We start from the raw sequence: 57,671 nt of genomic DNA on the forward strand, positions 1-57,671 counted from the left end.
GGTGTGCGTCCGGGCCAGAACGAGCTCGTCGACGGTGCCCGTGAACACCACCTCGCCGCCGTCGTGACCCCCGTCGGGACCGAGGTCCACGACCCAGTCGGCGGCCGCGACGACGTCCATGTTGTGCTCGATCACGATGACCGACCGACCCTCGTCGACCATGCCGGACAGCAGTCCGACCAGGTTGTCCACGTCGGACGAGTGCAGTCCGGTGGTGGGCTCGTCGAGCACCAGGACCGGGGAGTTGCCTACGAGTTCCGTCGCGAGCTTGAGGCGCTGACGCTCGCCGCCGGACAGGGACGTCAGGTTCTGGCCCAGGGACAGATAACCGAGACCGACATCACTGCACCGCCGGAGTACGTCGCGCACCTTCTTCACGGTGAAGAACTCGCGGGCCTCGTCGACGGACATGTCGAAGACGTCGGCGATCGAGACGCCGTCGACGGTGTGCTTGATCGCGCCGGAGCGGAAGCGTCGACCCTGGCAGGTCTCGCACGTACTCGACACCGGGTCGGTGAAGCCGAGGTCGGTGAAGATCATGCCGGTGCCCTGACAGTCGGGGCAGGCCCCGTCCGAGTTCGGCGAGAACAGCGCTGCGGGATGTCCCGTTCGCTTGGCGAAGTGTGCACGGATCGGATCGAGCAGTCCGGTGTAGGTGGCGGGTGAGGAGCGGCGCGAACCGCGGATGGGTGCCTGGTCGATGACCACCGCGTCGGGCCGGACGTCGCGGAGGTGGCCGTGGATCAGACTCGACTTGCCCGAGCCCGCGACACCGGTGACCGCCACGAGAACGCCGAGCGGGATGTCCACCGACACGTTCTTCAGATTGTGGCTGTCGGCGTTCTCGATGCGCATCCACCCGTTCGGAGTGCGCGGGGTGCGCCGCGATCGACCGTCTCGACGCAGCGCCGTCCCGGTACGCGTCTCGGACTGCCGCAGTTCGGGCCAGGTGCCCTCGAAGACCACCGTGCCGCCGTGCTTTCCGGCGCCTGGGCCGATCTCGACGATGCGGTCGGCGATGGCCATCACCTCCGCGTCGTGTTCGACGACGAGCACGGTGTTCCCCTTGTCGCGCAACGCGATCAGCATGTCGTTCAGCCGGTGCACGTCGCGCGGGTGCAGCCCGGTGGTGGGCTCGTCGAAGACGTACAGCATGTCGTTGAGCGTGGCGCCGAGGTGGCGCACCATCTTGATGCGCTGGGACTCGCCGCCCGACAGCGAGGACGTCGCACGATCGAGGCTCAGGTACCCGAGTCCGAGATCGACCAGTCGACGTAGCTGTGTCACCACCTCGCGGCGTGGGCCGTCCAGGTCGCCGAGCGCCCACGTGTCCATGACGTCGGCGAGGTCGGAGACCTGCATCGCGAACGCGTCGGGGATCGAGAGTCCCTCGAGCGTCGCGGCGTGCACCGTCTCGTTGAGTCGAGTTCCCCTGCAGGACGGGCACACTCCCCGCGTGACGATACGGTCGTACGCCTCCTTCGACTTGCCCTTCAACGCGTCGGCATCCTTGGAGAGATAGCTTCGACGGAACCGGGAGAGCAGCCCCTCGTACGTCTTGAACACGGCGTCCGGGTTGACCATCTCGACCTCGCCGGGCGACGCGTCGAAGAACAGGTGCCGCTCGCGCGGGGAGTACTGCTCGAGGGGAACGTCGAGATCGAACAGTCCCGAATCCGCGTACAGCCGGTAGGGCCACTTGCCGGGCAGGAAGTCCGGGTGCTTGACGGGGCCCTCACGCAACGACTTCGACTGATCCACCAACTCGTCGATGTCGATGACCTTCGCCTCGCCCAACCCCTCACACTCGGGACACATGCCGGCGGGATCGTTGAACGAGAACGCGTTGGCATAGCCGATGGACGGGGTGACTCCGCGCGACCACAGCATGCGGAGCCAGTCGCCGATGTCGGTGATGGTGCCGACGGTGGAGCGAGGGCTGCCGAAGAGGCGCTTCTGGTCGACGATGACGACGGCCGACAGGTTGGCGATGAGATCGGCGTCCGGCCGACCGTAGGACGGCAGGAAGGTCTGGGCGAACGCGCTGAACGTGGAGTTGATCTGCCGCTGCGCCTCCGCGGCGATCGTGTCGAACACCAGCGAGCTCTTGCCGGACCCCGAGACCCCGGCGAACACGATCAGCGACCGTTTGAGGAGATCGATGTCGATGTCACGCAGATTGTTCTCCCGCGCGCCGCGCACGGTGATGGTGGACAGAGCGTCGTTCGGTGGCGTCGTCACGCCGTAGGGATACCAGACCGAGCGGACACCCGTCAGCCGGACTGGCCCTGCAACTTGCTCAGTCGGTAGCGCAGCTTGCCCGGACGGTCACGCTCGGTGGTGAGCGAGGAGGTGCGCGCGATGTGGGCCTCGCCGAAGCGGTCCAGCAGGAGGTCGTCCACCATCCGCACTTGACCGGGGCGGTACTGGTAGTCCATGGCCGCCGTCACGTACTCGACTCGTGCGGGGTCGAGGGCCTCCTCGAGTTCCGCGCCCGTCGTGATCCCGTTCGCGTTGACGAGAGTCAGCAGCCACTCGTAGTGACCACTCCGACTGGGGGTGTAGTCGGGAAGGAGGTCGGTGACGATGGTGCGCAGCTGATCGGCGGTGAGCTGGAGATCCATCCCGCGTGCGGCATCTGCCGCGCGCAGTTCCGTGATCTTCTCCTTGTGGTGCCGATCGGCGAGTTCGAACTGGGCGTCCGCGAGTTCGATCAGCCCCGCCGCGAGCGTGAACGCCCGGTCGATGGTGGGCGAACCCTGCGTGCGGGAATTCTTGAACCGGATGTCGTGCTCGATCTCCGCCCAGGCGTGCTGCAGCACGGTGCGGATCTGCACCTCGAAGCCGAGGCCGGTGAACTGCTCGCATCCCGCCGGGACGCGGTCGCCGTCCGCACTGAGGATGAGGTGCCGTCCGGCATAGCCGAACACGCCGGACTCCTGGGCGAGGGACGACTTGTCGATGGTCTTGAGCAGCACGAAGTGCTTCGAGATGGCGTCCGCGACGCGGTCGATGTCCGACGTCAGATACGTGATGACACGGATCCCGACGAGATCGGTGACCTCGGCGAGCGGATCGGTGAACTCGAGCGACCCGTCCTCGCGGAGGCGGGCGAACTTGCCGGCAGCGGACTCCACGGACTTGGTACGTGCCTCGACGGCGTCGATGTCGATGTCCGCCTCGGAGACGAACGTCTCGACGGCGGCCGACAGCGCTGCCGTGGCCGCTGCGAAGTGATCCCACCGCGCGCGGTACTCCTCGACGGAGCTGTGCAGCCCTGACGGTGAGGGTGGGGACGACGTGGGGCGCATGGTGGAGATTCTGCCCCACCATGGTCCAATGCTCGCGTGACGCTCCGTAGCGGCCCGACCCGACCGGCCTCCGGCCTTCCCGCACGCGTGGTCGAGTGGGACGCGACGCTCCTGATCCTGGCGTCCGCACTGATCCTGCTGGCCGCGTTGATCCTCGGCGTCTGGAAGTTTCGCCAGATGGCGACGTCCGAGAACGGGCAGGCGCATCCGTACGTGGACATCGCTCACCGGGCGGCGCTGATGTACTCGTTCGCGACTCTGGTCCTGGTGCCGCTGGTGCACTTCGGTGCCTGGCCGACGTGGGTGAATCTGGTCGCGTCGGGGGCTGTCGTCTTCTTCTTCGTCGCTGCGATCGTCAGCTACGTGGTGCACGGATTCCTGCGCGACACCGACAACCAGTTCGTCCGCCCGGTGCCGGGAACGCATGCGTTCATGTATGCGCTCGCGGCCACCGAGATCGGCGGACTACTGGTGTCGATCGTGGGTTTCGTGCGCGGGCCGCTGTTCGTGAGTTAGCGCGCGAGCTCCACGTCGTCGACGAACGGGTCGCCGTTGCGCGGGGCGTCGAACCGCTCCTGGTCCAGGATGCCTTCGCGCTTGGCGACGATGGCCGGGATCAGCGCCTGGCCGGTGACGTTGACGGCGGTGCGACCCATGTCGACGATCGGCTCGACGGCGAGCAGCAGGCCGACACCGGCGAGCGGCAGGCCGAGCGTGGACAGCGTCAGGGTCAGCATGACCGTGGCACCGGTGGTGCCCGCCGTCGCCGCGGAGCCGATCACGGAGACGACCACGATGAGCAGGTAGTCGGTGATCGTGAGGTCGACGCCGTAGAACTGGGCGACGAAGATCGCGGCGATGGCCGGGTAGATGGCCGCGCACCCGTCCATCTTGGTGGTGGCGCCGAGCGGAACCGCGAACGACGCGTACTCGCGGGGCACACCGAGATTGCGCTCGGTGACGCGCTGGGTCAGCGGCAGGGTGCCGATGGACGAGCGGGAGACGAAGCCGAGCTGCGTTGCGGGCCATACGCCGGAGTAGAAGTTGCGGATCGAGAGGCCGTGCGCCCGAACGATGATCGGGTAGACGACGAAGAACACGATGGCGAGTCCGACGTACACCGAGACCGTGAAGACACCCAGTGAGCCGATCGCGTCCCATCCGTACGTGGCGACGGCGTTGGCGATGAGCGCCGCCGTACCGATGGGGGCCAACCGGATGATCCACCACAGCACCTTCTGCACGATCGCGAGCAGAGAGGCGTTGAACGTCAGGAACGGCTCGGCCGCCTTGCCCACCTTCAGCGCGGCGATACCGATCGCCGCGGCGACGACGAGCAGCTGCAGGATGTTGAAGTTCAGTGTGGTGCTCAGTGCACCCTCGGTCTCGCTGGTGCGGGCGCCGAGCGCGAGGAAGTTGTTGGGAACCAGGCCGGTGAGGAAGGACCACCACGACCCTGTGCTCGACGGTTCCTTCCCGAGATCTGGGGAGACGCCGGTGCGCGAACCCGGTTGCGCGACAAGCCCGATGATGATGCCGACGATCACGGCGATGAATGCGGTGATGGCGAACCACAGCAGGGTCTGGCCTGCCAGGCGTGCCGCGTTGGTGACGGCGCGCAGGTTGGCGATGGAACTGACGATGGCCGTGAACACGAGGGGCACCACGGCGACGGTGAGCAGTTTGACGTAGCTCGATCCGATGGTCGACACCGTCTCGACGAGCCAGTTGGGGTTGCCGTCGGCGGCGTCGGGCATGGATCGGGCGATCAGTCCGACGATGACGCCGAGGATCAACCCGGCGACGATCTGGGGCCCGAACGACGTGAGCCAGTGCGGCAGTCGACGGGTGGGGGCAGCGCTGGGCGCGGACATGGTGGTGCCTTCCGAGAATGCTGGGGCGGCCGAGAACAACGGCCGAGAAAAAGGGTGCGCGGTGGACGAGTGGACCGGGGAGTAACACGGTCTATCGACAGATGGCGCTGGCCTGCAGGCGAAGGTCGACGTAGCGACGCGAGGTCAGGAGCAAGGGCACTCGGACGATGCTACGCCCGTGCCCGGGTCAGCTGACGCCGAGCCAGCGCAGGCCCGCGGTGACTGCCGCTGCGGCGACGACCACGAGCACGAAAGGCGCTCTGCGCCAGGCGAGAACAGCGGTGACGAGGACCCCGGCGGGGAGTGCGAGGCCCGCGTCACGGGGAAACGTCGAGGTCGCGACGAGGGCGACGAACACGACGGCGACCGCCGTGGTCATCGACTTCTCGGCCGACACGGACAGTTCCCGGCGCCCGCGCAGCGCGATCCCGATCAGGCGGAACGCGAACGTGCCGACGGCGAGTGCGGCGACACCCGCGAGAATGGCCCCGGTGCTCACGAGGCGTCGTTCCTACGCCCGTGTCGGAGCACGAACGGCATGACGGCGATCAGGGCGAGCACCACGGAGACGCCGGCGGGCACCACGACCCCAGCGGCGACGGCGACCACGGCGCCGACACCCGCGGCGATGCGTGTCACGCGGTCGCGCAGGGAGGGCATCACGAGTGCGAGCAGGACGGCAGGAAAGGCGGCGTCGAGTCCGAGCGACTCCGCGCTCTCCACGCCGGCGCCGAGGCCCACACCTGCCAGCACGCCCAGATTCCACGCGAGGAAGAGGAACGCGCCGCAGAACCAGAACGAGAGGGTCCTGCCCCGCCTGGTGGTCGAGGCCATCGAGAAGGCGACCGACTCGTCGGTGACCAGATGGGCCCCGAGCAGTCGTGCGGCGGGTCGCTCCCCGAGCAGCGGTGCCACCGAGAAGCTGAGCGGAAGCAGTCTGCCGTTGATGAGGAGCGCGCTGGAGACGGCCGCCAGAACGCTGCCGCCGCCGGTGAGCACTCCGACGAAGACGAACTGCGAGGCGCCCGCGAAGACCGCGATCGACAGGAGACAGGGGAGCCACCACGGCAGATCGGAGGCGACGGCGATCGCACCGAGCGAGGCACCGACCAGGGCATCGGCCAGGCACACCACGGCAATGTCCCGCACCGCCACGTCGGGGTCGTCCCGGAGCGTGAGCCACAGGGGTGTTCGCCATATCGAACGCATGGTGCTCATGGTGAACGGTCGCGGTGCCGTTCGTCAAGGCGAACAAGGGGAGTGTGAGACGAACACTGTGGCATCATGCAGTCATGTCCGACAGCGCACCCATCGCCGCGATCGCCGCGTCGCTCGTCCGGGAGCGTCGACGAACGGGACTGTCTCTCGCCGAGGTGGCCCGTCGCGCGGGTATCGCCAAATCGACCCTGTCCCAGCTCGAATCGGGAACGGGAAATCCCAGCGTCGAAACACTGTGGGCGCTGAGCGTGACCCTGAACGTGCCCTTCGCGCGCCTGGTGGAACCCCCGCGGCAGGAAGTCCGCCTGGTACGACGCGGTGAGGGTCCGTCGATCGCGGCGGAGTCGTCCGACTACACCGCGACACTGTTGTCGTCCTGCCCACCGACCGCACGCCGCGACCTGTACCTGCTCGCCGCCGAGGTGGGGACGCCCCGGCTGTCCGATCCGCACATGCACGGGGTGATCGAACACGTGGTGGTGTCGTCCGGCCGGGCGGTGTGCGGGCCGGTGGACGCGACCGAGGAGCTGGGGCCGGGGGACTACCTGTCGTACCCCGGCGACGTGCCCCACGTGTTCGAGGCACTCGAGAACGGGACGACTGCGGTGATGGTCACCGAGCAGTACTGATCGAGGCCAGATCCGCTGTGACCGGCAGGCGGTTGCTCAGCAACGCGCACAGCAGGATTCGCGCCTGGGCGGGACTGAGGTCGCCCGCGGACACCGCGCCGGCACGTACCAGGTCGGCGCCCCCTCCGCCGCCGCCGTAGGTGGTGACGACACCGCCGGACGGCACCCGCGTCGACAACATCACCGGGACACCGGCATCGGTACACCGGTGCACAGCGTCGACGACGGCGGCGTTCGCATTGCCCGCGCCCATCGCCTGCAGCACGATCCCGTCGGTGCGGGCGGACCGCAGGGCGTCGATGACGAGTCCGTCGACACCCGGGTAGAGCGCGACCACGTCGACCCGGATCCCGTCGATCGAACTGTCCGGCAGCGTCTCCCGCGGAACCGGGTCCACCGCCGGCGTTCCGGAGTAGGCATCGAGCGCGGTCGTGTGCGATTTCCGTACCCCGCGGGCCCGGAGAACGCGCGGGCCGAAGGCGACGAGTACACCGTGGCCCCGTCGCTCGGGATCGGCGGCCACGCGGAGCGCCGACTCGACGTTGTGCGGGCCGTCGCTCTCGACGTGGTCCGCGGTGCGTTGGGCGCCGGTGATCACGACGGGGCGAACGTCGGTGTGGGAGAGATCGATCAGCATCGCCGTCTCCTCGAGGGAGTCGGTGCCGTGCAGGACGACGACACCGCTCACCGCGTCGTCACGCAGCGCCGCGGTGACGGCGCCGCGGACGGTGTCCATGTCGAGGAGCGACATCGCGGCACTGTCGACGCACAGGACGTCGGTGACTCGGACCCGGACTCCCACGCGGAGTCCGGCATCCACCAGGACGTCGTGGGCGTGACGGCCCGTGGTGCTGACACCGTCGGGGCCGACGCGGCTGGCGATGGTTCCGCCGGTGGTCAGGACGACGACCGTCGGCAGTGCGGGTGAACTCATCGGGCGACCGTTCCCCCTCCCGCACGGGCGCGCTCGCGGGCGAGCCGCTCGATGCCCGGGCGCGCTGCGCGCCAGCCGATGACCAGCGCGGGAACGATGACCAGGAGGGAGGCGAGCGTCCAGGTGCCGATCGGGTAGTCGAAGCCCATCAGGACCAGGACGACCACCAGGAAGACGAGGGTGGCGATGCCGGTGTACGGGGCGCCGAACAACCGGAAGGACGGCCGCGTCACCACGCCCTCCTTCGACAGGTGCCAGAGCTTGAGCTGGCACAACACGATCATGGCCCAGGCGCTGACGATGCCGAGCGCGGCGAGATTGAGCACGATCTCGAACGCCTGCTCGGGCACCACCGCGTTCAGCACCACTCCGAGCAGGGTAACCGCTGCCGTGAGCAGGATCCCGCCGTAGGGCACGCCGGCCTTGCTCATCTTCATCGCGAAGCGCGGCGCGCTGCCCGCCGCGGCCATCGATCGGAGGATGCGACCGGTCGAGTAGAGCCCGGCATTGAGCGAGGACAGCGCCGCCGTCAGGACGATGAGGTTCATGGCGGTGTCCGCGCCCTCGACTCCGATCGAGCCGAAGAACGTGACGAACGGGCTCTCACCCGCGCGGTAGGCGGAGTAGGGCAGCAGGAGCGACAGCAGCAGCACGGACCCGACGTAGAAGACCGCGATGCGGATGATGACGGTGTTGATCGCCTTCGGAATGACCTTCTCGGGGTTCGGCGTCTCGCCCGCGGCGGTACCGACCAGCTCGATGGAGGCGTAGGCGAACACGACGCCCTGGATGATGACGACGGCGGGCAGCAGACCGTTGGGGATCAGCCCGCCGTTGTCGGCGATCATCGACAGGCCCTGCTCCTGGTTCGGTGTCCCCTTGACGAGGAGGTAGAGGCCGATGCACAGAAACGCCACCAGGGCGAGCACCTTGATCAGGGCGAACCAGAACTCCAGCTCGCCGAAGACTTTGACCGACACCAGGTTCAGGGACAGAACCAGCAGCAGTGCAGCGAGGGCGAAGACCCACTGCGGTACCGACGCGATCGGGTCCCAGTAGCGGCCGAAGAAGTTCATGTAGAGCGCCACGGCGGTCACGTCGACGACGGCGGTCATCGACCAGTTGAGCCAGTACAGCCACCCGGAGACGAAGGCGGCCTTCTCCCCGAAGAACTCGCGAGCGTAGGACACGAAGGACCCGGACGTGGGCCGGTGCAGCACCAGTTCGCCGAGCGCCCGAAGGATGAGGAAAGCGAAGAACCCGCATACCGCGTACGCGATGACGAGTGCCGGGCCGGCCTGCGCCAGACGTCCGCCTGCACCCATGAAGAGGCCGGTTCCGATGGCGCCGCCGATGGCGATCATCTGGACCTGCCGCGTTTTCAGGCCTTTGTGATAGCCGTCGTTCTCGGCGGCGTGGAGGGCGTCGTCGGCGCCGTGCTGATCGGTGGTCGTGGTCATCGGGTCCTCAGTTCTGGAGGTTCGCGAGATGTTCGGGGCGGAGCAGTTCTTCGAGACGTGTCGCTGTCAGGAGGCCGCGTTCGAGCACCAGCTCCGCGACTCCACGTCCGCTCTCGAGTGCCTCCTTGGCGATCTCGGTGGCGGCCTGGTATCCGATGTGCGGGTTGAGTGCCGTGACCAGTCCGATGGAGTGTTCGACGCTGTCTCGCAGGTGGGCCTCGTGCGCGGTGATCCCCACGACGCACTTGTCCGCGAGCGTCCGGCAGGCCGCACCCAGGTGCGTCATGCCGGAGGTGAGCGACTCCATGATGATGGGCTCGAAGGCGTTGAGCTGCAGCTGACCTGCCTCGGCCGCCATCGTGATGGTGACGTCCTGGCCGATGACCTGGAAGGCCACCTGGTTGAGCACCTCGGGGATGACGGGGTTGACCTTGCCGGGCATGATCGACGAGCCCGCCTGTACTGCGGGCAGGTCGATCTCGCCGAACCCTGCACGCGGTCCCGAGGAGAGGAGGCGGAGGTCGTTGCACACCTTCGACAGCTTCACGGCGCACCGCTTGAGTACTCCCGAGAGATGCACGAACTGACCGACGTCCTGCGTGGCCTCGACGAGATCCGTCGCGCTGACGAGGGGGAGTGCGGTGATCTCGCGGAGGTGCCGGACCGCTGCCTCGCGGTAGCCGGGGGCGGCGTTGAGTCCGGTACCGATCGCGGTGGCGCCGATGTTGATCTCGTGCACCAACAGTGACGCCTCCTCGAGGCGAGCGCGGTCCTCGTCGATCATGACGGCGAACGTGCCGAACTCCTGGCCCAGTGTCATCGGCACGGCGTCCTGCAACTGGGTCCTGCCCATCTTGACGATGGAGCGGAACTCCTCTGCCTTCGCGCGGAAGGCGTCCTGCAGGATGCGCATCGACTCGGACAGTTCGGCCACCGCGAGGATCGTCGCGATGTTGCAGGCGGTGGGGTAGACGTCGTTGGTCGACTGGCCGAGGTTGACGTGCTCGTTGGGGTGCAGGTGCGCGTACTCGCCGGGACGGTGGCCGAGCAGCACCAGCGCGCGGTTGGCGATGACCTCGTTGGCGTTCATGTTGGTCGACGTGCCGGCGCCGCCCTGGATCACGTCGACGACGAACTGGTCGTGCCACCGGCCGTCCAGGATCTCGCGGGCGGCCTGCAGGATCGCGTCGCCGCGCACCTCGTCGAGAAGACCCAGTTCGATGTTGGCCGCCGCGGCCGCGTACTTCACGGCGGCGAGCGCGCGGATCAGCTTGGTGTTCGACGAGATCGGTCGTCCGGTGATGGGGAAGTTCTCGGTGGCGCGCAGAGTGTGGATGCCCCACAGCACGTCGGCGGGCACCTCGCGCTCTCCCAGCAGGTCGTGCTCGGTACGGGTGGCGGCCACGGCGTTCTCCTTCGCTTGCTGTCAGGCTGTCTGACAGGTCGAGTGTGAACCACGGCACAGTGGATGTCAACGGTGATCTGTCGGAGCAGGGCGCTACGGTCGGGTCGACACCGGACCTCACGGTCGGTGGGACACCACGACGTTCCAGGAGGGCCACGTGCTCGAGCTCCACCGCGCCGAACGCGCGAGCACGTTGGCCACCGGTCTCGCGACGCTGCTCGCCGAGCCCCTCGCGGACGCCTTCGCCGCAGACGTCGTCGCGGTCCCGGCGAAGGGCGTGGAGCGGTGGCTCCGACAACGGCTCTCCCTCTCGTTGGGGGCGGCAGGAGTGTCGGACGGCATCGCGGCGAACATCGACTTCCCGTCGCCCGGCCGCCTGGTCGACGACGTCCTGGCCGTGGTGACGGGCGTGGACGCCGACTCGGATCCGTGGGCCGCGGGCCCGTTGCTGTGGACCGTCCTACGCGTGATCGACGAGTGTTCGACCGAACCCTGGTGCTCGGTTCTCTCCCGGAGCATCGGCGGTGCGGCGGCGGCGCCCGACGATCACCGCCGTGGTCGACGCTGGTCCACCGCGTCCCACGTGTCCGGGCTCTTCCGTTCGTATGCCGCACAACGGCCCTCGATGATCGTCGACTGGGCGGCCGGTGCCGACACGGACGGCGCGGGCGCCCCGCTCGCGCCGGATCTCCTGTGGCAGGCGGAGCTGTGGCGCCGGGTGCGGGAGCGCATCGGGGTGCCCGGCCCCGCGGAGAGACTGGACCCGGTCTGCGACGCCCTCGCCGAGGACGGGTCGATGCTCGATCTTCCGTCGCGCCTGTCCCTGTTCGGGGCGACCCGTCTCACCACCCTGCAGCGACGCGTGCTGCGGGCGGTGGCCGATCACCGCGACGTCCATCTGTGGCTGCCACACCCCAGCCCGCTCTCGTGGGCCGCGACGTCCCGGCGTGCGGGCGCCGGGTCGGTGCGGCGTGTCGACGCGCCGCCGGTGTCGACGGCGGGTCATCCCCTGCTGGTGAGCCTCGGACGCGACGTGCGCGAGTTGCAACCGCTTCTCGAACCGACGGCCGATGCGGACCGCCATCTCCCCGATCCGGAGCGGTCCGACGCGCGGCGTGTCGAGGCGTCGACGACCGTCCTGAGGCGGATGCAGAACGACATCGTGGCCGACCGCGCCCCGGCCGCGCCCGACGTCCCGGGGATGGACGACAGCGTGCAGATCCACGCCTGCCACGGCCCCGCCCGGCAGGTCGACGTGCTGCGCGACACCTTGCTGCACCTGTTCCAGGACGATCCGACGCTCGAACCGCGCGACGTCCTGATCATGTGCCCGGACGTGGACACCTTCGCTCCGCTCGTGCGAGCGGCCTTCGGGAACGAGGGCGCGGTGGGCGATCCCTCGGCGCACCCGGCGCACGGACTCCGCGTGCGGCTGGCGGATCGGGGGCTCCGGCGCACCAATCCCGTGCTCGACGTGATCGCGGCGATGATCGAGATGGCAGGGGACCGCGTCACCGCGTCGCAGATGCTCGATCTCGCTGCGTCCGAGGCTGTGCGGACCCGGTTCCGCTTCTCCGACGACGATCTCGAACGTCTCGCCGAGTGGACACGGGTGTCCGGTGCGCGCTGGGGCATCGATTCTGTGCAGCGAGAGTTGTTCGGTCTGGGCGACTTTCGTCAGAACACGTTCACCGCGGCCATGGACCGACTGCTGCTGGGCGCCGCTGCCGACGAGACCACGGGGGACTGGCTGGGCCTGGCCCTTCCCGTGGACGACGTCGACGGGAACGACATCGATCTCGCCGGTCGGTACGCAGAACTGGTCGACCGGGTCTCTGTCGTGTTGCGCGGTATGCGGGGCGAGCATCCGGTCCGGACGTGGCGCGCGAGCCTGATCCGAGCGATCGACCTGCTCACCGAGGTCGGGCCGGCCGACGTCCGACATCGGGTCGACGCGCTGCGGGAACTGTCCGCCGCGCTGGAACACGGTGACGACATCTCCCTGCAGCTCGCCGACATCCGGTCGATGTTGCGCGATCGCCTGGCCGGGCGCCCGACGCGATCGAACTTCCGCACCGGAGAACTGACGGTGTGCACCATGGTCCCGATGCGGTCGGTGCCGCACAGGGTGGTGGTGTTGCTCGGGCTCGACGACGACGTCTTCCCACGCGCCGGCCACCTCGACGGCGACGACGTCCTCGCACGCGGTGCGCTGATCGGCGAGCGTGACATCCGCAGCGAGGACCGTCAGCTGCTGCTCGACGCCCTCATGTCGGCCGGCGAGAAATTGGTTCTCTTCCACACCGGGGCGAATCCGGTGTCGGGTGCCCACGAACCTCCCGCCATCCCGTTGTCCGAGGTCATCGAGGTCGTGGCGGCTACGGCGGGGGTCGAGAACAACCGCGCGGTCACGCGGCACCCGCTGCAGCCGTTCGATCCGTCGATCTTCGACGGCAGCGCTCCCGTCGGGTTCGACAGTGCCGCGCTCGCGGGCGCGGTGGCGGCGAGCGCTCCCTTCGTTCCGCGGCAGCCGTTCCTCGATGGTCCGCTTCCAGCGCGAGACTCCGCGGACGTGGCGTTGGCGGAGCTGGTGGCGTTCGTGCAGAGCCCCGTCACCGCGTTCGTGCGGCAGCGACTGAAGGTGGGTCTGTCGGGGCGGGACGACGACGTCGTCGACGCCCTCGCCGTGGAGCTGGACGCGCTGTCGGCCTGGGACATCGGAGAGCGCATGCTGTCGGCGCTCCTGACCGGTGTGGAACTGGCCGACTTCCGGGCCGCGGAGTGGCGGCGCGGAACGCTGCCGCCCTTCGCGCAGGGTGCGCGCCTGCTCGAGCAGATCGAGAACGACGTGGTGCCCATCGCCGACGCGGCGGCCGAGATCCACGTCGGGCCGCCGGAGAGTGTGGACGTCGTCGTGGATCTGGACGGGGGACGGCGGCTCACGGGCACCGTTCCCGGGGTGCACGGCACCACCGTGGCGCGCACGTCCTATTCGAGGATGGCCCCGAAGCGGCGACTGGAGGCCTGGATCCACCTGCTGGCGGTCGCGGCGCAGAGCGGCTCGGACGGATGGACGGCGGTCACCACCGCGCGGGGTCGGTCCTCACGGCCCGTGTCGCGGTCGACCCTCACGACACCCGAGGACGCCCGCGCGGTTCTGGCAGAGCTGGCGGACCTGCGCGACCGCGGTCTGCGCGAGCCACTGCCCCTGGCGCTGAAGTCCGGGGAGGCATACGCCACCAGAGTCGTTCGGGGAAGCAGCGAGGAGATGGCCCTCGCGGCGGCAGCTCAGCAGTTCTCGGATCGGTTCGGCGACGTCACGGAGCCGGCGGTACTTCTGGTGCACGGAAGCGGAGTCGACTTCGGGCAGTGGACAGCGATTCCTCCGGCCGCCGACGAGGCGGCGTGGTCGGCCGACGGCACGCGCTTCGGTGTGCTCGCGCGACGAGTGTGGCAGCCGTTGCTCACCCACGAGAGCATGGAGCAGCGATGAGCGCTCCCGAAGGTATGGAGCAGCGATGAGCGCTCCCGAAGGTATGGAGCAGCGATGAGCGCTCTCGAGAGATCGGAGCAGCGATGAGCACGTTCGATCTGACAGGGCCGCTCCCGCTGGGCACCACCGTGCTCGAGGCGAGCGCCGGCACGGGCAAGACCTACGCCATCGTGGGCCTCGCCGCCCGCTACGTCGCCGAGGGCGTCACCGACATCGCGGGCGTACTGCTGGTGACGTTCAGCAAGGGCGCGACGCGCGAGCTACGCGAACGCACGCGCGCACGCTTCGCCGAGGTCGCGGCCGCCCTGGCGGATCCGTCGGCGGCCCGTACGGGCGGTGACGAGCTGATCGCATTGCTCGCCGACGTCGGCGACGACGAGGTGGCGCTGCGGCGCACTCGGCTGCTGACGGCGCTGTCGGAGTTCGACGCCGGGACGATCGCCACGACGCACAGCTTCTGCCAACGCATGCTCGACGGACTCGGGATCGCGGGTGAGCGGGAACCGGACGCGACCTTCGTCGAGTCCGTGGACGATCTCGTCGACGACGTGGTCGACGACCTGTATCTGCGTCGGTACAGCGCAGAGGTCGGTTCGCCGCCACTGACCGTCGCGCAGGCGCGCACGGTGGCCCGGGCCGCGGTCTCGGACCGGCGGGCCGTGCTCAGTCCCGACGCTCCCGGCGACACGGCGGCCGGTCAGCGGGTCGCGGTGGCCCGCGAGGCGCGGGAGGAGACCGAGCGCCGGAAGCGGCGGCTCGGGGTCCGTGACTTCGACGACCTCCTCGAACTCCTGCACGGCGTGCTGTCGGACGAGACGCACGGCCCGGCCGCGTGCGCGCGTGTCCGCGAGAAGTTCACGGTGGTGCTCGTTGACGAGTTCCAGGACACCGACCCGCTGCAGTGGTCCATCCTGCGGAGGGCGTTCCACGGGCACTGCACCCTGGTTCTCGTCGGTGATCCCAAGCAGGCCATCTATGCGTTCCGCGGCGCCGAGGTGCTCAGCTACCTCGACGCGGTCGCGGTGGCGGACCGGCATCTGGCACTCACCACCAACTGGCGGAGCGACGCGGCCGTGATCGGCTCGCTCGCGCACCTGTACGAGGGTGCCGCACTGGGACATCCCGACATCGTCGTCACTCCGGTGACGGCATCGCACCGGGAACCTCGGCTGCTGGCCGCCGCGACGCGGGACCCGCTGCCTCCAGTGCGCCTGCGCGTTTTCGGTCGAACGGGCTCCGGTCCGCTGAACAACAAGGGCCTCCCGGCCACCGAGAAGGTCCGACTGCGTATCGCCGACGACGTCGCGCAGGACATCGTCGCGCTCCTCGACGGCGACGCGATGCTGACGGTCGACGGCGCGTCGCCGCGGCCTGTCGCTCCCGGAGACATCGCCGTGCTCGTCCGGTCGGGCAGACAGGCCGAGCAGGTGCGGTCCGCTCTCGAGCGCGCCGGCGTGCCGTCCGTGCTGTACGGCGGCTCGTCGGTGTTCGCCACCGAGTCCGCGGCGCACTGGCTGCTGCTCCTGCAGGCACTGGAACAACCGCACCGTGCCGACGTCGTGCGGCGCGCCGCGCTCACACCGTTGCTCGGATGGTCGGCTCGCAGCCTCGACGAGGGTGGCGACGCCGCGACCTCCGCACTGAGTGCGCGCTGCCGCGAGTGGTCCGCGCTCGTCACAGGGGTGGGCTTCGCGGCGATGGTCGAGAATCTCACCGGATCCACCGAGCTCCAGAAACGTCTGTTGGCAACCGAATCCGGTGAACGCGATCTGACGGACCTGCGGCACGTCGCGCAACTCGTCCAGCGCGAGTCGCTCGAGGGCGGACACGGGGTGACCTCGTTGACCCGCTGGCTGGCCGACCGGATCCAGGACCCCTCGAGCGGCGCTGTGGCCGACCGCAGCCGACGGCTCGACAGCGATGCCGAGGCCGTGCAGGTGGCCACGGTGCACGCGATGAAGGGGTTGGAGTTCCCGATCGTGTACGTCCCGTTCGCGTGGGGTGCCGCCGGATCGTTCGATCCGGACACCCTGCTCTTCCACGATGACGAGGGTGCGCGTGTGCGCGACGTCGGTGGGTCCTCCACTCCGGGGTACCGCGAACGCAAGCAGCGCCACGACGAGGAGGCGGCGGGCGAGGAGATGCGCCTCCTCTACGTCGCTCTGACCCGCGCGCAGTGCCGTCTGGTGCTGTGGTGGGCACCGACGGCGATCACGGCGGCGTCCCCGTTGCATCGACTGCTCTTCGGCAGAGTGCCCGGCATCGCGGAACCGGAGTCGACGGTGCGCCTGCAGGACGATGCCTCCGCGACGACGACCCTGCAGTCGCGCTGCGGCAGCGCGATCGGCGTCGAGGCGGTGCAGGACGTGACGGTGGTGGCCCGGCCCGCGCGGACGTCCGAGAGAAGCGGTGGCGCACTGGCCGTCGCGCACTTCGACCGGAGGCTGGACACCGCGTGGCGGCGAACGTCCTACTCTGCGCTGACCGCGGGCGCGCACGATCAGCCGGTCGAGGTCGTCGAATCCGAGGACCCGATACTCGGCGACGAACCGGTGGAGGACCCGTTCGCGGCAGGTGTGGGCGCGGGGGCCCCCTCGCTCATGAACGGTCTGCCCGCGGGAGCCGCGTTCGGCACCCTGGTGCACGAGATTCTCGAGTACGTCGACACCTCCGTCGACGATCTGCCTGCAGAGGTGCAGCGCCGGTGTGTCGAGGCCGTCTCGGCACACGGTGCCGACATCGACGCGGATCATCTCTCTCGGGCGCTGACGGCCGTCCTGCGCACGCCCCTGGACTTCGGCGCGGCGGGCACCGGCACGCTCGCCGAGGTCCACCCGTCGAACAGGCTCGCCGAGATGGACTTCGAGATCCCGTTGTCGGGCGGTGACCACGCCGCGACGGCGCACGTGACCGTGCACGCCGTCGCCGATCTCGTGGCGCACCACCTCGCTTCGGACGACGTGCTCGCGGCCTATCCGCAGCGGATGCGCCGACTCGACGACCGGACGCTCCGGGGCTACCTCACCGGCAGTGTCGACACGGTCCTGCGTGTCGGGTCGTCCGACGATTCCCGCTACGTGGTGGTGGACTACAAGACCAATCGCATCAGAAGTGGCGACCTCACCGTCGACGACTTCACGGTCGAGGACATGGCCGGCGAGATGATGGAGTCGCACTATCCGCTGCAGGCACTGCTCTATTCCGTTGCGCTGCACCGCTATCTGCGGTGGCGTCGACCGGGATACGACCCCCGGGTACACCTCGGAGGAGTGCAGTACCATTTCGTCCGAGGCATGATCGGCCCGGACACTCCGCCCGGGCGCGGGGTCTTCTCCTGGGCGCCGTCCCCCGATCTCGTGACGGCGCTGTCCGATCTGCTCGCAGGAGTCCGGTCGTGACCGCGGTGTACCCGGGCGCTGTCGCGCAGCGCGGCAAGGGAGTGCTGCGCGCGTTCAACGACGTCGGCGTCCTCACCGCGGCCGACGTGCACGTCGCCCTCCGACTCGGCGCGCTCGGCGGGGAACGGGACGAACTGGCGCTGTTCGCCGTGGCACTCGCCGTGCGCGCGGTGCGCGTCGGCTCGGTGTGCCTGGACCTGACCCGCCTGCGCGACGTCACGGCCGACGACGGGGTCGACACGGACGCTCTGCCGTGGCCGGACGACGCGGCGGTCGTGGCCGCCCTCCGGGCGAGCCCACTCGTCCTGGGCGGGGAGAGCGGTCCGCTGCGACCGGTGCTCGTGGTGGACACCGCGGACGGCCCGTTGCTCTACCTGCAGCGGTACTACCTGCAGGAGAAAGTGATCCGGGACGTGCTGGCGGCGCGCGCACTCGACGCGCCGGCCGTCGACGTGGAGGCGGTGCGGCAGGGACTGGCCACCTACTTCCCGAGCACCGAGGTGCCCGACAGGCAGCGCATCGCGGCGGCACTCGCGGTGACCGGGTGGACCACCGTCATCGCGGGCGGCCCCGGAACGGGCAAGACGCACACGGTCGCGCGCATTCTCGCTCTGCTCACCGCAGTGCACGGCCCCGGTCTACGGATCGGGCTCGCCGCGCCGACCGGGAAAGCGGCTGCGCGACTGCAGGAGTCGGTGGCCGAGCAGGCACCGGAACTCGGACTGCGAGACGACATCCCGGCGATGACGGTGCATCGGCTGCTGGGCTGGCAGCCCGGCAGCCGCAGTCGGTTCCGCCACGACGCACACAACAGGCTCCCGTACGACGTGGTCGTCGTCGACGAGACGTCCATGGTGTCGTCCACGCTGATGAGCCGACTCATGGAGGCGGTCCGCGCCGACACCAGGCTCGTACTGGTCGGCGATCCCGACCAGCTGACCTCGGTGGACGCGGGCGCGGTGTTGGCCGACCTGGTCGCGCGGCCGGTGACGGCGGCGTTGCCGGAGGTGGTCACCGCCCTGGTGGGCGCCGACCTCGGGTCCGTCCCGGCGGCGGGGGACTCGTCGGAGAAGAGTCTCTCGACGGGCGAGGTGCGCCGACTCGCCGCGGGCACCGTGCGACTGAGCCGCGGGCGTCGGTTCGGCGGTGTCATCGCCGATCTCGCCGTCGCTGTGCGTGACGGCGACGAGGACGAGGTGGTGCGCCTGCTGAACTCGGGCGATCCCGCCCTCGAGTTCGGTCCGCGGTCCGACGTGTCGTCGCTCGAACGCGATGTGGTCTCGACCGCCCGGGCCGTGACCGCGGCCGCCGCGTCCGGTGATGCGGCCGCGGCCCTCGCTGCTCTCGAGCGGCACCGCCTGTTGTGCGCGCACCGTGAGGGCCCCTCCGGTGTGGATCACTGGGCACGGTGGGCGATGGACCGCGTGGGCGCCGACACCTCGACCTTCCTCGACGCCGCACAGTGGTATCTCGGGCAACCGCTCCTGGTGACGACGAACGACCACGACAACCGTATCTACAACGGCGACACCGGCGTGGTCGTCGACGACGGACACGGCGGCGTGGTCGCCGCGTTCGCGCGCGGGTCGACTCCGTTCCTCGTTCATCCCAGCAGGCTGTCGGCCGTACAGACGGTGTACGCCATGACGATTCACCGCAGTCAGGGAAGTCAGTACGACACCGTCTCGGTGGTCATCCCGGACGAGACGTCGTCGCTGTTGACGAGGGAACTGCTGTACACGGCCATCACGCGCGCCCGCCGCACCGTGCGCATCATCGGCAGCGAGGAGTCGGTGCGCGCCGGTGTCCGTCGCCGGGTGCTGCGGGCCAGCGGACTGCGTCGCGACTCGCCGGTGCCCTTCGGTCACTCCTGATCCACCGCGCGCGCGGCGTCTCGTGGCAGTCGGTTCTCCGAGTACTGCCCGCACGTCGTGCGTGTGCGCTATATTCTCCTCGACTGCGGTCGGGGGGACCGTTACAGGCGGTGAAAACAGGACGGGGGACAGGGTATGAGGAGTCGTCACCACCTGCCCGTCGTCCGGTCCACCTCGGCACCGAGCCACGACGAGCTCGCCTAGTGTCCACATTCCTCACCCCGGGCGTCGAACACGAACCGCGACCGCACCGCCGCGGGTTGTTCGGCTCGCACCCCGGGACCACCGAGAGCGAGGATCGGCGGGTTCTGTCCGGCGCTCTCCCCGTCCGACACCGCATCGTGATCGCCGACATCGGTCTCGGCGAGATCCTCGGCAGCGATGCGCTGGCCGGGATGTCCGCCGCGGTCGGCGAGCGTCGGCCGGGGGGCGTGATCGCCTGGGATCTGGCCGGTGAGGCCACCGGGCACGGTGCCGCCGCGCAGATCGCCGAGGACGTCGAGGCCCTGGTGGCGCCCGAGTGCGATCCGCGAGCACTGTCCCACTACGTCGACACCCGGCCCGAAGGGCACGATGCTCTCGGAGCGGATGCGTCGCTGCAGGACCCGCACGCCATCGAGGCCGTTCTGACCGTCCTGACGCACCACCGGCAGACCGTCGTCGTGCACGCCCGCAGCGACGAGCCGTACTTCGTCGCGATGATCGACGACGCGGACTCGATCGTCGTCCCGATTCCCCATTCCGAGGCCGCGGCACTGCGCGTCGTGGCACTGATGGACTCGCTCCGCGGCAGCGGCCGAGACTCCTGGTCGGATCGCATCGTCGTCGTCAAACACGATGCGGTACATGCCGGTTCGCGGTCCGGCTCCACGGATCTGCGACGCGTGCTCGGGGATGCGGGCGTCCGCACCGTGCTGGACGTGCCGTCCACGTCGGACTCCGATGCGGACGTTCGCCGCGCTTGGTCGCACGTCGCCGCCGTCGTGATGCGGACGCGCGGGCCGGTACGCCCGATCGTTCCCGACGCGCACCCGGGTCTGCACGCCGACGACCACACACCCTCCTTCGACAGCACGACGGCGACACTGCGCGCGCGCTCTGCCGACACCCGGCCGAGTCGTCGCAGCGGGCGACTTCCCGCCCTCGCCGCCCTCGGTGCCCTTCTCGTCGCGGGAGGACTCGGCACCGCCGTCATGATGCAGCGCGCCCCCGCGGATTCCGCACCGGTCCCGGTCGCCACCGCGGGTGTCGGTGCGGACGCGGCCGATCAGACCGCGTCGGCGGCGCCGCCGCCGATCGATGCTGCCCGCGCGAGTGGTCCCGCCGTGATCGTGCGCTACGACGATCTGTACTACCGAGATCGCGACGCCGCAGCGGCCGCAGCGCTCTGGGATCTGTCCGACACGGCCGGTGTGGACGCCACGGTGGCCGATCTGCAGCGATCCATCGACGCGGTGGACCCGGCGATACGGCACCGCATCGACGTGGCGCCCACCTCCGACCCGCTCGTCTTCGACGCCGTCCTGACACTCACGGTTCCGGACGGCCGGGAGTTCCGGTACGACCAGCAGTTCACAGTGCGGGAGGACGACGACGGCTTCGCCATCGTCCGCAAGATCGACTGCACCGGCGTCTGTCCCGCTCCGTGACCCGTCTTCCGGCCCTCCTCCCGCCACGACTCGAGAGAGACACACGATGACGCACCGCGCGCCCGTACGCCGCCGACGCACAGTGGGATCCGGTCTCGCCGCGAGTGCGATGGCCGTGGGTGCCTGGGGGCTGGTGACCTGCGCGTCCGTCCTCGTCGCTCCCGCGGCGTCCGCTGCTCCGACATCGGTGAACGACGAACCGAACACGGCGGCGGAGAAGGTCGCCGAGAGCAGGCGTCGCGACGAGTTGTCGCAGAAGGAGCGTGCCGCAGAGGACGCGGAACGCGAACGCCAGGAGAAGGAAGCGAAGCAGGCAGCCGACGATCTCGCGGCGCAGGAAGCCGACGAGCGGAGAGAGCGGCGAGAGGACCAGGCCGCAGCCGTGCAGAACGGCACCGCGCCGGCGCCGGCACCGTTCGTCTTCCAGCTTCCGCCGCTCCCGTTCGAGATCCCCGGCGTCACGCCGCCCGCCCCGGCGGTCACGGCACCCGAGCCGGTCGCGCCGCCGGTCGACACGGCACCGCCGCCCCCCGGGACGCCCCCGGCTCCGGTGGTGGACGACATCGCCGACGTCGTCGAGGTCGAGGAGGCTCCCGCGCCGACGCCGGCCGTCACGGCACCTGCCGCGCCGGCACCGGTTCCCGAGCCGGACCCCGCACCGTCGCGCCCCGACCCGACACCGGGTCCCGGCCCCGCGCCGCTCCCCGGCACTCCGCAGGTGCAGTCCGGTGGTCATGGGCCGCACACCGGCCCCGATCCGGATCGCGACCCGATCGATCCTCCGTCGCCGCCTCCCGGTGACGACGACGAGCCCCGTCAGCCGTCGCCGAGAGCTGCGACGATGAGCAACCCGGCTCCGCCGTCGGTGAGCAACCCGGCTCCGCCGTCGGCGAGCGACACCGCGCCGCAGTCGGTGCAGCCGTCCGGAGAAGGTCGGCATGCGGCACCCGACCCGGGCTGGACGAATCCCGTTCCCGGACGCTGACCCGTCACCGACGAAGTACGAGAATGCCGTTCACGTCGGAGACGACCGAGTAACCGTCCGCGAGAGCTGCACTGATCGCCGTGTTGTCGCCCGACTCGTCCTTGGGCCACCCGGCGGGCCGGCCGATGTTCACGACGATCCAGTCCGGTGTCGTGGAATCGGTCTCCCGCTGCGGGAACACCGAGACGGGGTGGTCGGACACGAACTGCGGGACCAGGTTGTTGGAGGCCGACACGCGGTCCCCTGGCGGTATGGATGCCGACACGGCTCTCGCGGTGGTCACCTGCGGGTCGACGCGCCACCCGTCGGCGTCGGCGAGCCGAGCCAGCGGCTGGAAGGGCAGCGCGACCAGAGCGACGGCGGCGACGGCGGCGAGCACCACTCTCTGGGCACGCGGTGACAGGTGCATGTCGCGCCGACCGCGAATGAGTGCATCGATCAACGCGGCGAACAGGATCGGCATCAGGATCGCGTTGTAATGGAAGATCGGCTTCCAGAAATTGGTGTTGTCGCTGAGGAACCGCCATGCGACGGTGGGTACTGCCACCAGCGTCAACGGTGACCGCAGTGCTGCGAAGCCGGTGACGGCCAACAGCAGTAGCACGGTCGCGGCACGCGAGTCCCCGCTGACGAGACCGTGTGTCGTGTCGGCGATGCCCTCACCGAGGGGCGGAAGTTTCGAACCCTGACCGTAGGCGTCGTCGGCGCTCAGCAGCGGTATGACCACCGTGATGGCCAGCACGATCCACGCCGCGCCCCACGCGGCCGTCGCCAGGCCCAGAATCCGTGTGCGACCCGTGGTCCACCAGGCGATCAGGGCGCCGATCACGATGACGGTCAGCCCCATGTCCTCCTTGACGAAGACGAGCGGGAGCGTCCACGCCACCGCGGCACGCCAGTGCCCCTGGCCGAGCGCTGCCATGGCGAAGGCCAGCATCGGGACGCCGAAGGCGATCTCGTGGAAGTCGAAGTTCAGTGCCGACTGCAGGCCCCACGACAGTCCGTAGCCGAGGGCCACCACGATGCCCGCGACGGTGCCGAGGCTGCGGCACGCCCACCGGGAGAGGGGCACGACACCCACGGCGAACAGGACGCCCTGGGCGATCAGCAGGGTCTCGGGGACAGGGGCGAGTCGGTAGAAGGGCGCGAGCAGTGCGGTGATCGGAGAGAAGTGATCACCGAGCGTGTTGTAGCCCGTGCCCAGCAGATCCGACGTCGGCGCGTCGAGGCGTGCGTACGAGGCGATCTGCTGCACGAAGATGCCGAGGTCGAAACCGGAGGTGCGCAGCTGGTGCTGACCGACGACGGACAGTGCGCTGTAGAGCGGGGCGAGCAGGAGGAAGGCGATCGCCGGGACCGCGATGTCCGCGCGGCGGGCGCGACGCAGCATCTCCTGCGGTCGGCGCGCCCCGCCGGACGGGGCGGCCGCTGCAGTCTCCGCAGAAGGTCTGGTTGCCGTCACAGGAGATAATTTCTACACGAACTTCGTGTGATCAGGCTGTGAACGCGAGGTGCGGCCGCCCCGGCTCAGCACGTCAGCGGCTCACCGCCTTGGTGTAGCGATGGATGGCGAACGGTACGAAGACGATCAGGATGAGGATCGACCATCCCACCGTCGCGAGCACCGGGTGTTGGAGTGGCCACGCGTCCGGAGGCGGCATCGTCGGGTTCGTGTTCCCGAACAGCACCCGGCTCGCCTGCGTGATGGCGGAGACAGGATTCCACTCGGCGATGGGTTGCAGGATCCCGGGCAGATCCTGACTCTGCACGAACGTGTTGGCGATGAACGTCAGCGGGAAGATGACGATGAAGCTGGCGTTGTTGAACACCTCGGGCGTCCGGATCCACAGCCCGATCACCGCCATCACCCAGGACAGTGCGTAGGCGAAGAGCAGCAGCAGACCGAATCCTGCCGCGGCCTCCCAGAACGACGACCGGATGCGCCAGCCGACCAGCAGACCGGTCAGGGACATCACGACCAGGCTGATGACGTTGATGACGATGTCGCTGCTGGTCCGTCCGACGAGCACCGCGGACGGAGCCATGGGCAGGGAGCGGAAGCGGTCGATGATGCCCTTCTGCATGTCCTCCGCGAGCCCGAGGCCGGTCCACGTGGACCCGAAGATGACGGTCTGCGCGAAGATGCCGGCGATGAGGAACTCGCGGTAGGACATGCCGGGGATCTCGATGGCCGACCCGAAGATGTACGCGAAGACCAGGACGAACATGATCGGCGACAGCAGCGTGAAGACGATGAGGTCGGGGACGCGCTTGATCTTGATGAGGTTGCGTCGGGCGATGGTCGCGCCGTCGCTCAGCGCCGTGGCGGGTGAGTTCATCGGGCCGTCTCCTGTCCGCTGGGCTGCTGGTCGGCCGCGTCGGGCCGGGTCGGCGTCTGGCCGGTGAGAGTGAGGAAGACGTCGTCGAGGCTGGGCTTGCCCAGCGAGGCGTCGGCAGGGGTGACGCCGTTCTCGCGGAGCAGGACCAGCGCGTCGACGAACGTGGTGGTCCCGTCGTCCGCGCCGACCGTGAGCCGCCGGGACGCGGCGTCGGAGGTGACCTGACCCGGTGCGAAACGCTCCATGACGCTCTGCGCCGTCGTCAGATCGCCGTCCGTGTCGAAGGCGAACTCCAGCCTGGCCCCGCCCACCCGCGACTTCAGTTCGTCGGCGGTGCCGCGCTCGATGACGCGACCACGATCGATCACCGCGATCTCGTCGGCCAGCTGGTCCGCTTCCTCGAGGTACTGGGTGGTGAGGAGCAGGGTCGTCCCGCCCTGCACCAGTTCCTCGATCACCGACCACAGCTCGAGGCGGGCGCGAGGATCGAGCCCGGTGGTGGGCTCGTCGAGGAAGAGGACCGGTGGATCGGCGACGAGGGCGCCCGCCAGGTCCAGGCGTCGGCGCATCCCACCCGAGTAGCCCTTGACCGGCCGGTCGGCCGCCTCGACGAGGTCGAATCGTTCGAGCAGTTCACGTGCCCGATCACGGCTGCGCTTCTTCCCGAGGTGGTACAGCCGACCGACCATGTCGAGGTTCTCGAAGCCCGTCAGGTACTCGTCCACCGCGGAGTACTGACCCGAGACGCCGATGCGCGAGCGGAGTTCCGCCGCGTCGGCGACGACGTCGAGGCCCGCCACCCGTGCGGTGCCGGCGTCGGCCCGCAGCAGTGTGGTGAGCACGCGGATGGTGGTGGTCTTCCCGGCTCCGTTGGGCCCGAGCAGTGCCATGACCGTGCCCTCGGGCACCTCGAGATCGAGACCGTCGAGTGCGTCGACGCCCCCGTACCGTTTGACGAGGCCGACCGCGCTGATGGCGGTGGCACCCGAACTGCGTGAGGCCATGAGACTTCCCTTCCGGACGTGACACGACGATGCGCCCGTCGGGTGTGACTCGGCCGAGCGTCGGAACTCATCACAGCACGCAGGTACGACACGGTCGGGTTTCCGCGGAGTCCGCATCGGCTACTCCCTGTGCAGGTGACGCGCGGCCCGACTCGGTCGGCGCGCACGGCTCATGAAGAGGGGTACAACGTGTCCGAGTACGACTACGTCATCGTCGGTGGAGGAATGGTGGCCGACAACGCCGCCAAGGGGATCCGCGAGCACGACGAGAACGGCACCATCCTCGTCGTCGGCTCCGACGTCGACGGTCCCTACACCCGCCCCGCGCTGAGCAAGAAGCTGTGGACCGACGCGGAGTTCACCACCGACGAGGTGCCGTTGGGCACCGAGGAGACGGGTGCGACGCTGGTGCTGTCGACGACGGTCACGTCGATCGATCGCGACGCCCGCACGGTGACCACCGACAAGGGGGACACCCACCACTACGGATCGCTGTTGCTGGCGACCGGGGCGACCCCGACGACGCTGGACCTGCGTCCGTCCGAGCGGGTCGTCTACTTCCGCACCTTCGCGGACTACCGGCGCCTGCGGGCGCTGGCGACGGAGGGCACCCACATCGTCGTGGTGGGCGGTGGTTACATCGGCACCGAGATCGCCGCGGCGCTCGCGCAGAACAAGGTCACCGTCACCCTGGTCAGCAGTGACGACGTGGTGGGCGGCCACATGTTCCCCGCGGACCTCGCGTCGGTGTTCCAGCAGGACTTCGAGGACCACGGCGTCACGGTCCGCACGGGTGTCAAGGTCGACTCCGGTGCGCAGCAGGGCAATGCGGTGTCGCTGACCCTCAGCGACGGCTCCACGATCGATGCCGACGCGGTGGTCTTCGGGCTCGGCGTGACGCCGAACACCGACCTCGCGGAGCAGTCGGGGCTCGACGTCGACAACGGCATCGTGGTCGACGAGTTCCTGCGCACGGCGGACGAGCACGTCTACGCCGCGGGCGACGTCGCCAACTACCCCGACGCGATCCTGGGCCGTCGTCGCATCGAGCACGTGGACAACGCCAACAGCATGGGAAAGACGGTCGGCAAGATCATGGCCGGCTCCACCGAGCCGTACACGTACACGCCGTACTTCTACTCCGACGTGTTCGACAACGGTTACCAGGCGGTGGGCACGATGAGCACCGACCTCAGGACGGTCGAGGACTGGAAGACGCCAGGCAAGGAGGGTGTCGTGTACTACCTCGACGACGACTCCGTGCTGCGCGGTGTGCTGATGTGGAACGTGTGGGAAGGACTCGACACCGCGCGCGAGATGCTGAAGAGCGGCGAGAAGCGCGACGACGAGTCCCTGCTCGGCGCGATCTGACGACCACCCCTCACCCCGCCGCGTCGGCGGGGTGAGGGCGTCTCAGTACTGCACCAACGGGTCCGCGCGCCGCAGGTCCTCCACCGAGACCGCGCGGCCCGCGGCGTCGGCGAGGGGAACGCGCCAGTTCCGATACTGGGTCTCGTCGGTTCCCGGCTGGTTCTGGATGCGGTGCTCGCCGACCATGTCCACCAGTGCCACTCCGATCAGCAGGGACGGGCTGCGCTGGATCAGCCGGTACAGCGCCGCGACCGTCTCCCCGGTGGACGCACCGTCCGCGAGCAGGCCACGCTCGCGCGCGAGGTCCAGCACGGACTCACGCTGTTTCTCGTCCTGCGCACGCTCCTCGTCGACGGCTCTCTCGAGGAGGCCGAGCCGCGATCGCAGATCGATGTGCTCACCCGCCAGGTACCCGGCGGTGGGCGGCAGGTCGTGGGTGGTCACCGAGGTCAGGCACAGCTCGCGGTACTTCTCCGGGGCGATGGGGCCGTCGTCGTCCCGCTCGAACCACAGGATGGACGTGCCCAGCACGCCCCGCTCGGCCAGGTAGTCCTGAACGACGGGTTCGAAGACGCCGAGGTCCTCACCGATGACCACGGCGCCGGCCAGTTCCGCCTCGAGCGCGAGGATGCCGATGAGCGCCTCGTGGTCGTACGTGACATAGGTGCCGCCCGCGGGAGTCTCGGCATCGGTGGGGATCCACCAGAGCCGGAACAGTCCGAGGATGTGGTCGACCCGCAGCCCGCCCGCGTGCTTGAGCACGGTGCGCAGCATGTCGCGATACGGTGCGTACCCGAGTTCGGCCAGCCGGTCGGGCCGCCAGGGTGGCTGGTTCCACTGCTGCCCTTGCTGATTGAAGTCGTCCGGGGGAGCGCCGACGGTCACGCCCTCGGCCAGTGCGGAACCCAGGGACCAGGCGTCGGCACCCGAGAGCTGCACTCCCACAGCCAGATCGTGCACGACACCGATGGCCATTCCGGCCCGGTGCGCGGTGGCCTGGGCCTCGGCCAGTTGCTCGTCGCAGATCCACTGGAGCCAGCTGTGGAACTCGATGCGATGCGCGAGTTTCGCCTGCTGCCGCTGGACCCACGGCGTGCCGGGGGCGGCGGCCTTCGTCTGCCATCGCGTGTCGTCCGGCGACAGCTTCTCCGTCAGTGCGCACCACGTGGCGAAGTTGTGCAGGCCCACGCCCTCCGCGGCGCGGAACTCGTCGAACGCGGCCTGGCGGGACGCGCTCCGCGGAACGAGGAAAATCGCTTCGAGCGCACGGAGTTTCGCGCGCAGAGACTTGTCCCTGTCCAGATCGTCCGTGCGACCGTCGGCGCGGTGCAGTCGGCGTGCGGTGTCGCGGATGCGGGCATACCTGTCGCGCGGCAGCATCGCTGTCTCACGGATGTTCTCGACGCGGATGTAGAGCGGATTGAAGAATCGACGGGTGGTCGGCAGATAGGGCGAGGCCTCGATCGGTGGCCGCGGCGCCGCGGCGTGCAACGGATTGACCAGGACGTAGTCCGCTCCGTGCTCGCCGCCCAGGATCGCCGCCATGTCGGCCAGATCGGCCAGATCGCCGATGCCCCACGACTGTGCGGACCGGATGGAGTAGAGCTGCGCCAGCACGCCCCATCGTTGACGATCGGACAGTGCCTCGGCGGTGGACAGACGGGCCGGCGTGACGACCAGCGTGCACGACGCCTCGAGACCGTCGTCCCCCTCCGCGCGCAGCGTGTGCCATCCGAGCGGGAGATCGACCGGGACGGCGAACGTGGCTCGGCCGACGAGGGCGCCGTCGATCTCGCGGGGGTCGACCCAGACGTCCTGCTGAGCCGCCTCGCGCGTGCCGCCGTCCTCGAGCTCGACGGTGACCGTCACGGACGTCCCGTGCGGCACGTGGACGGGAACGTGGTGGTCCTTGCCGGACGTGACCACGACGACCGCCGGCACGGTGCGCCGCCAGGGTGCCTCGTCGTGATCGACGATCGCGGTCTCGATGTCGTCGTCGCTGTCGACGGGCACGTCGAGCGCCGTCAGGACCGAGCGGAGGGTGGATTCACCGACGTCGCGGCGGGCCTTGTCCCACCCCTCGTACGACGTGGCGACGCCGTGGAGCCCGGCGAGGTGGCGTAGTCGTTCGATGTTCGTCACGCTTCGATGGTAGTGCCGCGCGGGGGTGGCCGCGGACGTGAGAACCGTGTCCCGACTCGATCTGGAACACTGGTGGCACCTGCAGAATCGGTGGGGGAGGTGGAGAACGGTGACGAGTGACCCCGCGGACATGCGTGCCCGTCGAGCGGACACCGTGCGGACCATCGCCGAGTCGACGCGCATCGAGTCGGACCGGTCCGGACGCGCTCACGAGCCGCTGTCCGACCGCGCCGCGCTGCTCGTCGCACTGGGTCGTCTCGACGAGGAGACGCGCGGCATCGCGCTCGCGCGCCTGCGCGCCGGCCGGAAGTTCCCCGCACTGGGCGGATTCGGCACCCTGCGGCTGATCACGGAGGAGCTGCACTGGATCGACGGTCGCACGGCCGTACTGCGCACCGGGCCCACGCGCCTGGCTCTGCTGCAACGGCACGTGCTGCTCGAACGTCGACTGGGGTCGTACCGCACGCGGTTCGTGATGAGTTCCGGTCACTACGCGTCGGGGGTCCGCGCGATCCGCCGGGAGCGGCGCGAGGGCATCCACCTCGACGTCGACCAGCGCACCGCCCTCTTCGAGGCGTTGCGGCACACGCCGACTCCGCTCGGTGTCGGACCCGGTCCACTCTCGCGAGCCCGAGGGATACTCGGCGGCGCCGCAGCGGAGCGCCTCGACACGCTGCACGCGCGGGGCGCCGACGTCGTCCGCACCCTCGCGGGCACGGACGCGGATCGGTTCGCCGATCGCTACGACATTCTGCTGTTCCTCGCCGGGATGTACCACGACCGGATCCTCTCCTCGCGGATCTGGCGCTCGGACCTGTTCGCGGTGGCCCGGGCGCAGCTCGACCCGGGAACCGAACTGGTGCAGATCGCGGTGGACGTGGTCGCACTCGCCCAGTTGGACGCGGAACTCACCGCGGCCTTCGAGGCGCAGGGGGACACGGTGGACGAGGAGGGTCGACGCGAGGTGCTCGTGCGCCGAGCCGATCTCATCCCGGTGTGGGATCAGGTGATCGACCGGGTCGCCGCGTTGTCACGCGTGGTCGACGAGATCGCGGTGGCGGAGATCGAGCACCGGAGCCTGGACGCCGTGCAGCGCACCGTGGGCCTCGACCAGCGCATCGACGATCTCATCTCCCGGTCCGGTACGCGGGAGATCTCGGCCGACAACACCCATTCGGTGTCCGATCAGATCTCGCGGGACACGCTCTGACGTGCGCCCGTGCCTTCGTCCTGTTTGGAACGAGTCGGATCGGTGAAAGCACGGTAGTACGCGGTCGACCTCTGAGCGCGTGACCCGCGCCGGAAGGACGACCTCCATGCCAGCAGTACTCGAACGCGCCCGTATCGTCGCGCCACCGGGATGGAGCCGCTGGCTCATTCCGCCGGCCGCCCTCGCGATTCATCTCGCGATCGGCCAGGCCTACGCGTGGAGCGTGTTCAAGGCCGCCATCTCCTCCGACACCGCCATGGGACTGAGCGGGACGATGACCGCGATCCCGTTCCAGCTGGCCATCGTCATGCTCGGCCTCTCCGCAGCCGTGCTCGGGACGAAGGTGGAGACGCACGGTCCGCGGTGGGCCATGACGATGTCGCTCCTCTTCTTCTGCTCCGGGCTGCTCATCTCCGCCCTCGGCATGAGCCTCGACCAGTTCTGGTTGGTGATCGTCGGATACGGACTCGTCGGCGGCATCGGCCTCGGCATCGGGTACATCTCCCCGGTCTCCACGCTGATCAAGTGGTTCCCCGATCGCCCGGGCATGGCGACGGGTATCGCGATCATGGGATTCGGCGGCGGCGCCCTGGTGGCCTCGCCCCTGACCACCAAACTCCTGTCCGCGTACGGCGGCAACACCGATGCCTCGATCGCCACGACGTTCCTCACGCTCGGCCTCGGCTACGCCGTCTTCATGGCGCTCGGCGTCGTGCTGATCCGGGTTCCCGCCGACGACTGGAAGCCGGCCGGGTGGACGCCACCGCAGACCCCGGCGGGTCAGCACACCGCACGCGTGTCCGCGGCGAACGCCGTCAAGACCCCGCAGTTCTGGTTGCTGTGGATCGTGTTGTGCTTCAACGTCACCGCCGGCATCGGTATCCTCGAGCGCGCCGCGGGCATCTACACCGACTTCTTTCCCGACCCCACCGCCCCGGAATCCGTGGTGGCAGCGGCCGCGGGCTTCGTCGCGTTCCTCTCGCTGACGAACATGCTCGGCCGGTTCGTGTGGTCGTCGGTGTCCGACCTGGTGGGTCGCAAGAACATCTATCGTCTCTACCTCGGTGTGGGCGCGCTTCTCTATCTGTACATCTCGCTCTTCACGAACACGAACAAGGTCCTGTTCCTCGTCAGCGCGATGGTCATCCTGTCGTTCTACGGTGCAGGCTTCGCCACGGCGCCCGCCTACCTGCGTGACCTGTTCGGCACCTATCAGGTCGGTGCCATCCACGGACGACTGTTGACGGCCTGGTCGGTCGCGGGCGTGCTCGGACCACTGATCGTCAACGCGATCGCCGACCTCGGCGAGGAGGGAACCACCGGACGGTACGTTCCCGCGTTCGTGACGATGATCGTCCTGCTGTCCATCGGCTTCGTCGCGAACGAACTGATCAAGCCCGTGGATCCGAAGTACTCGGAGCCGGACCCGGAGGCGACGACGCCGGGCACTGCGACCGACGAGGGTACGAACGACAAGAACGAGGCGACGGTATGAGCGAGACGAGGCAGGGCGCGCGTGTGCCCGTCGTGGTGGTGTCCTGGCTGTGGGTCGGGGTTCCCTTCGCCTGGGGTGTCTACGAGCTGATCCTCAAGGCCAAGAACCTCTTCGGTGCGTGACCGGAGCGTCGAACTCTGGCCTCGCCCGCCTGTTCTGCCGCGCCCCGTGATCATGGACCAGCGGTGGGAACGCCTCGTGTTCCTGCACTGGCGTGTCGCCCCGGACGTCGTCGCGCCGTTGCTGCCTCGCGGCATCGTCGCCGACACGATGGACGGGTACACCTATGTCGGACTGATCGGCTTCGAGATGGTGGGGGCCGGGTTGGGGTACGGCCGACCGGTACCGCGACTCGGAACCTTCGGCGAGATCAACGTGCGGCTCTACAGCCGCGACGGTGACGGTCGCCGAGGGGTCGTGTTCCGTTCTCTCGACGCCACCCGTGCCGCAGTGGTGCTGGCCACGAACGCGGCGGGGGTGCCGTATCGCTGGTCGCACATCGACATCGTCGACGACGGTGATCCTCGGAACCGGGTCGTCGGCTACCGCTCTCGGCGACTGGCACCGCCGCACCGTGGTGCGACGACCGACTTCACCGTGTCCCCCGGCGACACCGACATGTCCGACGATCCGCTGTCGGTGTTCCTCACCGCTCGGTGGGGGATGCACACGTCCGTCGCGGGCCGACCCGTCTTCGTCCCCAACACCCACCGCCGGTGGCCGCTGCGCGCGGCGACCCTGGTGCGCTGCGACGACCAGCTCATGGCCGCGGCGGGCGTGGGGGACCTGGCCTCCCGTCCGCCGGACTCCGTGCTGTACTCCGACGGAGTCCGGACGCAGTTCGGCCGTCCCTACGCCGCGACACCGGTGCGCGACTAGATGTAATGGCCAGGGACGTTGTGGACGGCGTGGCGACAACAGATAGGTGAGGACCTCCGGTATCGGTGTGGTTACCACAACTGCACCGACAACCGAGAGGTCCTCGTGTCCCACGCTAACGCCTCCCTCACCCCGAAGGGACGATTGAAGCTCGCGAGTTCGATCGTCGACGACCACTGGTCCATCCGGCGGGCCGCCGAACGCTTCCAGGTCTCACCGACCACCGCCAAGAAGTGGGCCGACCGGTACCGGGCCGGCGGGGCGCCGGCGATGATCGACCGGTCCAGCCGGCCCCGCCGCAGCCCCGCGCGCACACCGAGACGCACCGAACGACGAATCGTGGCGCTGCGCTTCACCAACCGGTGGGGACCGTACCGGATCGCCTACCACCTGCACCTGCCGCGCAGCACCGTCTCCGCGGTCCTGGCCCGCTACCGGATGCCGCTGCTGCGCCACCTCGACCAGAACACCGGCCTGGCGGTGCGCCGCCCCGCACCCCGCCGCTACGAACACCCCGCCCCCGGCGACCTGATCCACATCGACATCAAGAAACTCGGCCGGATCCCCGACGGCGGCGGGCACCGCACACTCGGCCGCACGATCGGCAACCGGCACAACAAGAAACAAGGCCGCGGCTACGCGTTCGTCCACCACGCCGTCGACGACCACTCCCGGCTCGCCTACTCCGAGATCCTCGGTGACGAACGCAAGGAGACCGCCGCCGGGTTCTACCGGCGCGCCGCCGCGTACTTCACCGACCACGGCATCACCATCGCCAGAGTGCTCACCGACAACGGATCCTGTTACCGGTCAACACTGTTCGCCGAAGCGCTCGGATCGGTGGTGCACAAGCGCACCCGCCCCTACCGACCGCAGACCAACGGCAAAGTCGAACGGTTCAACCGCACCCTGAACCAGGAATGGGCCTACGCCCACACCTACCTCTCCGACGAAGCCCGCGCAGCGACCTACCAGGACTGGGTCCATCACTACAATCACCACCGACCCCACACAGGCATCGACGGCAAGTCACCCATCGAGCGACTCACCGTCCACAACCTCCCCGCGAAGAACAACTAGATCAGTCCATGGCGCGGCGGGTGCGCCCCGGTCAGCGCGTACCGGCCGACGTGCTGAGTCTTCCATCGCACAGGGTCGTGGAGCGTGTGGGTCCTCGCGTCGCGCCACAGCCTGTCCAGCCGTAGAGAGGCTGCGGCACTGCGAGTTCCGCCCGCGTCGAACAGTGCCGTGGTGGCGTCGAGGGACGCACGCGCCGAGGCGACCTTGGCCGCTGCTGTCGCGATGGAGGCCGCCGCGGCGCTGTCCGGTGTGAGCTCGCGCTCGGCCACGTCGATCGCCTCGCCGGCCTCGCGCACGAGCGCCTCGGCCCCGCGCACCCCGATCTCCACCTCGCCGAACTGCTGCAGCAGCAACGGATCCCGGTCGGCCGTCGCCACGTCGGCGTCCACCGGAGGGCGAGCGACGACCACGACCTCGCGAGCGGTGTCGACGGCGGCGCGGGCGATGCCGGCGTCGATGGCGGCGTGCAGCAGCTGAGCGCGCGCCCCGTAGGTGGTCGCGTCGTCGAACAGGGCGGAGTACGGCACGAGGGAGTCGGCGGGCACCACGACGTCCGTCAGGGTCACGGTGCCGCTGGCCGTCGTGCGCTGCCCGAGCCCGTCCCAGTCGTCCTCGACGAGCACCCCGGGTGCGTCCGCCGGGATGTAGGCCAGCACCTTTCGGCTCTGATCACCCTGCTCGCCGGGGCTCGCCTGCACGCCGCGGACCACCAACCAGTGTGCGAAGAGCGCGCCCGTCGAGTAGTACTTGGTGCCGTTCAGCGACGAGGTGCCGTCCGGACGGGACGTCACCGTGGTCCGGTCGACCGCGATGGAGGGTGTGCCGCGCTCGCTCTGGGCGTTGGCGAAGCGGCGACCGGCGAGGGCCTCGGCGAAGAAGCGTCGCTGTTGCTCCGTCGATCCCTGTCGCCGCAGCGCGTCGAGAAAGGTCATGTGGCTCTGCGGTATCTGCGCGATGCTGGCGTCCCCGCGAGCGAGCGAGAGGAACACCGAGGCGAGGGTGCGCGCCGAGACCGGCCTGCCGCCGAACTCCGCGGGCACGGTGATGCCCAGCAGCCCCGACGCGGACAGCAGGTCCAGTTCCGGGCCGGGCAGCCGTCGATCGCGGTCACGTTCGATCGCGGACGGGGCGATCTTCGCCCCGAGCGCGGCGGCGACGGCCAGCGCAGCGTCGTCGTCGAGCACCGGCGGCAGGGTCTTCGGGCCGGGTTCGGTGGTCATCGGGCGGGGAGGAACGGGGTGTGGCCGGTGGCGCGTGCCGCGGCGCCGCCGGAGAACAGTCCGCGGCTGCGCAGCTGGGGAATGACACCCTCGCCGAACCAGTACAGCTCCTCGAGATGTGGATAACCGGAGAGAACGAACTCGTCGATGCCGACGGCCGCGTACTCCGCGATGCGATCGGCCACCTCGGTGTGGCTCCCGACGAGGGCCGTTCCGGCTCCGCCGCGCACCAGGCCGACACCAGCCCACAGGTTGGGGGAGATCTCGAGTGCGCGCGGGTCCTTCCAGGACCCGGTCCTGCGGCTCTCCTCGTGCAGGGCGAGCATCGCGCGCTGGCCCACCGACTCGCTCCGCGCCAGGTTGGACTGCGCCGTCGCGACGGCGTCCTCGCCGAGCGCCTCGACGAGCGCGCCAGCCTGCTTCCAGGCCTCCTCGGACGTGTCGCGGGTGATCACATGCAGGCGGATGCCGAAGCGCACGGTGCGTCCGCGCTCGGCCGCGAGTCCGCGGATCCACTCGATCTTCTTCGCGACGGCCGTGGTCGGCTCACCCCACGTGAGATAGACGTCGGAGTGGTCCGCCGCCACCGGGCCCGCAGCGGGAGAGGAGCCGCCGAAGTACAGCGGAGGCGTGGGGTCGGGGAGGAACGGCAGCGACGCGTCCTCGACCTGGATGTGCGTGCCCTGGTGCGTCACCGACTCGCCGCGCCAGAGGCCGCGGACGATGGTGAGGAACTCGTCCGTGCGGGCGTACCGCTCGTCCTTGGACAGGTGATCGCCGTACTGACGCTGCTCGTGAGCCTCGCCCCCGGTGACGACGTTGAGCAGGAGTCGGCCGGGCGCATGGTTGCTGAACGTCGCCGACATCTGCGCCGCGAGGGTCGGGCTGATCAGACCCGGTCGGAAGGCGATGAGGAATGCGAGCTTCTCGGTCTCGCGGGCGAGCATCGCCGTGGTGAGCCACGCGTCCTCGCACCACGCGCCGGCCGGGGTGAGTGCACCGGTGAAGCCGAACTCCTCGGCCGCGCGGCCGATGGACGACAGGTACCCGATGCTCGCGCGACGATCTCCGCCTGCGGCGCCGACTCGCGTGCCGTGTCCGCCGCCGACGATCGCCCTGCTGTCGCCGTAGGTGGGAAGGAACCAGTGCAGGGCGAGAGAAGAGTTGTCGAGGGTCACTCGTCCCACCGTAGGACCGTCGCGGCGCCCCGCGAAGCGTTGGAATCAGGGCGATTCTTGGCGTGTCAGCCCCGTGCCACGAGGAGAGGAACGGTCATCTCGACGTCGGTCAGGGAGCCGTGATGGCCGGGCAGCGCCGACTGGTTCGGTTCGGCCCCGCGGCGGATCAGGGCGCCGTCGCCGAGAGCCAGAGCCAGGACGTCACCGATGCACGCCGCGACGTCGGGGCGCACCGACGGCCCGAACCAGCCCCGGGAGACCGCATCGTCGCGGCCCACCACCAGGTGGTCCGGACCCAGGGTCTCCCGCCAGGCATCGAGCACCGTGGCAGCGGCGCCGGCGTCGGCGAAGACGTGGCGCGCGCGGGGTTCGCCGCAGATCATCCGGACGTCGGCGGTGAGCGCGGGCGTCGCGTCGATGTCCACGCGGGTGCCGATCTGCACCATCCCGTGATCGGCGGTGACGATCAGCGCTGCGTCGGAGGGCAACTCGCCGAGGATGCCGGCGACGATGGTGTCGACCTGAGTCAGCTCGTGGCGCCACGCGTCGGAGTCCGGCCCGCGCACGTGGCCGGTGAGGTCGAGTTCGGACCAGTACGAGTAGACGAGGGACCGCCGGCCGCGCCGCAGCGCGCGCGAGGTCTCGGCGACGAGGTCGCCCGCGGACACCGACGCGGAGAAGTCCCCGCCGCGCAGCACGGCGCGGGTGAGCCCGGACTCGCGCTGGTAGGACGGCGCGATGCGAGTGACGGACACCCCGTCCGCCGCGGCGCGCTCGAACACGGTGTCGCGAGGTTGGAACTGTTCAGGAACGAGCTCGGCGAGCAGATCGACGCGGGGTCCCTGACCGTGCAGACGCCAGTGCAGCGGATTCATCGGACGGTCGAAGCCGGGCACGGCGGTGAGGTAGCCGACGATGCCGTGCTCACCGGGCGTGCGTCCGGTGCCCAGTGACGCCAACGACGTCGCGGTGGTGGACGGGAACGTGGCGGTGACGACCCGCTCGGTGAGCGAGGAGAGTGTCGGCGCTGCCGAGGCGTGCGCCGCCAACTGTCGAGCTCCGAGGCCGTCGACCAGCAGTACGCAGACCCGCCGGACCCCGGACAACCCCAGCCCGACGGTGTCGGACTCACCGGGGACGCCGAGTGCGCCGAGCACCGACGGCAGAAGATCGGACAGGCTGTCGCCGCCGTAGCGCGGAGTGGTCACCACACATCGAAGGCTATCGGCAGCACCCTTCTCGTCAGTCGAAGAGGCTGTCACCGGTTCCGCCGGCGAGGTCGGTCCCGAACAGGTCGAGCTGGGAGCCGGACGACCGCGTCGGTCCGTCGACGCGGTCGGCGGCCAGACGCCGGTGCGCGGAGGTGAGGAGCGCGGAGGTGGTGCGCCAGACCCGCGCATCGAGACCGGCCGACGCGGCGACTCGCGGATCGGTGTCGTCGAGCGTGCGATCGAGGGCGGAGAGCTCGCACTCGCGCGCCACGTCCAGGAAGCGGACGACGCGCGTGCGATCGTGTCCGCACGCGTTCAGCACCTCCTCGACGTCGATGTCGGCGCCGCGCTCCCACACTGCCTCGGCGATCGCGCGCAGTGCCTCGGGAATCGCCGGACCGCCGTGCTCGTCCGTCCCGTCACCCGCGTCGTACTCGGGCGTCGGTTCACCGAACGCGTCGAGGTAGGGCCGCGCCCCGAGCCCGGCCCGGAGATGCTCGGCGGCCTCGCCGGCGAACTTCTCCATGACGGCCAGCATGTCGGCCACGTGCTGCGGGACGAACGGCACCACCGTGACGTCGATGGTGGCGACGATGCGATCCTCGTCCAGCAGCACTTTGACGTGCGGCCACCGGCGATTGACGTCGTTGACGACCGACAGTGCTCGCGCCTCGTCGGTGACGCCGGCCGCGAGCGGCGCGAGGATCTGTACGAACGGTGCCTCCGGGGTGGGGCACAGGTAGAGCCAGGCCGGCCCGAGACGGAACGGGTAGTCGCCGTCCTCGTCGGGGTGCGGCACGAACCCGAGGATGTGCAGGAGCGTCTGCTCGATGATCTCGAGACGGGCCTCGGGACCGGACGTGCGGACCGGCCGCAGCGGGTCGAACGGGACAGGGTCGGACGGCGGCGCGTCCTCGGGGTCCGTGGACGACGCGCCGAACCGGTCCTCGATCACGGGGCCGCACAGGTCACCGTCCAGCTCGAGGAACGACGGATGCGGGACACCCCACACCGAGTGCAGGACGCGGACAGCGGCGTCGGCGATTTGGTCGGCGTAGCGCCGCGGGCGATCGACGAACCAGTTCACCGGCTCGTCGTCGCGGCGAGCGGTGTGCGGGAGCGACGGCGGCGGCGCGAACCCGAACTGCTCCAGCAGTGCGCGCCCCTCGGACGTCCACCGGCGATGCTCGGCGAGGTACTCGTCCGCCAGCACCTCGCACCGGACCGTCTTGTCGTCCCATCCGTAGAACTGCAGGCACGGCGGAACCGGATCGGAGTCGGCGTGCGGGCACGCGAGCACCAGAGAGTGTCCCGCCGGCATCCCGTCGAGGTGATCGGCGAGCAGGGTGCGGAACCGGCTCCAGGCGGCCTCGGGCGAGAGGTCGACACTGTTCAGGTCGTTCATGGGGCGACCGTAACGCGGCCCACCGACACGGTGTCGCGAGTCCCGGCTCACACGGTCAGATCGGCGTACTCCTCGTGCGTCTCGACGAAGTGGTGCACGTAGGAGCACGACGGGACGATCTTCAGCCCCGCGGCGCGTGTGTCGTCGAGTGCGTGACGCACCAGGACGGCCGCGAGTCCGCGGCCGCGGAACTCGGGAAGCGTCACGGTGTGGTCGAAGTCCCGGACCGTCGGATCGGTCTGCCGATACTCGGCGTAGCCGGCGACCTCCTCACCGACGAGGATCTCGAAACGCTGACGATCGGGATGGTGCTCCACGCGGGTGTCGTCTGTGTCTGCCATGGACCGAACCTACTCGCCCGCGCCGGGACGAGGGCCCGTGCTTCCGAGGGCGTCCAGCAGTGCGCGTTCGTAGGTCGCGAACTCCCGCGTGGTGGCGGTCTCGGCGCGTCGCGGCCGCGGCAGATCGATGCTCACGTCGGCGACCACCCGCGCGGGCCGCGGCGACAGCACGACGACCCGGTCCGACACCTGCACCGCCTCCCGGATGTCGTGGGTGATCATCAGGACCGTCCAGCGGTACCGCTGCCACACCTCCTGCAACCAGTCCTGCATGGCCGTCCTGGTCAGCGAGTCGAGAGCGCCGAACGGCTCGTCCAGCAGCAGGACGTCGCGTCCCTGCACGACGGTCCGGAGCAGTGCGGCCCGCTGCCGCATCCCGCCGGACAGCGACGAGGGGCGTGCGTTCTCGAAGCCGTCGAGGCCGAAGACCGGGAACAGGTCGCGGGCCCGGCTCCGCGCCTGCGCCCTCGGAACCCCCTGCACCTCCAGCCCGAGTGCGGTGTTCGCGAGAACCGAACGCCACGGGAACAACAGATCCTTCTGCGGCATGTACGCGCAGCGCGGTGTCACCACGGTGCCGCTGTCCGCGTCGTCGAGACCGGCGAGGAGGGTGAACAGCGTGCTCTTGCCGCAGCCGCTCGGGCCGACGATCGACACGAACTGTCCTCCCTCGACGGCGAGGTCGATCCCGTCCAGTACCGGTGTCCCCGGGTAGGACTTGCGCACCGAGGTCAGCTCCAGAACAGGATCCGTCATCGCGTTTCCTCCTTCGCCGCGAGCGCCCACGGCGCGAGAAGCCGCTCGGCCACGAACGTGAGGAGGAAGAGTGCGATGCTGCACACCGCCGTGACCACGACCGCGGCCAGGACGAGATCGGTGCGGAACGCGTTCTTCTGCTGCGCCATGTAGATGCCCAGACCCGACGTGGCGCCGACGTACTCGGAGAAGACGGCACCGACCACTGCGTAGGTGATCCCGATGCGGAGCGCGGTGAAGAAGCGCGGCAGCGCGGACGGGAGCCGGACGTACCGGAACTGTTGTCGCCGTGACGCTCCCATGCTGCGCAGCAGTGCGTCGGACTCCTTGTCCGCGGAGGCGAATCCCTCGATCAGGCCGAGGGTCATCGGGAAGAACGTCACCAGCGCGATCACCAGGAGCTTGGGGAGGATGCCGAATCCGAACCAGATGATCATCAGGGGAGCGACGGCGATGACCGGCAGTGTCTGCGACACCACGAGCAGGGGAACGACGGCGCGGCGCAGCCACGGCGAGAAGTCCACGGCCGTGGCGATGATCCACGAGATCGTCAGGGAGACGGCGAAACCGAGCAGAGTGACCTGAACGGTGGTCGATGCGTGACCAGCGATGACGGCACGGTTCGTCCAGCCCTGATCGACGACGCGGGCGGGGGAGGGGAGTACACGCGGCGAGATGCCGCTGACGACCACGTACACCTGCCAGGCCGCCACGAGGCCCGCCGCGAGCAGCAGCGCCGGCGCGTACCGCCCCACCCGTCCGCCGCGCTCAGCCCTGATCGAGGTACTCATCGGTGAAGTAGGTCGACCAGTCGGGCTCGGTGGTCAGCGGTGCGCCGTCGGGCCCGGCCAGGACACCGGCGTCGAACAGGAACTTCGAGTACCCGGACCATCGCTCCAGGGTCTGCGTCCCGACGCGGCCGTTCTCGTCGAGCATGTAGTCCTTCGCCAGCATGCGCTGACTCTCGACGACCAGGTCCTCGTCGGGAAATGCTCCCGGGTTGGCGTCGATCAGATCGCGCGCGCCCGCGTCGGGATCGTCGGCGGCCTTCTGGTAACCCTTCTGCAAGGCCTGCACGAACTGTCGCGCCTGTTCGGGGTGCTCGGCCATCCACTCGTCACCGCCGTCGACGACGATCGCGTACGAGTCGGGGAAGCCGAAGTCGGTGTAGTCGAAGTACGTCATCGGGGTTCCGGCCCGCTCGGCCTCGAGACCCTCCCACGCGAAGTAGGAGACGGTGAAGTCCGCGGTACCGGAGTAGACCGCCTCGTACGCGGACGTCCCGAGCACCACGGTCTCGAAATCGCCGGTGCCACCGTCGTTCTCGATCACCTTGCGGAGGGTGGCCTCCTCGCCCGCATCGCCGAACCCGGCGTAGGTCCGCCCGTCCAGGTCTCGGGGGCGCCGGATGTCCTGCCGGTCGGCGCGGACGCCGATGCCGGTGGCCCAGTGCTGCAGCGGCGCCATCACCGAGGTCACCTTCGCACCGGCAGCGCGGGCGTAGGTGGCGGAGCTGTGGAAGCTGATCCCGAACTCGGCGTTGCCGGAGTCGATCAGCGTGTCGGGGGACGTCGAGTTGTACGGCAGGATCTCGACGTTCAGCCCGGCGTCCGCGAAGTAGCCCTCCTGCTGGGCGACGAACAGGCCCGTGTGGTTCGTGTTGGGTGTCCAGTCGAGCGCGAAGCGGATCGTGTTCGCGTCGGAGGCATCGGACGTGGCGCAGCCCGCGAGACCCGCGGCGGCGACGAGCGACACGGTGAGCAGAGCCGCGACGCGCCCGACCCTCGTGTGCCGCGCCCTCATGCGTCCGACCCCGAAGCAGGCCAGGGCACGGTGTTCAGGGCGGTGTCCCAGAACAGCAGTTCGTAGCGCATCGCCACGACGAACGCGTCACTCATCCGCTGTCGTTCGGCCGGGCCGGCCACCTCGGCAGCCGCGTCGACGAGCTCGCGGGCGCGCGCGGCGGAGGTCTGGAAGTCCTCGGCGTCGTACGTCGTCACCCACCGGGCGTACGGGTGGTGCGGATCAGCGTCGAGCACGGCGCGGGCCGAGGCCGCGAGTCCGCGGCCGACCTCGGCGTAGATCCAGAAACAGGGGAGCGCGGCCGCGGCGCCGACGGCGTAGGTGTCGGTCGCCGCCGTCGCCGTGAGGAACGAGACGTACCCGAGGCACGCCTGGCTGTGCTCGACCGGCTTCTCCGACGGACCGCCGAGTGCGACGTCGGCGAGAAGGCTGGTGTGCAACGACTTCTCGACCGTCGCGGCCGTCGCCGCCGACGTGGCCCAGAACGCTCCGGCCTCCGGATCGACTGCGCGCGAGGACAGGAGGGCCAAGGCCTTCGCGTATCCCTCGAGGTAGAGGCCGTCCTGCTCGATGTACGTCCGGAACGACGTGATCGGCAGGGTGCCGTCGCCGAGTCGGGTGAGGAACTCGAGATCGCCGATCCGGGCCCGCAGGCCTGCCGTGCGGTCCCAGAGGAGGTCGGTGAAGCGTGTGAGGTCGGCTGCATCCGTGGTGGAGGCAGCGTCGACCGCATTGTCGTACGGCGTCATGGCCGTGACATCCCTTCGTCAGAATTACCTGCATCAGGTTCTCGGGTGTGGTCTCAGCCTCGCGACGCGAAGCACCCCGTGTCAGAACTCGCCGACCATAGCACCGGCGGTCGTGCGGCTACTTCATGTCCTCCAGTTCCATGCCCTTCGTCTCGGGGATCTTGGACTTCACGAAGAAGAACGACAGGGCGGCGAAGAGTGCGAAGCCGCCGTAGACGATGGAGAGTCCGACCATCTCGGTGAGCGACGGGAACAGCAGCGAGATGACGAAGTTGGCCACCCAGTTCGCGGCCGTACCGATACCGAGAGCCATGGCGCGCATACGGTTCGGGAACATCTCGCCGAGCAGGACCCACATGATCGGTCCCCACGTCGACGCGAAGAAGATCACGAACAGGTTTGCGCCGATCAGCGCCACGACGCCCCAGGGATCGGGCAGGGAGACCTCGTCGCCGGTGCCGATCTGCTGGGAGAACGCGATCGCCGCCATGAGGAGACCGACGAACATACCGATGGAGCCGGCCATGAGCAGGTTGCGCCGACCCACCCGGTCGACGAAGAGAATGGCCACGAACGTCATGGCCACGTTGATCACGGAGGTGATGACCGACGTGGTGAAGGACTGACTCTCGGTGAAGCCCACCGACTTCCACAGTGTGGTGGAGTAGTAGAAGATCGCGTTGATACCGACGAACTGCTGCAGGACGGCCATGATGATGCCGACCCACACCAGCGGCTGCAGACCGAAGCGCGGACCGCGGATGTCGGCGAACGACGAGCGCTGCTCCTTGCGCAGAGTCAGGCGGATCTCGTGGATGCGCTCGTTGGGGTGCTTCTCGCCGGTGATGTTCGCGAGAATCTGCGCGGCCTCCTCGTCGAGGTGCTTGCCCACGAGGTAACGCGGCGACTCGGGGATGAGCAACGCGAGGACGCCGTAGACGACGGCCGGGATCACGCCGACGATGAACATCCACCGCCAGGCCTCGAGGCCGAGCCACAGGTCGTTGGACGCACCGTCCGCACGATCCGCCAGCACGGCGTCCGAGAGCAGTGCGGCGAAGATGCCGATGGTGATGGCCAGCTGCTGCAGCGACGCGAGGCTGCCGCGCATCCGGGCCGGCGAGATCTCCGCGATGTACGCGGGGGCGATCACCGACGCGATGCCGATGCCGAGACCGCCGAGCACACGCCACAGCATCAGGTCGGGAACGCTGAAGGCCAGACCCGAGCCGACCGACGAGATGATGAAGAGCGCGGACCCGAGCAGCATCACCTTCTTGCGTCCCCACCGGTCGGCCAGTCCGCCGGCGAACCAGGCGCCCGCCGCGCACCCGAGCAGGGCGATCGCGACGGTGAAGCCGGTGAGGAACTCGCCGAGGGCGAATCTGCCCTGGATGGAGTCGACGGCGCCGTTGATGACGGAACTGTCGAAACCGAAGAGGAAGCCGCCGACGGCGGCCGCAATGGTCACGCCGATGACTTTGGCCGTGTGATTGGCCGATGCCTGTGTGGTCATCCTTGTCCACCTACATGTCGGCCACCGGCCGCGCCGGTCGATGGCGGAGGAGTTTCGCTTGGTTCGGACCCTACGCCCGGCGCGACCGCTGTGGAGCGGCGACCTGACGGCAGTTTGAGCAGCGCCGGAACGGTGAATCCCGCCGGTCATGAAGAAGACTCTGCGACGCACCGGCGACGCCTCCGCCGACGTCGCGTGGGAGCGGTACATGGACCTGTCGCTCTGGTCGACGTGGGCACCGCAGATCATGGGGGTCGACGCGTCCACCGACCGTCTCGCCGCCGGCACGACCGGCACGGTGCGCGGACCCCTCGGCGTGCGGGTGTCCTTCGAGGTCCACTCCGTGGACGAGGCCGCACGGGTGTGGTCGTGGCGCGCGTGGATCGGCGCTCCGAGTGCCGGGCTCACCCTGGAACACGGTGTCGTCAGCGCGGGGTCGGGCTCGTCGACGTGGTTGGTCGTGGACGGTCTGGCACCGCTCGTCCTCGGCTACTCTCCAGCGGCCCTGTTCGCGCTCGGTCGACTGGTGACAGCGTGACGACCATCGGGGTCCGATCCCCGCACTCCCTGTAACGTCGGTCCTCGTGGGGGCAACCGAGAGCAGCCATGTCGTCTCGTCGCGCGACGGTGAGATCCGCGGCTACGGGCACGGCGACGTTGTCAGTTGGAAGGGCATCCCGTTCGCGGCGCCACCCGTGGCGGAGCACCGATTCCGCGCACCACGCCCACCGGAGCCGTGGGACGGGGTCCGCGACGGCAGGACCTTCGGAGCGATGGCACCGCAGGGCCGTGACGGCCCGATTCCCATGGACTCGTCCATCCCGATGGACGAGGACTGCCTGACTCTCAACGTCTGGGCCCCGACACCGGACGGCATCTCCCGTCCGGTGATGGTGTGGATCCACGGCGGTGCCTACGTCCTGGGATCATCTGCGCAACGGATCTACAACGGGCGCAACCTGTCCCGCCTCGGTGAGGTGGTGGTCGTGACCGTCAACTACCGGGTGGGCGCGCTGGGGTGGTTGGACCTGTCGTCGTTCGACACCGATGGCAGCGTCTTCGAGACCAATCTCGGGCTCCGCGACCAGATCGCGGCGCTCACGTGGGTGCGCGACTGCATCGCCGCGTTCGGCGGCGACCCGACCAACGTCACCGTCTTCGGTGAGTCGTCCGGTGGCGCGTCGGTGACCACTCTCATGACGTCACCGCACGCGGAAGGTCTGTTCCACAAGGCGATCGCCCAGAGTTCCCCGGCCACCTCGGTGTACGGCCCGGAACGAGCGCGCACCGTCGCGCAGCGATTCCTCGAACTCGTCGATCTGCCCGCGGAGCGTGCGGAGGAGCTGCGGACGATGCCGGTGGAGAGGTTGGTCGACGCAGCCGAGAAGCTGGTCTACGAGGTTCCCGAGAAGGTGCCCGGCACATTGGGATTCGCACCCGTCGTCGACGGTGACGTGGTGCCCCGGTATCCGGTGGCCGCGTTCCAGAAGGGCTTCTCGCACGACGTCCCGCTCATCATCGGGTCGAATCACGACGAGGCATCGGTGTTCCGCCTGATGAAGTCGCCGTTGATGCCCGTCACCTCGGACACGGTGAGCACGATGTTCGAGGCGATCGCCGTCGATCATCCCGATCTCTCACCGGCTCGTATCGCCGACATCCTCTCCGCGTACCCGGATCTGCCGAAGAGTGCGGGCGCGCTGGCCCTCTCGCGCGACGCAGGGTTCCGGATGCCGAGCCTGTGGATCGCGGAGGCCCATTGCCGACGAGCGCCGACGTTCGTCTACCGCTTCGATCACGCGACACCCGTGCTGCGCGCGGCGCGTATCGGCGCCGGTCACGCCACCGAGTTGCCGTACGTCTTCGGCAATTTCGGGACCTTCGACCGGGACCCGACCTTCTGGCTGGGTGGGCGCAAGGCAGCGCAGCAGGTCTCCCGGCGAATTCAGCGACGCTGGGTGGCGTTCGCGTGGCACGGGGTTCCTGCTGCGCTGGACGGGTCGAAGCACTGGGCGCCCTACGACGAGCGTCGTCGCACTCTCGTCATCGACGGGCGTGATGCTCTGGTCGAGGATCCGGACCGTGAGCTGCGCGAGATCTGGGGCGAGAAGGTGCTCGGCTTCAGCTGAGGTTCGTCAGGCCTTGCTGTAGGTGAGGCAGTTCGCGGTGTCCGACGACTCGCCGGCGCCGATGCGGACCGCTGCCGCGCTGCACTCGAGGTTGTCGTTGAACGAGCAGTCGACGCGCTGGCACGCACCGACCTGGGTGGAGACGGTGTCGAGACCGCCCTTGGTGCTCAAGGGAATGAACGTGCCGCAATCGGCCGTTCCGTTCGAGCCTCCGACATTGATGGCGAAGGCGTGGCATCCGTCGTGGTTGTACGAACAGGCGCTGACACTGCACTCACTGACGCGGGGCATTTCGAGGGAAGTCATGACGATGACGGTAATACGCGAAAAGCGTCTCCACCAGCAAGGTCAGGCTGACCTAGATATGGTCACCCTTTCTACAACAATGATGTTTCCTATTCTTTCGGGTCACGGATCGATGACGAATTCGTCGACGACGTAACGATCGGTCTGTTCGCTCGGATGGACCGATCATGAGACGAACACTTCTCGCGACCCTGGCCGTCACCGTGCTGTTCGCGAGCGGGTGCTCCGACTCCGGCCAGGGCTCCGCGGCGCCACCTCCTCCGACCACCACCACCACGACCTCGACAGCGGTGGGTCCGGCACCGGGTACGGAACCCGCGTCGTCGGCCGCGCCGGAACCGTCGACCGCGTGTGTGGAGGACTCCGTCGTGGCGGCGGGCATCGAATCGCTGCCACAGTTCTTCGGCAGTGGTTGGCGGCTCGTCCGCCAGGGCGATCCCTGCGCGACGCTGTCGTGGGCGCTCGCGGCGCTCGACGGGGGCACGGGGTCGAGTCCGTGGACCGTCTTGTTCTTCCACGACGACACCTATCTCGGTACCGCCACCGCGTTGCCATACTCGTTCACCGACGTCGCCTCGCAGACCGACGACACGGTCACGGTGTCGTACGGGTGGCTCCGGGAGGGTGAGTCCACCTCGCAGCAGTCCGGCGGACCCGGGTTAGTCCGCTACACCTGGAACGGATCGTCCGTGGTGATGCTGGACGACCTGCCGCAGGAGGTGGTGGACGGCAACAGGCAGACTCCTGCCGATCCGTGCCTGGACGACTCGGTGGTCGCCTCCGCGATCGACTCTCTGCCCACCTTCTCCGACAGCGACTGGAGCCTGTACAGCCAGGGCGATCCGTGCGCCACGCTGGCCTGGGCGATGGCCGTTCCCGACGGTGCCACCGGTTCGAGTCCCACGACGGTCCTGTTCTTCCATGACGGCGCATACCTCGGAACGGCGACCGCCCGTCCGTACGCGTTCACGGATCTCGACCCGTATGCGCAGACCGACGACACCGTGACGATCTCGTACCGGTGGCTCGTCGGCGACGAGGCCACCGCGGAAGCCTCCGGCGGTCCGGCACTCGTTCGCTACCGGTGGAACGGATCCTCGGTGGACATGCTCGATCCGCTGCCTCCCGAAGTGGCGAACGGCTGATTTCCACCGGTGGACGACCCGGCCGATCGGGTGCAGGATCACCGGTACGGGGCCGACGCGGAGGTGTCATGTCATGACTGTCGTTCGAGCAGCACTGGTTCAGACCACCTGGACCGGCGACAAGGAATCGATGATCCAGGCCCACGAGGAGTACGCCCGCCAGGCAGCCGAGCAGGGCGCGCAGGTGATCTGTTTTCAGGAACTGTTCTACGGCCCCTATTTCTGCCAGGTGCAGGACGCGTCCTTCTACGACTACGCCGAATCGGTTCCCGGACCCACCGTCGAGCGTTTCCAGTCTCTCGCGAAGGAACTCGGCATGGTGATGGTGCTGCCGGTCTACGAGAAGGAACAGCCAGGCATTCTGTACAACACCGCTGCCGTCGTGGACGCGGACGGCACGTACCTGGGCAAGTACCGCAAGCACCACATTCCGCACCTGAACGGCTTCTGGGAGAAGTTCTACTTCCGCCCCGGCAACCTGGGCTGGCCCGTGTTCGACACCGCCGTCGGCAAGGTGGGGGTCTACATCTGTTACGACCGCCATTTCCCGGAGGGCTGGCGCGCACTCGGACTGGCCGGTGCGGAGATCGTGTTCAATCCGTCCGCCACCTCGCGAGGCCTGTCGAACTACCTGTGGAAGCTCGAGCAACCGGCGTCGGCCGTGGCCAACGAGTACTACATCGGCGCGATCAACCGAGTGGGAGTCGAGGAATTGGGCGACAACGACTTCTACGGTACGAGCTACTTCGTCGATCCCGAGGGGAAGTTCGTCGGCGAGGTCGCCTCGGACAGCGCGGCCGAAGTGATCGTCCGCGATCTGGACCTGTCGCTCATCGCGACCGTCCGCGATCGGTGGGCTTTCTACCGCGATCGCAGACCCGACGCCTACGGTCCCCTGGTGACACCGTGACGACCACGTTCGTCCACGGGGGCATCGTCGTCTCGCCGACGGGGTCGCAGCCCCTGGACGTCCTGATCGACGGTGAGACGATCGTCGCAGTGCTGCAACCGGGTTCGACGCTGCTGGGCGCCGACCTCGCGTCGTCGAGCGACGTCGTCGTCGACGCGACCGGGAAGTACGTGATCCCCGGAGGGGTCGACGGCCACACCCACATGGAGATGCCGTTCGGCGGCACCTTCGCCTCCGACTCGTTCGAGACGGGGACGCGCGCTGCCGCGTGGGGCGGAACCACCACGATCGTCGACTTCGCCATCCAGAACCCCGGGATGCGCGTGCAGGACACCCTCGCCACGTGGCACGACAAGGCTGCCGGTTCGTGCGCCGTCGACTACGGCTTCCACCAGATCATCGGAGACGTCGACAGCGACTCGTTGAAGGCCATGAGCGAGTTGGTCTCCGAAGGTGTCACCAGCTTCAAGTTGTTCATGGCCTATCCCGGCGTCTTCTACTCGGACGACGGGAAGATCCTGCGGGCGATGCAGACTGCCGCCGAGACCGGCGCGCTGCTGATGATGCACGCGGAGAACGGCATCGCCATCGACGTCCTGGTCGAGCAGTCGATCGCACGCGGTGACACGGCGCCGTACTTCCACGGCACGTCCCGGCCGTGGCAGCTCGAGGAGGAAGCGACGCATCGCGCGATCATGCTGGCCGACGTGACGGGAGCGCCGCTGTACGTGGTCCACGTGTCGGCGAAACAGGCGCTCGAGCAGATCGCGACGGCACGAGGCACGGGGCAGAACGTCTTCGCCGAGACGTGTCCGCAGTATCTGTACCTCTCGCTCGAGGAGCAACTCGGTGCGCCGGGCTTCGAGGGTGCGAAGTGGGTGTGCTCGACCCCGCTCCGGTCCCGTGCAGAGGGGCACCAGGACGAGCTGTGGCGGTACCTCCGCACGGGCGACGTCTCGACGGTCGGCACCGATCACTGTCCCTTCTGCATGAAGGATCAGAAGGAGATGGGTATCGGCGACTTCTCCAAGATCCCCAACGGAATCGGGTCGGTCGAACATCGGATGGACCTGATGTACCAGGGTGTGGTGTCGGGGAAGATCACGCTCGAGAAGTGGGTCGAGGTGTGCTGCACGACGCCGGCACGCATGTTCGGGATGTACCCGCGCAAGGGCATCGTGTCGCCCGGTGCCGACGCGGATCTGGTGGTCTACGACCCGAACGGCCGCACCACCATCGGAGTCGAGACACACCACATGAGAATGGACTATTCCGCCTACGAGGGCATGACCGTGGACGGCCATGTCGACACGGTGATCTCCCGCGGGGCCGTCGTCGTCGACCGCGGCGAGTACCTGGGCCGCGCCGGGCACGGCCGTTTCGTGCGCCGCGACCTGTCCCAGAATCTGGTGTGAGGGATGGACTTCGGAGTGGTGCTGCAGTGCACCCCACCCAGTTCGCGGGTGGTCGAACTCGCTCGCATCGCCGAGACGCACGGCTTCTCCCATGTGTGGACCTTCGATTCACACCTGCTGTGGCAGGAGCCCTACGTCATCCACAGTCAGATCCTCGCGAGCACCCGCACGGTGGTCGTCGGACCGATGGTGACCAACCCGTCGACGCGGGACGTCACGGTGACGGCATCGACGTTCGCCACACTCAACGAGATGTACGGCAACCGCACCGTGTGCGGGATCGGCCGCGGCGACTCCGCGGTGCGCACTCTGGGTGGGAAGCCCACCACGATCGCGCGGCTCGCCGAGTCGGTGGAGATCATCCGCGAACTCGGCAACGGGCGGTCCGCCCGCATCGGCGAGACCACCGTGCGGCTGCCGTGGGCGTCGCGGTCCGAGCTCGAGGTGTGGATCGCCGGATACGGCCCGCGGGCACTGGAACTCACCGGGCAGGTCGCCGACGGGTTCATCCTGCAACTCGCTGATCCCGACATCGTCGAGTGGACCGTGGCCACCGTCCGCGACGCCGCCGAGAAGGCGGGGCGCGACCCCGATGCCGTGACCATCTGCGTCGCCGCCCCCGCCTATGTCACCGACGGTTCCGCGGCCGCCGCCGCGCATGCCCGTGATCAGTGCCGGTGGTTCGGCGGCATGGTGGGAAACCACGTGGCGGACATCGTGTCCCGCTACGGAGCGACCTCCGGTGTCCCGGCCGCTCTCACGGACTACATCGCCGGCCGCCAGGGGTACGACTACAACCAACACGGCAGAGCCGGCAACACGCACGCCGACTTCGTGCCCGACGAGATCGTCGACCGGTTCTGCATCCTGGGCTCGCCCGAGCAGCACGTGGAGCGACTCCGGCAGCTCGAGTCGCTCGGTGTGGACCAGTTCGCGGTCTACCTCCAACACGATGCGAAGACCGCGACGCTGGATGCCTACGGCGAGTCGGTTCTTCCTGCCATGATGACGTCAGAGGTGGCGACGGAATCCGGAATCGCCCGATAACGGAGGTGGTACATGACCGACCATGTCTTCTATTCCTGGTCCGCCCAGGCGGAGCTGAACCCGGTCACCATCACCGGGGCGTCCGGGTCCTACTTCTGGGACGACCAGGGCAGGAAGTACCTCGACTTCTCCTCGCAACTGGTCAACGTCAACATCGGGCACCAGCACCCCGACATCGTGGCGGCGATCGTCGAGCAGGCCGGTGTGCTCACCACCATCTCCCCGACGGTCGCGAACGACAAGCGCAGCGAACTCGCTCGACTGATCGCCGAGCGCGCTCCCGGTGACCTGAACCGGGTCTTCTTCACCACGGGCGGGGCCGAGGCCGTCGAGCACGCCGTGCGGTTCGCTCGCCAGCACACCGGGCGGACCAAGATGCTGGCCGCGTACCGGTCGTACCACGGCGGCACCGGTGTGGCCATCGGTCTGACGGGAGAGCCGCGCCGGTGGGGAACCGAGCCGACCAACGTCGACGTCGTCCGGTTCTTCGGGCCGTATCCCTATCGGTCACCGTGGAATTCGACCGGCCCCGAGGAGGAGACGGCCGCGGCGCTGGCCCACCTCGAGATGGTCATCACGCTGGAGGGACCGCAGAACATCGCGGGGCTCATTCTCGAGTCGGTGGTCGGCACCAACGGCGTGCTGGTCCCGCCGCCGGGGTATCTGGCCGGTGTCCGCGAACTCTGCACTCGCTACGGCATCGTGTACATCGCCGACGAGGTGATGGTGGGCTTCGGCCGGACCGGGCACTGGTTCGCGTGCCAGGCGTGGGGCGTCGAGCCCGATCTGATCACGTTCGCGAAGGGTGTGAACTCCGGCTACGTCCCGCTCGGCGGAGTGGTGATCTCCGAGGAGATCGCGCAGCGGTACGACCACACGCCGTATCCGGGAGGTCTGACCTACTCGGGACACGTGCTCGGCTGCGCCGCCGGTGTCGCGTCGATCCGGGTGTTCGAGCGCGACGACATCCTGGGCCACGTCCGCGCCGTGGGGGAGGACGTCCTCGGGCCGGGGCTCACCAAGCTGGGTGAGGCGCATCCGAGCGTGGGTGACGTGCGGGGCATGGGGTTCTTCTGGGCCGTCGAACTGGTGACGGACAAGGGCACCCGCGAGCCGCTGACACCGTTCAACGCCACCGGCGCCGCCGCAGCTCCCATGGCGGCCGTCACGAAGGCGGCCAAGGAGCGCGGGCTGTGGCCGTTCGTGGCGGGCAATCGGCTGCAGATCGCGCCGCCGCTCGTCACGACGGAGGAGGACATCCGTCGGGGACTCGAGATCCTCGACGAGGTGCTCGAGGTCGCCGACGGGTACACCCGGAACTAGAGCACGGCACCGGGATTCAGAATGCCCGCGGGATCGAGGGCGTGCTTGATGCGCCGGGTCAGCTCCATGACGTCCTCGCCCACCTGATCCGGCAACCACGCCTTCTTGAGCCGGCCGACACCGTGTTCCCCGGTGATGGTGCCGCCCAACGAGATCGCGAGCGTCATGATCTCGCCGAATGCCTGGTGCGCACGCTCCTCCATGTCCGCGTCCTCGGGGTCGAACACGATCAGCGGGTGCGTGTTCCCGTCGCCCGCATGGGCGATGACGGCGACGACGACGCCGCGGGCATCGGCGATCTTCGCGATTCCCTGCACCAGGTCCGCGAGTGCGGGCAGCGGAACTCCGACGTCCTCGAGCAGGAGGGATCCGGTGCGTTCGACGGCGGGGATGGCGAAGCGCCGGGCCGCGGCGAACGCTTCGCCCTCGTCGGGATCGTCGGTCACGAACACCTCGTCGGCGCCGGCGGCCGTGCACGCCGCGGCCATGGTCTCGGTCTCCTCGGTGCGGTGCGCGCCGGGTGAGTCGGAGCGGGCGATGAGCATCGCGGCCGCCGTGCGGTCGAGGCCCATCTTCATGGCGTCCTCCACGGCGTTGATCGACGTGGAGTCCATGAACTCGAGCATGGCGGGCCGCAGCGAGCGGGTGATCGCCAGAATGGCGTCGGTCGCGTCGGACAGGCGGGTGAAGGTGGCCACGACCGTGCTCGCGGGTGGTTGAGCCGGGATCAGTCGCAGCGTCACTTCGGTGATGATGCCGAGGACGCCTTCGCTGCCGACGAAGAGTTTGGTCAGCGACAGGCCGGCCGAGTCCTTCAGACGCGGGCCGCCCAGGTTCACGACGGTGCCGTCGGCGAGGACCACCTCGAGACCGAGGATGTAGTCCGTGGTCACCCCGTACTTGACGCAGCACAGGCCGCCGGCGTTGGTGGCGGCGTTGCCGCCGATCGAACACATCTCGAACGACGACGGATCCGGTGGGTACCACAGGCCGTGTTCGGCCGCAGCGGCCTTGACCTCGACGTTGAGCAGACCGGGTTGGACCACGGCCGTCCGCGTCACCGGGTCGACGGTGACGGCGCGCATCGCCTCGGTCGTCAGCACGATGCCGCCGTCGACGGCGGTCGCACCACCGGACAGACCGGATCCCGCGCCGCGCGGCACCACCGGGACGGAATGCTCGGTGGCCCAGAGCATGACGGCGCGGACGTCGGCCGTGCTGGTGGCGCGCACGACGGCGAGCGGAGTGCCGGCGTTCGGATCACGGGCCCAGTCCTGGCGATAGCCGGCGGTGATGTCCGGATCGGTCACCACGATGGCGGCTCCGACCGCGTCTGTCAGGGACGTCACGAGATCGTCGATGATGCTCACCTTCCTCGACCGGCGGGTCCTACGTCTCGACGCTACCCCCAGCCCTGCCCGTGACCTCGCCGGAACGACGAGACACGGTGCGGGACAGTGGGAGACCGCGTCGAACGGTGGCCGGGTCGACGTCCGGCCGATGTTCACATCAGTCACACGAGCAACTCTGTTACCAGATCGTGCCCCGATGGGTGCCGACAAGAGCACGTCGGAGGATTAGCGTCCGGATGACGGAGATCGGCACGTGGGCCGAGACCGAGGGGGCGAGAAGGAGGCACTCATGGCACCGTCACACGACATCACACGGTCGGCATCTGCACCATCGACGACAGCGTCGCGCAGACCGACGAAGAACACCCCGTTCGAGTGCGCGGCGGCGCTGTTCTCCTACGACTTCGTCTCCGGCGGCGTCGACTACGACACCCTCGAGTCGCTCCATCGTGGCGAGGTGACCGAGTGGACGTCGGCGCTACGACGCTCGGGACTGTTCACCGACGCCGAGATGGACGCCCTCGCCGCCCAGTGGTCCGAACGTCCGGGCCTGCTGCTCGATGCGTTGCTCCGTGACGCCGACGAGATGACCGTGCGGCGTTGCCGGCTCGCGTGGTCGGCGATGGACCGGCTCGCGCCGTTCCAGATGCCCATCGCGCACAGCGGCTGACAGTCAGATCACCGCGGCAACGCCGCCGTCGACGACGTAGACCTGGTCGTCGGTGAGCGTGCGATATGGCGTTCCCGCCGCGTCGCACGCCGCGGCCATCGCGGCCGACGCTCCGTCGGGATCCAGAGTGTCCGACGCCCAGTGCGGCACGAGCACGTCGTCGATGATCTCCAGGCCGGTCCACAGCACGTCCTCGCCTGTGGTCGGCTCCACCTCGCCGGGTGAGTCGGCGTACTCCACGCCCCGCAGCGTCGGACCCAGGACGCAGGCTCCGGCGCTGTACCCGCCGTACACGAGGGAATCCTCCGCAAGTAGTCGAGCGATCGCCTCGTCGGCACCGGACGAGGCCATCCTGCGCCGGAGCACGAAGGTGTTCCCACCGCGGACCCACACGGCGGGGAAGGCGGCCAGGACGTCGTGCGCCGTGCTCGGCATCAACTCGCGCAGGTCGACCTCGACAGGGAGGAAACCCGCCGAGCGCAGGAGGGTGAACTCACTGGTGACCGCGGACGCGCGCGCGGCGTCGGGCCAGGAGTCCGCCGCGTTGGCGATGACGGCGATGCGGCCGGGTGGTCCGGTCAGTTCGAGGAACCGGTCACGGGCGAGCCCGAATCGGTAGGACGCGAGGAACAGGCGCATGGCGGGAGCGTAGGTCAGTACGCACGCGTCGGGTGTGCAGACGTGGTTAGTGTCGGGTGCATGTCGCTGCAAAAGATGATCGATGATCCGTCCCGCGTCATCGTCGACGCCTGCCGCGCCGCCGCCCGGCGCAGCGCCGACCTCCGCTTCGTCGAACGGCCCGGATACTTCACGCGCCGCGGCCGCACGACGGACGGGCGCGTGGCCGTGATGTCGGGCGGTGGTTCCGGCCACGAACCGCTCCACTCCGGCTTCGTCGGCGCCGGGATGTTGGACGCGGCGGTGCCGGGGTCTGTGTTCACGAGCCCGAACGCGCTGCAGATCGAGGCGGCGACGCGGGCCGTCGAGGCCGGCGCCGGCGTGATCCACGTGGTCAAGAACTACACCGGCGACGTCATCAACTTCCGCATCGCGGCCGATCTGTGTGCTGCCGACGGCATCACGGTCGAGACGGTGCTCGTGGCCGACGACGTCGCGTCCGAGAGCGAGGACGGGCCCGGCCGACGCGGAACCGCCGCGACGGTGGCCGTCGAGAAGATCTGCGGCGCCGCCGCTGCTCGCGGCGACGACCTCGCCTCCGTCGCCGCGCTGGGGCGGCGGGTCGCCGAGGGCGCTCGCAGCATGGCGGTGGCCTTCCGTCCGTGCACGGTTCCGGGCGCGTCGTCCCCGTCCTTCGAGCTCGGCGACGACGAGGTCGAACTCGGTGTCGGTATCCACGGCGAGCGCGGCACCGCGCGCGTCGCGACGCTCACCGCCACCGAGATCGCCGAGGCGCTGCTCGGACCCGTGGCCGATTCGCTGGGACTGTCCGGCGGCGAGGACGTCGTGCTCATCGTCAACGGACTCGGCGCGACCCATCCGCTCGAACTCGACATCGTCTTCGGTGCCGCGCTGCGGTATCTCGAGGGGCGCGGCATCACCGTCCGACGCACGCTCGTCGGGAGCCTCGTGACGGCGTTCGACATGGCGGGGCTGTCGTTGACCGCCGTCCGCTGCGACGACGAGATCCTCGGCTTGTGGGACGCCCCGACCGAGGCGCCCGCGTGGCCCCGCTCGCCGGCGCAGGACCTGCACGACGACGCCGTGGACGACACGGACGCGGCAGCGGCGTCGGAGCTTCCCGGCGGCGCGGCCGACCCGTTCGTCACCACCTGGGTCTCGTCGTTCGTCGAGCGTGTCCGGTCGTCGATCGACGAGCTCACCGACCTCGATCGCCGAGCCGGTGACGGCGACTTCGGAGTCAACATGGAGATCGGTCTGGCCGACTTTGCGGTGGACGAGAGTGCCTCGCCCGCAGCGGTGTTCGAGATCCTGGCTCGTGGATTCCTCGGCAATGCGGGCGGAACGTCCGGCGCTCTCTTCGGTGCGTTCTTCCACCGGGTCTCGGTCGCCCTCGACGGTCCCGGTGCGAGCACCGCGAGCATCGCCGCGGGAGTGGCCGACGGACTGGCCGCCATCACCGATCTCGGCGGTGCGCAGCCGGGGGACAAGACCATGGTGGACGCGCTGGACCCGGCGTCACGAGCTCTGGGGGACGCCGGATCGGTCGAGCTCTCGGCGGCCCTCGCCGCGGCTGCCGAGGCTGCGACGCGCGGTGCCGAGTCCACGACGGACACCGTCGCCCAGCGTGGCCGCGCCAGCTACATCGGCGACGCGGCGCGCGGCGTCATCGACCCCGGTGCTCTCGTGGTCTCCTGGTTCTTCGCCGCCGCCTGAGCGGCTGCATCGGACGTCAGGAGGCAAGTGCGGCCCGAATTGCCCGGGCGGTCGCCTCGGGCTCGCTCTGACGCCGCGTGATCATGCCGGCGACGAAACGGATGCGATCGCCGTGGTGGCGAGGTACGACATGCAGGTGCGAGTGGAACACGGTCTGGAAGGCGGCGCGTCCGTCGTTCATGGCGAGGTTGACCCCGTCCGCCGCCAGGGTGCTGCGGCGCATCGCGCCGGCCAGGGCCTGGCCGGCGGCGAAGACCTGCCCACCCACGACCGGGTCGAGTGTCTCGAGCCCCGAGGAGTGCACCTTGGGAACCACCAGGGTGTGCCCGCGGGTGACGGGCCGGATGTCGAGGAACGCGAGCACCGAGTCGGTCTCGTGGACGATCGTCGCGGGGGCGCGGCGGGCGACGATGTCGCAGAACACGCACTCGGTCATCGCTGCTGCTCCGTGACGGCGGCGACGAGTGCAGGCAGGGAGTCGGCCGCGGTCGCCCGCCAGACGTGGTGGGCCATGTCGGAGACCGCGGTCTCGTCCGGGTTGATCTCGATGACGACGGCGCCCGCGCTGCGAGCCTGAGCGGGAAGCCCCGCGAAGGGGTAGACAACGCCGGACGTTCCCACGACCAGGACGGTGTCGGCGGCCTCGACGGACGCCGCGACCGCTGCCCACTCCGCTTCCGGGAGCGGCTCGCCGAACCACACGACACCGGGGCGGACCGGACTTCCGCAGAGACCGCACGCAGGCGGCGCGATGCGTTCCGCGCCGTCCTCGACGTCGTCGACCGGTCCCTCGAAAGGCTCCTCGCAGATCGAGCACCGCACCGCGGCCAGCGTGCCGTGGACGTGGGCCAGCACGGTGGACCCGGCGCGCTCGTGCAGGTCGTCGACGTTCTGCGTGGCGATCTCGACGGTCTGCTGCGGTGCGGACCTCTGCCACTGCGCGAGGGCCACATGACCGGCGTTCGGGCTCGAGGCGGCCACGAGCTGCGCTCGTCGGCGGTACCAGGCCCACACCAGATCCGGATCGCGGACGAACGCGTCGGGGCTGGCCAGCTCCTCCGGGGAGTACCGCTCCCACAGCCCGGTCTGC

The 57,671-nt window shown here is 69.2% G+C and carries 49 protein-coding genes and 1 riboswitch (2 of these 50 running past the window's edge); of the genes, 22 read left to right on the forward strand and 27 right to left on the reverse strand.

The window, feature by feature from the left end:
* Both HQ312_RS15395 and HQ312_RS15400 read right to left on the reverse strand, forming a co-directional pair.
* Positions 1-2,241: the 5' portion of an excinuclease ABC subunit UvrA gene (locus tag HQ312_RS15395; protein ID WP_222639142.1), read on the reverse strand. The gene continues 33 nt to the left of window position 1, outside the view; only the first 2,241 of its 2,274 coding nucleotides appear in the window; its start codon is at positions 2,239-2,241; its stop codon lies off the left edge, out of view.
* A 32-nt stretch (positions 2,242-2,273) separates the two neighbouring features.
* On the reverse strand, positions 2,274-3,311 hold the full coding sequence (locus tag HQ312_RS15400) for a GTP pyrophosphokinase family protein (protein ID WP_056448346.1): 1,038 nt from the start codon (positions 3,309-3,311) through the stop codon (positions 2,274-2,276).
* 87 nt (positions 3,312-3,398) lie between these two features.
* Between HQ312_RS15400 and HQ312_RS15405 the strand changes: the two genes are divergently transcribed.
* Complete coding sequence (locus tag HQ312_RS15405) at positions 3,399-3,827, forward strand: hypothetical protein (RefSeq protein WP_222639216.1); 429 nt, start codon at positions 3,399-3,401, stop codon at positions 3,825-3,827.
* Here the strand turns inward: HQ312_RS15405 and HQ312_RS15410 are convergent.
* The 3 genes from HQ312_RS15410 to HQ312_RS15420 form a co-directional block, all read right to left on the reverse strand.
* Positions 3,824-5,185, reverse strand: a complete 1,362-nt coding sequence (locus HQ312_RS15410; RefSeq protein WP_056448351.1) for a dicarboxylate/amino acid:cation symporter — start codon at positions 5,183-5,185, stop codon at positions 3,824-3,826. The two genes, HQ312_RS15405 and HQ312_RS15410, sit on opposite strands and share 4 nt — an antisense overlap.
* Positions 5,186-5,372: 187 nt before the next feature.
* Positions 5,373-5,684, reverse strand: a complete 312-nt coding sequence (locus HQ312_RS15415; protein WP_222639143.1) for an AzlD domain-containing protein — start codon at positions 5,682-5,684, stop codon at positions 5,373-5,375.
* Complete coding sequence (locus HQ312_RS15420) at positions 5,681-6,403, reverse strand: AzlC family ABC transporter permease (RefSeq protein WP_261782344.1); 723 nt, start codon at positions 6,401-6,403, stop codon at positions 5,681-5,683. The genes HQ312_RS15415 and HQ312_RS15420 overlap by 4 nt, the downstream gene beginning before the upstream one ends.
* A 74-nt stretch (positions 6,404-6,477) precedes the next feature.
* On the opposite strand from HQ312_RS15420, the gene HQ312_RS15425 reads away from it, so the two are divergent.
* Positions 6,478-7,032 carry a helix-turn-helix domain-containing protein gene (locus HQ312_RS15425; RefSeq protein WP_056448549.1) on the forward strand — a complete coding sequence of 185 codons (555 nt, stop codon included), beginning with the start codon at positions 6,478-6,480 and terminating at the stop codon, positions 7,030-7,032.
* Here the strand turns inward: HQ312_RS15425 and HQ312_RS15430 are convergent.
* Genes HQ312_RS15430 through HQ312_RS15440 form a run of 3 tightly spaced genes read right to left on the reverse strand, consistent with a single transcriptional unit; the run spans position 7,016 to position 10,831 of the window.
* Positions 7,016-7,966 carry an asparaginase gene (locus HQ312_RS15430; protein ID WP_222639144.1) on the reverse strand — a complete coding sequence of 317 codons (951 nt, stop codon included), beginning with the start codon at positions 7,964-7,966 and terminating at the stop codon, positions 7,016-7,018. The two genes, HQ312_RS15425 and HQ312_RS15430, sit on opposite strands and share 17 nt — an antisense overlap.
* Positions 7,963-9,426 (reverse strand): amino acid permease, encoded by a 1,464-nt coding sequence (locus HQ312_RS15435; RefSeq protein ID WP_222639145.1) that lies wholly within the window; start codon positions 9,424-9,426, stop codon positions 7,963-7,965. Before HQ312_RS15435 ends, HQ312_RS15430 begins: the two co-directional genes overlap by 4 nt.
* A gap of 7 nt (positions 9,427-9,433) precedes the next feature.
* Positions 9,434-10,831 (reverse strand): aspartate ammonia-lyase, encoded by a 1,398-nt coding sequence (locus HQ312_RS15440; RefSeq protein WP_056448361.1) that lies wholly within the window; start codon positions 10,829-10,831, stop codon positions 9,434-9,436.
* A 157-nt stretch (positions 10,832-10,988) separates the two neighbouring features.
* Here HQ312_RS15440 and recC point away from each other — a divergent pair, with 157 nt between their 5' ends.
* From recC to HQ312_RS15465, 5 genes are all read left to right on the forward strand, one after another.
* The gene (gene recC / locus HQ312_RS15445) at positions 10,989-14,324 is read left to right on the forward strand and encodes an exodeoxyribonuclease V subunit gamma (RefSeq protein WP_222639146.1); all 3,336 of its coding nucleotides are present in this window, start codon (positions 10,989-10,991) and stop codon (positions 14,322-14,324) included.
* Positions 14,325-14,407: 83 nt separating this feature from the next.
* On the forward strand, positions 14,408-17,722 hold the full coding sequence (locus HQ312_RS15450) for a UvrD-helicase domain-containing protein (RefSeq protein WP_222639147.1): 3,315 nt from the start codon (positions 14,408-14,410) through the stop codon (positions 17,720-17,722).
* A 5-nt stretch (positions 17,723-17,727) separates the two neighbouring features.
* Positions 17,728-19,596 (forward strand): exodeoxyribonuclease V subunit alpha, encoded by a 1,869-nt coding sequence (gene recD / locus HQ312_RS15455; RefSeq protein WP_037185192.1) that lies wholly within the window; start codon positions 17,728-17,730, stop codon positions 19,594-19,596.
* A gap of 203 nt (positions 19,597-19,799) precedes the next feature.
* Positions 19,800-21,245, forward strand: coding sequence for a hypothetical protein (locus HQ312_RS15460; protein WP_222639148.1), 1,446 nt, complete (start codon positions 19,800-19,802; stop codon positions 21,243-21,245).
* Positions 21,246-21,291: 46 nt separating this feature from the next.
* Positions 21,292-22,230: a hypothetical protein gene (locus HQ312_RS15465; protein WP_222639149.1), complete on the forward strand. Its 939-nt coding sequence runs from the start codon at positions 21,292-21,294 to the stop codon at positions 22,228-22,230.
* A 4-nt stretch (positions 22,231-22,234) separates the two neighbouring features.
* Here the strand turns inward: HQ312_RS15465 and HQ312_RS15470 are convergent, their stop codons facing one another.
* From HQ312_RS15470 to HQ312_RS15480, 3 genes are all read right to left on the reverse strand, one after another.
* A complete protein-coding gene (locus HQ312_RS15470) occupies positions 22,235-23,692 on the reverse strand; it encodes a DUF2079 domain-containing protein (RefSeq protein WP_222632764.1) in 1,458 nt (485 codons plus the stop codon).
* A 73-nt stretch (positions 23,693-23,765) separates the two neighbouring features.
* On the reverse strand, positions 23,766-24,569 hold the full coding sequence (locus tag HQ312_RS15475) for an ABC transporter permease (protein ID WP_222630815.1): 804 nt from the start codon (positions 24,567-24,569) through the stop codon (positions 23,766-23,768).
* Complete coding sequence (locus HQ312_RS15480) at positions 24,566-25,573, reverse strand: ATP-binding cassette domain-containing protein (RefSeq protein WP_222639150.1); 1,008 nt, start codon at positions 25,571-25,573, stop codon at positions 24,566-24,568. Before HQ312_RS15480 ends, HQ312_RS15475 begins: the two co-directional genes overlap by 4 nt.
* A gap of 189 nt (positions 25,574-25,762) precedes the next feature.
* Here HQ312_RS15480 and HQ312_RS15485 point away from each other — a divergent pair, with 189 nt between their 5' ends.
* On the forward strand, positions 25,763-26,944 hold the full coding sequence (locus HQ312_RS15485; protein WP_308115447.1) for an FAD-dependent oxidoreductase: 1,182 nt from the start codon (positions 25,763-25,765) through the stop codon (positions 26,942-26,944).
* A 42-nt stretch (positions 26,945-26,986) separates the two neighbouring features.
* Here HQ312_RS15485 and malQ read toward each other — a convergent pair whose 3' ends face one another.
* Positions 26,987-29,086 carry a 4-alpha-glucanotransferase gene (gene malQ, locus HQ312_RS15490; RefSeq protein ID WP_222639151.1) on the reverse strand — a complete coding sequence of 700 codons (2,100 nt, stop codon included), beginning with the start codon at positions 29,084-29,086 and terminating at the stop codon, positions 26,987-26,989.
* A 109-nt stretch (positions 29,087-29,195) separates the two neighbouring features.
* On the opposite strand from malQ, the gene HQ312_RS15495 reads away from it, so the two are divergent.
* From HQ312_RS15495 to HQ312_RS15510, 5 genes are all read left to right on the forward strand, one after another.
* Positions 29,196-30,296, forward strand: coding sequence for a hypothetical protein (locus HQ312_RS15495; protein WP_222639152.1), 1,101 nt, complete (start codon positions 29,196-29,198; stop codon positions 30,294-30,296).
* A gap of 106 nt (positions 30,297-30,402) precedes the next feature.
* Positions 30,403-31,791, forward strand: coding sequence for an OFA family MFS transporter (locus HQ312_RS15500; RefSeq protein ID WP_051613185.1), 1,389 nt, complete (start codon positions 30,403-30,405; stop codon positions 31,789-31,791).
* A complete protein-coding gene (locus tag HQ312_RS22000) occupies positions 31,788-31,913 on the forward strand; it encodes a hypothetical protein (RefSeq protein ID WP_261782345.1) in 126 nt (41 codons plus the stop codon). The genes HQ312_RS15500 and HQ312_RS22000 overlap by 4 nt, the downstream gene beginning before the upstream one ends.
* A 52-nt stretch (positions 31,914-31,965) precedes the next feature.
* Entirely contained in the window at positions 31,966-32,670 is a 705-nt protein-coding gene (locus HQ312_RS15505; RefSeq protein ID WP_222639220.1) for a YqjF family protein, read from the forward strand.
* A gap of 105 nt (positions 32,671-32,775) precedes the next feature.
* On the forward strand, positions 32,776-33,750 hold the full coding sequence (locus tag HQ312_RS15510; RefSeq protein WP_222639153.1) for an IS481 family transposase: 975 nt from the start codon (positions 32,776-32,778) through the stop codon (positions 33,748-33,750).
* Here HQ312_RS15510 and HQ312_RS15515 read toward each other — a convergent pair.
* The 10 genes from HQ312_RS15515 to HQ312_RS15555 form a co-directional block, all read right to left on the reverse strand.
* Positions 33,747-34,970, reverse strand: a complete 1,224-nt coding sequence (locus tag HQ312_RS15515; RefSeq protein ID WP_222639154.1) for an SfnB family sulfur acquisition oxidoreductase — start codon at positions 34,968-34,970, stop codon at positions 33,747-33,749. The two genes, HQ312_RS15510 and HQ312_RS15515, sit on opposite strands and share 4 nt — an antisense overlap.
* Positions 34,967-36,148 carry an LLM class flavin-dependent oxidoreductase gene (locus HQ312_RS15520; protein WP_285184645.1) on the reverse strand — a complete coding sequence of 394 codons (1,182 nt, stop codon included), beginning with the start codon at positions 36,146-36,148 and terminating at the stop codon, positions 34,967-34,969. The genes HQ312_RS15515 and HQ312_RS15520 overlap by 4 nt, the downstream gene beginning before the upstream one ends.
* A gap of 65 nt (positions 36,149-36,213) precedes the next feature.
* Positions 36,214-37,359 (reverse strand): alkaline phosphatase family protein, encoded by a 1,146-nt coding sequence (locus HQ312_RS15525; protein ID WP_307091894.1) that lies wholly within the window; start codon positions 37,357-37,359, stop codon positions 36,214-36,216.
* Between the two features lie 31 nt (positions 37,360-37,390).
* Positions 37,391-38,764, reverse strand: coding sequence for a YbjN domain-containing protein (locus HQ312_RS22005; protein ID WP_261782346.1), 1,374 nt, complete (start codon positions 38,762-38,764; stop codon positions 37,391-37,393).
* Positions 38,765-38,811: 47 nt separating this feature from the next.
* Complete coding sequence (locus tag HQ312_RS15530; protein WP_027504953.1) at positions 38,812-39,105, reverse strand: GNAT family N-acetyltransferase; 294 nt, start codon at positions 39,103-39,105, stop codon at positions 38,812-38,814.
* A gap of 9 nt (positions 39,106-39,114) precedes the next feature.
* Positions 39,115-39,861, reverse strand: a complete 747-nt coding sequence (locus HQ312_RS15535) for an ABC transporter ATP-binding protein (RefSeq protein WP_222639156.1) — start codon at positions 39,859-39,861, stop codon at positions 39,115-39,117.
* On the reverse strand, positions 39,858-40,652 hold the full coding sequence (locus tag HQ312_RS15540; protein ID WP_222639157.1) for an ABC transporter permease: 795 nt from the start codon (positions 40,650-40,652) through the stop codon (positions 39,858-39,860). The genes HQ312_RS15535 and HQ312_RS15540 overlap by 4 nt, the downstream gene beginning before the upstream one ends.
* The gene (locus HQ312_RS15545; RefSeq protein ID WP_222639158.1) at positions 40,630-41,664 is read right to left on the reverse strand and encodes an ABC transporter substrate-binding protein; all 1,035 of its coding nucleotides are present in this window, start codon (positions 41,662-41,664) and stop codon (positions 40,630-40,632) included. Before HQ312_RS15545 ends, HQ312_RS15540 begins: the two co-directional genes overlap by 23 nt.
* On the reverse strand, positions 41,661-42,413 hold the full coding sequence (locus HQ312_RS15550; RefSeq protein WP_222639159.1) for a TenA family protein: 753 nt from the start codon (positions 42,411-42,413) through the stop codon (positions 41,661-41,663). Before HQ312_RS15550 ends, HQ312_RS15545 begins: the two co-directional genes overlap by 4 nt.
* A riboswitch (TPP riboswitch) is annotated at positions 42,407-42,502 on the reverse strand. It overlaps the preceding gene by 7 nt.
* A 29-nt stretch (positions 42,503-42,531) precedes the next feature.
* The gene (locus HQ312_RS15555; protein WP_027504958.1) at positions 42,532-43,929 is read right to left on the reverse strand and encodes a sugar porter family MFS transporter; all 1,398 of its coding nucleotides are present in this window, start codon (positions 43,927-43,929) and stop codon (positions 42,532-42,534) included.
* A 148-nt stretch (positions 43,930-44,077) separates the two neighbouring features.
* On the opposite strand from HQ312_RS15555, the gene HQ312_RS15560 reads away from it, so the two are divergent.
* Positions 44,078-44,467: an SRPBCC family protein gene (locus tag HQ312_RS15560; RefSeq protein WP_027504959.1), complete on the forward strand. Its 390-nt coding sequence runs from the start codon at positions 44,078-44,080 to the stop codon at positions 44,465-44,467.
* A 46-nt stretch (positions 44,468-44,513) separates the two neighbouring features.
* Entirely contained in the window at positions 44,514-46,058 is a 1,545-nt protein-coding gene (locus HQ312_RS15565; RefSeq protein ID WP_056448415.1) for a carboxylesterase/lipase family protein, read from the forward strand.
* A gap of 6 nt (positions 46,059-46,064) precedes the next feature.
* On the opposite strand, the gene HQ312_RS15570 is transcribed toward HQ312_RS15565, so the two are convergent.
* A complete protein-coding gene (locus tag HQ312_RS15570) occupies positions 46,065-46,364 on the reverse strand; it encodes a DUF1540 domain-containing protein (protein WP_027504961.1) in 300 nt (99 codons plus the stop codon).
* A gap of 167 nt (positions 46,365-46,531) precedes the next feature.
* On the opposite strand from HQ312_RS15570, the gene HQ312_RS15575 reads away from it, so the two are divergent.
* From HQ312_RS15575 to HQ312_RS15595, 5 genes are all read left to right on the forward strand, one after another.
* The gene (locus tag HQ312_RS15575; RefSeq protein WP_222639160.1) at positions 46,532-47,509 is read left to right on the forward strand and encodes an LppP/LprE family lipoprotein; all 978 of its coding nucleotides are present in this window, start codon (positions 46,532-46,534) and stop codon (positions 47,507-47,509) included.
* Between the two features lie 73 nt (positions 47,510-47,582).
* Entirely contained in the window at positions 47,583-48,419 is an 837-nt protein-coding gene (locus HQ312_RS15580) for a nitrilase-related carbon-nitrogen hydrolase (protein WP_222639161.1), read from the forward strand.
* Positions 48,416-49,834: a dihydropyrimidinase gene (gene hydA / locus HQ312_RS15585; protein WP_222639162.1), complete on the forward strand. Its 1,419-nt coding sequence runs from the start codon at positions 48,416-48,418 to the stop codon at positions 49,832-49,834. Before HQ312_RS15580 ends, hydA begins: the two co-directional genes overlap by 4 nt.
* 3 nt (positions 49,835-49,837) lie before the next feature.
* A complete protein-coding gene (locus HQ312_RS15590) occupies positions 49,838-50,881 on the forward strand; it encodes a TIGR03842 family LLM class F420-dependent oxidoreductase (RefSeq protein ID WP_027504964.1) in 1,044 nt (347 codons plus the stop codon).
* 12 nt (positions 50,882-50,893) lie between these two features.
* Entirely contained in the window at positions 50,894-52,204 is a 1,311-nt protein-coding gene (locus HQ312_RS15595; protein ID WP_222639163.1) for an aspartate aminotransferase family protein, read from the forward strand.
* Here HQ312_RS15595 and HQ312_RS15600 read toward each other — a convergent pair.
* Positions 52,201-53,574, reverse strand: a complete 1,374-nt coding sequence (locus HQ312_RS15600; RefSeq protein ID WP_204868670.1) for an FAD-binding oxidoreductase — start codon at positions 53,572-53,574, stop codon at positions 52,201-52,203. The genes HQ312_RS15595 and HQ312_RS15600 overlap by 4 nt on opposite strands.
* A 271-nt stretch (positions 53,575-53,845) precedes the next feature.
* Here HQ312_RS15600 and HQ312_RS15605 point away from each other — a divergent pair, with 271 nt between their 5' ends.
* Positions 53,846-54,226, forward strand: coding sequence for a hypothetical protein (locus HQ312_RS15605; RefSeq protein WP_231476246.1), 381 nt, complete (start codon positions 53,846-53,848; stop codon positions 54,224-54,226).
* A 3-nt stretch (positions 54,227-54,229) separates the two neighbouring features.
* Here HQ312_RS15605 and HQ312_RS15610 read toward each other — a convergent pair whose 3' ends face one another.
* Positions 54,230-54,865 carry a Type 1 glutamine amidotransferase-like domain-containing protein gene (locus HQ312_RS15610; protein ID WP_222639164.1) on the reverse strand — a complete coding sequence of 212 codons (636 nt, stop codon included), beginning with the start codon at positions 54,863-54,865 and terminating at the stop codon, positions 54,230-54,232.
* 60 nt (positions 54,866-54,925) lie between these two features.
* Here HQ312_RS15610 and dhaL point away from each other — a divergent pair, with 60 nt between their 5' ends.
* Positions 54,926-56,581: a dihydroxyacetone kinase subunit DhaL gene (gene dhaL / locus HQ312_RS15615; RefSeq protein WP_222639165.1), complete on the forward strand. Its 1,656-nt coding sequence runs from the start codon at positions 54,926-54,928 to the stop codon at positions 56,579-56,581.
* 16 nt (positions 56,582-56,597) lie between these two features.
* On the opposite strand, the gene HQ312_RS15620 is transcribed toward dhaL, so the two are convergent.
* Positions 56,598-57,017 carry an HIT family protein gene (locus tag HQ312_RS15620; protein WP_027504969.1) on the reverse strand — a complete coding sequence of 140 codons (420 nt, stop codon included), beginning with the start codon at positions 57,015-57,017 and terminating at the stop codon, positions 56,598-56,600.
* Positions 57,014-57,671: the 3' portion of an NAD-dependent deacylase gene (locus tag HQ312_RS15625; RefSeq protein WP_222639166.1), read on the reverse strand. Its footprint extends 137 nt past the window's final position; 658 of the gene's 795 nt are visible here — the last part of the coding sequence; the start codon falls outside the window, past its right edge; it ends in the stop codon at positions 57,014-57,016. Before HQ312_RS15625 ends, HQ312_RS15620 begins: the two co-directional genes overlap by 4 nt.

The organism is Rhodococcus sp. BP-316 (assembly GCF_019836105.1).
Taxonomy (GTDB): Bacteria; Actinomycetota; Actinomycetes; order Mycobacteriales; family Mycobacteriaceae; genus Rhodococcoides.

What these genes read in the sequence shown, in the direction of transcription:
- HQ312_RS15400 (WP_056448346.1), bottom strand. Translation starts at nt 3,311, where the DNA reads ATGCGCCCCACGTCGTCCCCACCCTCACCGTCAGGGCTGCACAGCTCC.
- HQ312_RS15410 (WP_056448351.1), bottom strand. Translation starts at nt 5,185, where the DNA reads ATGTCCGCGCCCAGCGCTGCCCCCACCCGTCGACTGCCGCACTGGCTC.
- HQ312_RS15420 (WP_261782344.1), bottom strand. Translation starts at nt 6,403, where the DNA reads ATGAGCACCATGCGTTCGATATGGCGAACACCCCTGTGGCTCACGCTC.
- HQ312_RS15425 (WP_056448549.1), top strand. Translation starts at nt 6,478, where the DNA reads ATGTCCGACAGCGCACCCATCGCCGCGATCGCCGCGTCGCTCGTCCGG.
- HQ312_RS15430 (WP_222639144.1), bottom strand. Translation starts at nt 7,966, where the DNA reads ATGAGTTCACCCGCACTGCCGACGGTCGTCGTCCTGACCACCGGCGGA.
- HQ312_RS15435 (WP_222639145.1), bottom strand. Translation starts at nt 9,426, where the DNA reads ATGACCACGACCACCGATCAGCACGGCGCCGACGACGCCCTCCACGCC.
- HQ312_RS15450 (WP_222639147.1), top strand. Translation starts at nt 14,408, where the DNA reads ATGAGCACGTTCGATCTGACAGGGCCGCTCCCGCTGGGCACCACCGTG.
- HQ312_RS15465 (WP_222639149.1), top strand. Translation starts at nt 21,292, where the DNA reads ATGACGCACCGCGCGCCCGTACGCCGCCGACGCACAGTGGGATCCGGT.
- HQ312_RS15475 (WP_222630815.1), bottom strand. Translation starts at nt 24,569, where the DNA reads ATGAACTCACCCGCCACGGCGCTGAGCGACGGCGCGACCATCGCCCGA.
- HQ312_RS15480 (WP_222639150.1), bottom strand. Translation starts at nt 25,573, where the DNA reads ATGGCCTCACGCAGTTCGGGTGCCACCGCCATCAGCGCGGTCGGCCTC.
- HQ312_RS15500 (WP_051613185.1), top strand. Translation starts at nt 30,403, where the DNA reads ATGCCAGCAGTACTCGAACGCGCCCGTATCGTCGCGCCACCGGGATGG.
- HQ312_RS22000 (WP_261782345.1), top strand. Translation starts at nt 31,788, where the DNA reads ATGAGCGAGACGAGGCAGGGCGCGCGTGTGCCCGTCGTGGTGGTGTCC.
- HQ312_RS15505 (WP_222639220.1), top strand. Translation starts at nt 31,966, where the DNA reads ATGGACCAGCGGTGGGAACGCCTCGTGTTCCTGCACTGGCGTGTCGCC.
- HQ312_RS15515 (WP_222639154.1), bottom strand. Translation starts at nt 34,970, where the DNA reads ATGACCACCGAACCCGGCCCGAAGACCCTGCCGCCGGTGCTCGACGAC.
- HQ312_RS22005 (WP_261782346.1), bottom strand. Translation starts at nt 38,764, where the DNA reads ATGAACGACCTGAACAGTGTCGACCTCTCGCCCGAGGCCGCCTGGAGC.
- HQ312_RS15530 (WP_027504953.1), bottom strand. Translation starts at nt 39,105, where the DNA reads ATGGCAGACACAGACGACACCCGCGTGGAGCACCATCCCGATCGTCAG.
- HQ312_RS15535 (WP_222639156.1), bottom strand. Translation starts at nt 39,861, where the DNA reads ATGACGGATCCTGTTCTGGAGCTGACCTCGGTGCGCAAGTCCTACCCG.
- HQ312_RS15540 (WP_222639157.1), bottom strand. Translation starts at nt 40,652, where the DNA reads ATGAGTACCTCGATCAGGGCTGAGCGCGGCGGACGGGTGGGGCGGTAC.
- HQ312_RS15545 (WP_222639158.1), bottom strand. Translation starts at nt 41,664, where the DNA reads ATGAGGGCGCGGCACACGAGGGTCGGGCGCGTCGCGGCTCTGCTCACC.
- HQ312_RS15550 (WP_222639159.1), bottom strand. Translation starts at nt 42,413, where the DNA reads ATGACGCCGTACGACAATGCGGTCGACGCTGCCTCCACCACGGATGCA.
- HQ312_RS15555 (WP_027504958.1), bottom strand. Translation starts at nt 43,929, where the DNA reads ATGACCACACAGGCATCGGCCAATCACACGGCCAAAGTCATCGGCGTG.
- HQ312_RS15560 (WP_027504959.1), top strand. Translation starts at nt 44,078, where the DNA reads ATGAAGAAGACTCTGCGACGCACCGGCGACGCCTCCGCCGACGTCGCG.
- HQ312_RS15570 (WP_027504961.1), bottom strand. Translation starts at nt 46,364, where the DNA reads ATGACTTCCCTCGAAATGCCCCGCGTCAGTGAGTGCAGTGTCAGCGCC.
- HQ312_RS15575 (WP_222639160.1), top strand. Translation starts at nt 46,532, where the DNA reads ATGAGACGAACACTTCTCGCGACCCTGGCCGTCACCGTGCTGTTCGCG.
- HQ312_RS15580 (WP_222639161.1), top strand. Translation starts at nt 47,583, where the DNA reads ATGACTGTCGTTCGAGCAGCACTGGTTCAGACCACCTGGACCGGCGAC.
- HQ312_RS15590 (WP_027504964.1), top strand. Translation starts at nt 49,838, where the DNA reads ATGGACTTCGGAGTGGTGCTGCAGTGCACCCCACCCAGTTCGCGGGTG.
- HQ312_RS15595 (WP_222639163.1), top strand. Translation starts at nt 50,894, where the DNA reads ATGACCGACCATGTCTTCTATTCCTGGTCCGCCCAGGCGGAGCTGAAC.
- HQ312_RS15605 (WP_231476246.1), top strand. Translation starts at nt 53,846, where the DNA reads ATGGCACCGTCACACGACATCACACGGTCGGCATCTGCACCATCGACG.
- HQ312_RS15610 (WP_222639164.1), bottom strand. Translation starts at nt 54,865, where the DNA reads ATGCGCCTGTTCCTCGCGTCCTACCGATTCGGGCTCGCCCGTGACCGG.
- dhaL (WP_222639165.1), top strand. Translation starts at nt 54,926, where the DNA reads ATGTCGCTGCAAAAGATGATCGATGATCCGTCCCGCGTCATCGTCGAC.
- HQ312_RS15620 (WP_027504969.1), bottom strand. Translation starts at nt 57,017, where the DNA reads ATGACCGAGTGCGTGTTCTGCGACATCGTCGCCCGCCGCGCCCCCGCG.